This is a genomic window from Vitiosangium sp. GDMCC 1.1324 (genome assembly GCF_003044305.1).
Taxonomy (GTDB): Bacteria; Myxococcota; Myxococcia; order Myxococcales; family Myxococcaceae; genus Archangium.
The window spans coordinates 281,283-337,066 of the sequence record NZ_PZOX01000013.1; the positions used below are offsets into that span (position 1 = coordinate 281,283).

A 55,784-nucleotide genomic window follows, 5' to 3' on the forward strand; every position below is an offset into this window, starting at 1 on the left:
ACTCCATCCCCGCCCCGTTCCATCGGCGGCGCTACGAGTGCCACCCGATGCTGCGCGAATCGTTCGCTGGGACTCGCTCCCCCTGCCAGGAAGACCACCGTAGGGAATGTGACATCTCCGCCGGTTGGCCAGCCGGGGAAGTAGACGCAACCATCATCACTGTGTGCCAATACCGCAGGAGGTCCCGGGAGCGCGAGCACATGTGCACTCCTCGAAGTGGACGGAGAGGCCGCGAGCCATCACCCCGGGCAACTGCCCGCCGGAGCCGAGGTGGTGCTGTGAGAATATCAAGGCGACCCACGCGGATGTTTACACTCCCGCCCCTGCTTGTCGTCATGCTTCCAATTCTCGCAGGGTGCAGCATCAACCGCTATCAGCCAGGTCACTTCCGATTTGTTACGGTTGTCGAACAGACCGAGCCGGGAGCGGGAGGCTGGCGTGCCGCCTGTATCCATGCAGTCGTCATAAACAAGGCGACCTTCGAGCCATTTGTCTGCAAGTTCGGCGTCGGAATGCCGATTGAGACCGAAGAGGTTGGACCTATGTCCACGCTGCTTGCGCAGCGAATTGCGGCCGATTGCGCCAACGGGGCCCTCAGCAGGGTGCTTGCCTCTCCCATCTCCCCGAGCCCCGGCCTTGTCTGTGAGCAATTCAAGAACACGTTTGACGAGATTCTGGATCGTGCTGTGCTCGGCTCGAGAGTAACGACCCTGTGCGACAAGAAAACAACACCCACCCGAGTTGACGTCTAAGCGCATGCCACTTCTAGCGGAAGACTTGCTCTCTGTTGCCCGGAACTACTGGCGTCCGGACAAGGATTTTGATTTCAGGCCCGAAAACAGTCCGGAATCAGAGAGGTTCCTGGACCTATGGGAGCAAGAGTTCAAGAAGATGGATCAATGGCGGGCGTTCCTCCGAGAGCTGGGAGGAGCGTTGCCGGATTTCAACATCGGAAATGCCACGTCGACATGTGATGCCTGCTTTCGCTGTTCCGTGTATCCGAGAGCGGAGAACAAACAGCAGCCGCGTCGCTGGGTCGTCGTAGGCTGTGTCAGTATTCTTGCGCCTGTCTACACCCTTTATGGCGTGCAATACAGCTACAGAGGCAGAGAGCGAATCACCGAGAGAATCTTTTTTGATTCGTTTCCGCCTGAGATGCAGGCTCCTGCCGAGACGGTTGCCAGGAGGATTGAAGCGACGTTTGGGGTTACCGCCCTTCCGCGCGAGCTCGCCGAGACTCCAATCCCGCTGATTGTAGAGCCCCAGGAGCCACCTCATACCACTCTTTTCCATGCGCTCTTCATCAGCCGGCCCGAAAGAGTGCCTTGAGAGCGAACGCCACGAGGGGCAGCAGAGAATGACGTCGAAAGGGGTCGCATCGAACTCGACTCATGTCTCGACTCCATTCCGGGCAAGCTCCCCAGCCAGGAAGTCCACGAAGGCCCGCACCTTCGGCAGCGCCTGCCGGGACGGCAGCGAGAGCACGTGAATGGGGCTCTGCTCGCACGCGGCGTCCTCGAGCACCTCCACGAGCTTCCCGGCCGCATGCGCTCGGGCCATCATGAAGTCGCAGACCCAGGCGAGCCCCGCACCGCTCACGGCCAGGTCGATCAGCGCCTCGCCGCTGTTCACCACGATGCGCCCTCCAGGCACGACCTCCCGCACTCGCGTCCGGTCGCGGAGCCGCCACGAAATCACCCGGCCGTGCAGTGAGAGCCCCAGGCAGTCATGGCGCTCGAGCGCTTCCACGGTGCGCGGCGTCCCCTTGCGCTTCAGGTAGCCGGGTGCGCCGCACACCCGCATCCGGGTCCGCCCCAGCTTGCGCGCGATGAGGCCCGAGTCCTCCAGCGCTCCGAGCCGCAGCGCGACGTCGATTCCCTCGGTGGTGGGATCCGCGGGGTGGTCTCTCAAGTCGAGTTCCACTCGCACCTCGGAGTAGCGCGAGACGAATCGCGAGAGCGCGGGCACGATGACGTGGCGGCCGAGCACCGTGGGCGCCTCCACCCGCAGCAGTCCGGCGGGGTGCTCGCGCAGGCGCGACACCGCGTGCTGCGCCTCCCCGAGCTCCCGCAGCGAGTCCCGGCACCGCTCGAAGAAGGCGCGTCCATCCTCGGAGAGCCGCACCGCGCGCGTGGTCCGGTGGAGCAGTCGCACGCCAAGTTCCTCCTCGAGCCAGGCCACCCGCCGGCTGAGGGCCGAGGGGCTGAGCCTCAACTGTCTGGCGGCGAGGGTGAAGCTGCCGAGCTCCGCGGCCTTCACGAACGCCTCGATGCTTCCGAGCCGATCCATGACGCCATTCTCGCACGTCATTGATGCGTGCGACGCACAGGTCTTGTGCGCCGTCGTGGCTACCCTGCACGGCGCTCCGGGGTTACCCACTCCCATGTCCATCGCGGCGCGCATCCCGTGCGCCACGGGAGAACGAGGTCACCCGGTCATGTCCGACGCTCCTGTTTCAAACCCTCACACGCGGGCACTCCTGCGTGGAGGGCTCGCGACACTCGGCCTGTTCGTGGCGCACCATGTGTATGGCGCCGTGCGGTACAACACGCCCTGGAGGCACCACGCCGCCTTCGTGGCCTTCTGGGTGGGACTCGCCCTGGTGGCCGCGTTCCTCGTGTACCGGCGGCATCCGCACATGCCGAGGGGCCGATTCGCGGGCTGGACGCTGGCCGCGCTCTCCCTGCTGTTCCTCGTGCTGCAGATTGGTCTCTACGAGGGCCTGTACAACCACGTGCTCAAGGACGCGCTGTTCCTGGCCGGCGCCCCCCGCGAGCTGCTCCTGCGCATGTTCCCGCCCCCCACCTATGAGCTGCCGAACGACGTCTGGTTCGAGCTCTCGGGTGTGCTCCAGGTGCTCCCCGCCCTGTACACCGGACGCGTGTGGCTCCGGTTCCTCCGTGTGCTGCGCGGCGAAGCTTCGCGCCCCTCCGAAACCCGCTTCCTCGAGGGGCTCACCGAGGTGTCCAAGCAGCCCAGAACCCCGAGCGCACCCGCTCACGCGGAACGGTAGGCCAGGGCCCTTCTCGTGCTTAGCGTAGTCGGTGCCCGATACGAGGAGGTTCATATGGCTCGAAGCTGGAGTCAGGGCGTGCAGGAAGGCTATGGGCCGCCCGTCGCCCGAGGGAGCCGGCGCGCAGGCCCTTGGGCCGCCGCCGTGCTGATGCTGGCGGGGCTCTTGGGAGTCCTCGTCATCTGGGGAGGCTTCACCTACAACCGGCTGGTGGGGCTGGACCAGTCGGTGCGAGCCCAATGGGGCCAGGTGGAGAATGTCTACCAGCGGCGGCTGGACCTCATCCCCAACCTGGTGGAAACAGTGAAGGGCGCGGCCGCGTTCGAGCGGGACACCTTCTCGCAGGTGGCCCAGGCCCGCGCCCAGGCGGGGCAGCTCACCGGACAGGCCACTCCGGACATCGTCAATGATGCCCAGGCGCTCGAACGCTTCCAGCAGGCGCAACAGCAGCTCGGCTCGGCGCTCTCCCGGCTGATGGTGGTGGTGGAGCGCTATCCCGAGCTACGGGCCACGGAGTCCTTCCGCACGCTGCAAGCGCAGCTCGAGGGCTCGGAGAACCGTATCGCCGTGGAGCGCATGCGTTACAACGAGGCGGCGCAAGCCTTCAACACCGCGCGCTCCCGCTTCCCGGCGGTGCTCGTGGCGAGTCTCTTCGGCAACCGCTTCGCGGAGAAGGCCTACTTCCAGGCCCAGCCCGGTGCCCAAGAGGCGCCAAAGGTGAGGTTCTGATCATGAGAGCGCATGCCGTGAGGAGCGTGGTGCTGGTGTGCATGCTGGCCGCCCTCACGGCCCTGGCGAGCGAGCCCGCGTTGCCGCCGCCGCCCACGCACTGGGTGACGGATGTGTCCGGAGTACTCTCGGACCCGGTCGAGCACGAGCTGGATGCGCGGCTGCAAGCCTATGAGCGCGAGACGGGCCACCAGGTCGTGGTGTGGGTGGGCCGCACCACGGGAGGCATGCCGCTGGAGGAGTGGGCGGCGCGCACGTTCTCCTCCTGGGGCGTGGGGCGGAAGGGGCTGGACGATGGGCTCGCGGTGTTCATCCTGACGGACGATCGCCGCATCCGCATCGAGGTGGGTTATGGCCTGGAGCCGGTGGTGACGGACGCACAAGCCTCGCGGCTGATCCGCGACGTGGCGGTGCCAGCGCTGAAGGCGAACAAGCCGGACCAGGCGGTGCAAGGTCTGGTGGATGAGTTGCTCGGAATCATTGGAGGTGAGAAGGGAGCACCGCCCCACCCTCAGCCCAAACCCCAGGTGAGCACCTCCTCGGATTCGAGCGGGAATAGCCTGTTCACGGTGCTCTTCTTCGCCCTGATTGGCGGGGGGCTGCTCTGGCTGGTATCGCGCGGAGGCAGGCGCGGTGGCGGCTGGTGGGGCGGCGGAGGCTCGTGGGGAAGTGGCTCCTCGGGTGGCGGTGGAGGCGGCTTCTCCGGGGGAGGCGGCTCCTCGGGTGGCGGTGGCTCGAGCGGCTCATACTGAGCCGCCGCGACCCGAGGGCGCCGAAGGTCAGGGGCGTGCGCCCGGCTCAGGAGTCGTAGCCGTAATGCCCCTAGAGCACCACGGCCTTGCGGCTGGCCGGATGGGAATCGTCACCGGCTCGCGAACATGCAGTGCAAGACCTGACGGTAGGAACCACAGGCCGCGAAGTCCGTCGTGCCCGCGGGCTGGGCCTGGATGCACGCGGAGGTCGCGCTCTGGCACCCGGGGGTGGGCCAGACCTCGTAGGCATCTCCCGACGTGAGCGCGAGCTCGGTCACGCGCGCCACGAGCCTCGACGTCTTCTGCACCGTCCCTCCGCCGGTGAGCGCCGCGGAGAAGGTGAGCGGCACCGTGTGCGGATCAATGGCCTGGTGCAGCGCCGTGTACGACCAGTCGAGCCGGAAGCTGTCCGCGTCCACGCGCGAGACCGCCGGAGCACCATCCGGCGCCGTCACCGTGAGCGAGTCCGCGAGCGCGTTGGCGCTGCCGCGGTAGACGAGGTTGTCGGTGCCGTTGACCACGTAGTACGGCGCGACGGCCTCCTCGATCCAGATGGAGTCGGAGCCTTGGAAGTCATAGAAGCGCGGCGAGACGACGATGCGCGCGGTGTACCGGTTGGGCGTGCCCGTGAAGGTGTTGACGGAGACGAAGAGCGGCAGTCCTGACAGCACCGTGTTGAGCTCATAGCCCTCGTGGAGCACGACCTCGAACCGGCGCTCGCTGATGATGTTCGCCTGTCCGAAGCCGTCGTCGGGCACGAAGCTGAACACGTGCTCCAGATACCGGTTGGCCGTGCCGTGGAGGACGAGTGCGCGAACGCCATCCCGCTCCTCGAAGGTGCCGAGTGTCTCGAAGCTGAGGTCCAGCGCGCCTTCCGAGGCGTAGATGCGGGTGGCCGTCGCGGCGGCCGAGGTGACTCCTGTCTCCTCCTCGAGCTCGGGGGAGGAGCCAATACAGGCCGGGGCGGCGAGGGCGGCGATGCAAGCAAGTGCGAAGGTGTGTGACTTCATCTGGTTTCTCCCGGTGGGAGTGCGCGGGATAGCACGGCCGTCTGACTTCCCCGCAAACTCAGGTGTCACTGGTTTGACCCGAAATCGTCGGTTCGTCCCTCTATTCAGGCTCCCCTCGAACCACCGAGGACCGTCACAGGAGCGTCACGTGGCATTGAGCGTCATGAAGGCAATCGGAAACCGTTGGGTGTTGCTGGCCGGGGTCGGAAGCATGCTGCTGGGAGCGGCCTCCTGCGCCCCCGAGACCGCGCCCGCCTCGGAGGCAGTGGGAGAGGTGACGCAGTCCCTGGCGGCCCCCATCGGGCAGACCATCTGGCTGAAGGCCTGCCTGAACTCGAAGTTCATCTCGGCGGATGGAAACCTCGGGGCGACGGCGCCCCTGGTGGCGGACCGCGCGGCGGCGGCGGGTTGGGAGCTGTTCCAGGTCGTCGACGCCGGCAGCGGCACCATCGCGCTGCGCGTCAGCGAGACCGGCATGTACGTGTCGGCCGACACGAACCTCGGCGCGCAGCTCGTCGCCAACCGGACCGCCATCGGGGACTGGGAGCGCTTTACCTGGGTCGACTTCAACAACGGCACCATCGGCCTCATCGCCAAGAGCACCGGTAAGTACGTGTCCACCGATGCGAACCGCGGCGCCAATGCGCCCCTCTACGCGGACCGCGCCACCGCCGGGTGCTGGGAGGCGTTCTCCTTCGGGACTTCCGGGAGTGGTGGTGGCGGCGGGGGCGGCGGCACCGGGCTGGGGGCCATCCTCAGCGAGTCCACGTTCAACGCCATGTTCCCGGGCCGCAACGGCTTCTACACCTACGCGGCCCTGGTGGAGGCGGCGAATACCTTCCCCACGTTCGCGACCACGGGTGACACCGACACCCGCAAGCGCGAGGTGGCGGCCTTCCTCGCCAACATCAATCATGAGACCGGCGGCCTCGTGTACACCGAGGAGATCAACAAGGCGGCCTACTGTGACACCTCGTGGGGTCCTCCGGGTTGCGGCTGCGCGCCGGGCAAGTGGTACTACGGCCGTGGTCCCATCCAGCTGTCCTGGAACGGCAACTACTGCGCCGCCGGCAACTATCTCGGCGTGGACCTCAAGAACAACCCCGAGCTGGTCGCGACCAACGCCACCATCTCCTGGCGCACGGGCTTCTGGTTCTGGATGACGCAGACGGGCGCGGGCACCATGACGGCGCACAACGCCATGGCCAACGGCGCCGGCTTCGGCGAGACCATCCGCACCATCAACGGCTCGCTCGAGTGCGGCGGCCGCAACCCCGCCCAGGTGCAGAGCCGCATCGACGCCTACAAGCGCTTCTGCGACATGCTCGGTGTGAGCTACGGCAGCAATATCAGCTGCTGAGCGCGTCCCTGGCGGGTGGGCCCTCCCGAGCCGCTCAGCCGAGCTGCTCGAGCAGGCCCATGAGCTCGCCCAGGTGGGTCAGTTGCTTGAAGCGAGGCTCCCCGACCGGAGCCTCGCTGTGCTCGAGCGCCCAGGTAATGGAGTGCGGCACGTAGACACCCCAGCTCCCCGCCTTGATGGCCGGCACGACGTCGGACTTGAGCGAGTTGCCCACCATCATGCTGCGCGCCGGACCATCGCCGTGCCGCGCGAAGAGGCGCTCGTAGGTGGTCACGGTCTTGTCACTGACGATCTCCACCGCGTCGAACAGCTCTCCGAGCCCGGACTGGGCGAGCTTGCGCTCCTGATCGAAGAGGTCCCCCTTGGTGATCAGGATGAGCCGGTAGGAGCCTCGCAGCTGCTGAATCGTCTCCCGGACATGGGGCAGGGTCTCGACCGGATGGCTGAGCATCTCCCGGCCCGCGTCGAGGATCTGCTGGATGACGGAGGCGGGGACCCGGCCCTCGGTGATCTCGATGGCCGTCTCGATCATGGAGAGCGTGAAGCCCTTGATGCCGAACCCGTAGTGCTGAAGGTTGCGCTTCTCGGCCTCCAGCAGCCGGGCCGAGACATGGCTGGCCTCGGCGTGCTCGGACAGGAGGGCCGCGAAGCGCTCCTCGGTCAGCCTGTAGAAGTGCTCGTTCTGCCAGAGCGTGTCGTCAGCGTCGAAACCGATGGCGGTGAGGGAGGACGTACGGGAAGGCATATCAGCCCGGCTTTATAGGCAGCGCCACGAACCACCGCCAGGAGATCGGCCGGAGCGCCCTCCTCCGCCGCGCCCTGCACGGCCGCTCGCGGGCTCCCAGTGAAGGAGAACCCTCACGGGCCGTTCAAGAGGCCTTCACGACCGAGAAGGCACGCTTGATGCCCAGGTGCAGGAGGGGTCCGGCGCTCTTGAGGCGAGCGTTGAGCAGGTCCACCACCTGATGGCGCAACGGGGGCTTGGCCGCGAGCAGCGCGTGGTGCCGCGCCCGGAGCGCCTCCAACTCCGTGGCGAGCGCACGGGCCTGCTCCTGGGAGGCCTGACGCTGCGCCTCGGAGGCACGGAGTTGCGCCTGGGTGGCCTGGCGCTGCGCCTCGGAGGCACGGAGTTGCTCCTGGGTGGCCTGGAGTTGCTCGCGCAGGGAGGCCACCTCCGACTGGTATCGCGTGCGGACCTCCACGCCCTCCGCCTCGAGCACACCGACGCGCGCCTGCGCGGCGGCCCTCGCCCCCGCCTCCTCGTTGAGCAGCCGCGAGCGCAGCTCCACCTGGACCTGCTGGGCCACCAGCGTCCGCTGTTGGTCCTCCAGCATCGCGGCCTCCGTGGAGGGAGGCCGGACGATCCGGCGAGTGATGAGCTCCTCGAAGTACCGGGCCGCCCGCGGCATGTCGAAGGAGAGCGGGCTGATGGAGTCCTCGAGGAAGGAGCGCAGCTCGTCCTGACGCTGGGGCCATTGATGGAGCACGCTCCAGATCTGCTCGCCGGTGTAGTCGAGCGCCATGCAGGGCGAGCCCGTGAAGATGGAGGAGCTGTAGCTGGGCAACGAGACGACGGGCTTGCCCAGCACCAGCGCCTCCATGCCCGCGGTGGAGCCCGTGGTCACCACCGCATGACAGCTGGCCAGGTGGGGGATGACGTCATCGACGGCGTACTGGAGCTCCAGCCCCTCGCCCGCCAGCGCCTCGTAGATCGACGCGAACTGCGGGTGCGCCCGGACGCGGACCCGCCGCCCCGTCAGCTTCGCGTACCGCTTGAGGGCTGGCGCCACCACCTCCCAGCGCGGCGTGTCCTGCGCGAGGTAGAGCAGGGTCCCATCGTCGCTGACGGGAACGTTCTTGAGCCGGCTCAGCTTGGGCAACCCGAAGGTGATGACGCGCTCCTGCTGGTGGGGCAGGAACTCCCGCTGGCTCCGCGAGCCATAGGCGAGGAAGAAGTCGCAGGCGAAGAAGCGCCGGTAGTGGCTCCAGAACTGGAAGAAGCCATGCTGGAAGGCGACGACCGGCAGCTGCGGTGCCACCTCCTTCACCATCGTGGAGATGGCGTTGGAGGGGTAGTTGAAGATGTCATCCAGCAGGACGACGTCGGGGGAGAACTCGCGCAGCGCCCGGTGCACCATGTCCCGCACCTCGGGCAGCGAGGGCTGGGTGAGCGTGGCGTTGAAGGGCGCGAAGGCCAGTCGCTGGAAGGGGGCCTCCCCCAGTTCGAGATCCTTCGCCGGATTCGGGTAGGGAAAGGCGCAGTAGCCGATGGTGTGTCCGCTCGCCGCGAGCTCATCCAGCAAGGGCCGGAAGTTGTCGACGTTCCGGTAGTTGTAGCCGCAATAGAGAACGTTCATTGCACCCCAAAGCATACCGCTAAACGAGAGCCGGTGGGGTGCAGATGGGGGCCCTGCCCCCCAGGCCGCCTGGACTGAACAACTCCGAGCGAAGGTCACTTCACGCCCTGGCGGTCTCCGGGGTGCGTTCGAAAGCGGACGCCCTGGGCGGGGGCAGGTGGGCAACAGGGGGAGGAGCCGCTGGCCTCGGCCGCTCCCCCGGCCCGCGCACCGAGTCGAGGATGAAGCGCGCCATCAGGTCCTGAAGCGTTCCGGCGAGCTCGGTCATGTTCCGGGCGGTGGCGGCGAGCTCCTCGGCCGCGGAGGCATTGCGCTGGGTGACGGTGGTCACCTGGGTCATGGCCTTGCTGACCTGGGCCACGCCGGTGGACTGCTCGTTGGCGGCCGCGGCCACCTCCTGCACCAGGTCCGCCGTCTTGCGGTTGGCGGGCACCAGCCCCGAGAGCCGCTGCCCCGCCCGCTGCGCCGTGGCCACGCTGGAGTCCGCCAGGACGGAGATTTCCTTGGCCGCCGTCTGGCTGCGCTCGGCGAGCCGCCGGACCTCGGAGGCCACCACCGCGAAGCCCTTGCCGTTGGCCCCGGCGCGCGCCGCCTCGATGGCGGCGTTGAGGGCCAGCAGGTTGGTCTGGTAGGCGATCTCCTGGATGACCGAAATGCGCTCGGCGATGTTCGTCATCGCCGTCACCATCTCCGCCACGGCACGCCCGCTCTCCTCGGCCTCCTTGGCGCCCTGCACCGCCATCTGCTCGCTCTGACGCGCGTTGGCGGCGGTCTGGGCGATGGTGGCGTTCATCTGTTCGAGGCTCGCGGTGGACTCCTCCACCGCCGCGGCTTCCTGGCTGGTGCCATCCGACAGACTCTGAGAGGTGGCCGACACCTGCTGGGAGGCGGCGGAGAGGGCGTCGGCCTCGGAGCGCACCTGCCCCATCACCGCCCCGAGCTGGCGCGCCAGGGCGTTCATCGCCCGCATGAGCCGGGCCAGCTCGTTGCCGCCGGGCGGGTCACCGAACTCCCGCAGGTCTCCGTGGGCGATGCGCTCGGCCGCGGTCATGGCCTGCTGGATGGCGCGCGACACGGAGTGGCCGAGCAGGAGCGCGAGGACGGTGGCCCCCAGGGCCCCGAAGGCCAGCAGCCAGAGCGCCGTGCGCAGGGTGTCCGAGAAGGCCGCCTGGAGCGAGTCCTCGGAGGCTCGCATCCGAGACAGGTAACGGTTCGACTTTCCCTCGGCGCTCTCCTCGAGGCCGCGGATGGCCTCCTTGTATTGAGCCAGGGCGCGGTTGCCCTCCTGGGGAGTGTGCAGGGCCCCGCCCTGGAGCCGGGCCGCCACCTCGAGGAAGCCCGCCGAGTAGGTGTCGAGCGACCGGCGCATCCGAGTGGAATCCTCACGCTCCTCGGGAAGCTGCTCGTCCTCGGAGAGGGCGGTCAGTACCTGGAGCAGCCGGTCGTGCACCTGCCTCCAGTTCTCCGTGTAGCGCCGTCCCTCCTCGGGGTTGTCCGCGTTGATGAGGACGTCCTTCTCGAAGCGGCGCAGCTCCAGGCTGAGGGAGCGGATCTCCCCAGCCTGACTGGCCAGGCGGCCATCCACGGTGATGAGCCGTTCACTCAAGCCGGTGAGCAGGCTGTGGTTGCGCAGGGAGACGGTACTGAGCAGGGCGACCACCGCGAGGAAACCCAGGAGCAGCCGGGTCCGGATGGAGAGGTCCTTGAACATGCGGCGTAGAACCACCTCATCGGAATGAAAACGTCCAGCGTCACATGAGGGGTGGCTCGAGCGCAAAGCCCCTCCGCCTGGAAGAGAAGGGACCGTCTTGGAAGCAGCCAGCCTGGAGTCCCACGGTCACACGAGCGCTCTCCTTCCGAGTGCACCCGGTTACCTGTCCCCGAGCTTGCAGATGGGCTGCAAGGCGGCGTCATAGAAGCCTTCCTCGTCGACAAACACCACGCCATCGCGAGTCCGGGCCAGGAATGCCTCGGTTGCATCCAGCATCATCCAGCACTCTTCTGGTGCGCCGACCGGATCCACTTCGAAAAGGAAGAGCTGCCGACTCTCCTGGATGCGTTGGACGAGCGCCGCGTGGCTCGAAGCCAGACCGGCGCGCTGAAGCGCCTCGAGGGCTTCCGCCACCTCCTCGGCCACCCGTGCCTCCTCGAAGAGGTGCTCGACAAGCACGGGACGCCTGCCCTGCTGGTAATGGATTTCGACGCTCCTCCAATCCAGGTCGGTGCGCCGGGCCTCGTCGAGCGCTGATTCGAAGCGCACAGGCTCATCGAAGAACCATCCGTTCCGGATGAACGTAGTGAGTTCTCCCAGCGTCACGGGCTCACGGGAACGGCACAGGACCCTCAAGAACAAGGGCATGGGGCTACTTTCCTCCCACACGGCGGGTGTCGACAACACTCACGTCTTCTCCAAACCGATAGAGAATCCGTTTGGAACGGTCCAATTTATCCACGAAGAGCAAGGTGTCGTTACGCTCCAGTGCACGGATTTCGATCTTCAGCTTTTCGCGCATGGCCGCACGAGGCAGGCCATTCTGGAGTATCGAATCGACTTCGACGTAATCGATGCCTCCCTGAACATTGGGCCTATACATGTCAACAACCTTGTTTCCAAGTCGGGTGCTCTCGCTGTTGATGTAGCCCTCCTCCATCGCGAGTTGCTGCCGCGTAGAGACCTGGGCTGGACCACCGGAGCGGCCCGGACGCCCCCCCTTCACCACGGGGTCAAAATAGGTGGACTTCCACCTCTCGAAATCGAGCACCTCATCGCTCGGCCTGCCTGCGGCATGCTGGTCGTAGAGGTAACGATCATACCGCCACCGTGCCGCCTCAGGAGACTCCAGCGGTGGCTTGGGCCCCAGAGGTAACTTGGGCGCCCCATCAAGCCGTGGGGGCTCTCCGCCTCCTACCTCTGCAAGAGGAGCGCGACGCTCCTGAGTAGCGACCCGGGCCTCTACCGCAGTGCCCGCGAGCGCGCCCTTCATGATGACGCCAGCCATCAACGCCTTCAGCGCGTTCACGATGACTGCGTTCTTGACACCCAACTCGCGGGCCCGCGCTTCGTATGCGTCACCGAGCGCCCTCCGAAGGCGTATGCCTCCCTGCCTGTCCTTGCGAAGGAAGTCGATGAATGCCCAGTTCGGGACACACATCCCCGACAACTCCCGGTAGACTGGGACGGCACAAGAGAGGGAACCGGTCTGCTCCGCAACAGCACGGCCAATATCTGGAAAGAACCGCGTCTCCAGTTCCTGGAAGACGCGCGCCGCCCGTGCATCACCCCTGACTGCGTCCTCGTAGACCTGCTCCAAGACCTCCGAGTCCTGCACCATGGCCTGGGCAGCAGCCACATGCTCGTCCCGAATTTGGCCTGTAGAGTCGGAGAAACTGTCGTAGTCCGGGCGTGCGCCGTGGGTTGGCTCGAGGCTTTGCGGCCCGCTGACCCGCTGCACCCTGAAACGGGGTGAATCGTGCCAATCCGTCCCGGATTTGAGTTCGGGAAGGGGATCCTGCCTGACTACTGCTCCTCCATGACACGCTGGAGACAACGCCAGCATCACGACGCTCAGGACGGCGGACAGCGCTCGACGCATGACAACTTCCATGCATGAAGCTTCGCATGGACCAGCCGGATACCCACGGCTAAAAGGTCCTAACAAAACCGCCTCGACCCCTGCTACGCCCTCCTGAAATCGAAGGGCCATGTCTGTTTGTTAGGACCTTAAGCGCCGAATTCGCAAGGCGGCGAACCTGACGGTTTGCCCCTCAGGCGAGGAAGATGGCAAGGGCGCCCATTGAAACTGGCGCTGTTTTATATGAGATCTTTGTCATGTCCTCAATCCCGACAGCAACCGTCACTCAAGGCGCACGCGGCAGCGCCGCCAGCACGACTCTTGAGCGACTGCGGTCGGGTGGCGTGGCGATACCGCCCATCCTTGAGCGAATCGTAGGCCCAACACAGAGGCGGCGCGGAGTCAGGGCCGAGTCGCTCTCAGCCATGCTGCGAGCCCTCGCGACAGCCTCCACGTTCCCGACGCCAGAGGAGCGCGCCAGGAGGGTACGCACCACTCTCGACGGGTGCAATACGGAGGTGCTCGATGCCATCTTTGGATCGCTCGGCCTGGGCACGCGCCTCGTCTCGACGTCAGACGAGCGCCGAGACCGTATCGTGGCGCACTTGGCGGAGCACGGGCCGATGCGTCTGGTCGCCCCACGCGGCTCCCGGTTCAGCGATAATGACCTTCAAAGCCTTCTGGCTTTCTTGGCAGCCCTCGTCGCAAGGGGAGCCGAGGACGATGCCCTGCTCGTCCTGCGGGCGCTCCCGTCGAACAACTCCGGTGGAGGAGCTCCTCCCAACCGTCGCCTTCCAGAACTCCTGAATCTGCCTGGACGTCACATCCTCCGTGACGGAAGCCGGGAGGCCAGCTACGCAGCAGTCCTCTCTCACCTCCGCACGCACGGCGACACACCCGTGCCACCGCCGCCACGGGCCCCCGACGCGACGGCACGCTCGCGACAGGCCGGCAAGCACCAGACGAATACGCTCGACTGGTTGGCGGCACTCGACGAGGCGACACGCGCCGAACTACTTGAGCGCCGCATCCGCTCTCGTGTGATGGTGTTGCCCTCGGGGTGCTGGCAATGGCAGGGCCGACTGACCGCGTACGGTTACGGAGCGCTCGACCTGCTCGGGCACATGCAGTTGCAGGCTCATCGCGTAGCGCTCGTCTTGGCCATGGGTCAGCCGCTTGTAATGCCTGTTGTGCGGCACCTTTGCGAAGCGAAGGCGGGCAGCGCGGGAAAGCGCTGCGTGCGGCCGGATCACCTCGCCCAGGCGAATCATTTGGAGAACGGAGAAGACCGGCGTCAGTTATCCGACGAGGACGTGCTTCGCATCGCCGAGTACGCGCGGAAGCATCGGCCCGGGGAGAGTTGGGTCGACATCGGGCGCCGGTTTGGCATCTCGGCACAGGCCGCGGCCGACATCGCCTACGGACGCGCGAGGTTCTCCCGTGTCGAAGGGCTCGTTTCTCTTCCCCCACCGGCCAAACGCCCATGGCGCGAGGTGGACGCGGCGCCTGCCGAGACATGGTGGCTCGATTCCTCTAGCGGCCACATCGCTATGCTCCTCGAACGACGGAGCGCACCCGCCGGCGGTGGGTGCCGCCTCTGGAGAAGTGTGTCTAAGGCGAACGGTTACGGCAGAGTGCAACTCCGACTACGCGCGGCAGACGGCACCCCTATACACACGCACTTGCAGGCTCACATCGTGGCGTGGGCCATTCACCATCGCCGCGCTCCAAAGGAGGGGCATCACATCGATCATCTCTGCGGAAATAGGGCGTGCGTAGCGCCCGCGCACCTGGAGGAGGTGCCTGCAGTCGAGAACATCCGGCGCGCCCCACGCCGGGAGGGGGCGCGTAACCCCGCTGCAAAACTGACGTCACAGGCTGTGCTCGCCTTGCGAGAGCGATTCGCTGCCGACAACACGGTGACGCTCCGAGAATTAGCCGCAGAGTTCGGGGTGACTCGCCCTTTAGTGAAGGCAATTCTCGTGGGCGATATCTGGCGAGTCACCGGAGGGCCAACTCTCACCCGGGAGGAGCTTCGCCGGCGTACGCTTCACGCGCGATCGCTGCGCAAACAGCACGGACGAGAAGGCCTACCCGTCCCGTGAGTCAGTTCCCTCGCCACCTTCTTACCTGAGGGGCTGATTGGGGCACTCGGCCAGTTTTGTTAGGGACATCTGAGCGCCCGTCCTGAGTTCCGCGTCCCCCCCGGTCACACGAGCGCGTCCAGTTCCTCCAGCAGCCGGTCCACATCCGCCTCTGTGTTGTAGAGGTGTGGGGACACGCGGATGCTGTCCCCTCTCACGCTCACAAACACCTTGCGCGCCCCCAGCTTCGCCGCCACGTCCGCTCCGTAGCCTCCCCGCCGCTTGAGGCCCACCAGGTGTCCCGCCCTCAGTGACTCGGGTGGCACCTCCAGCGCGAGCGCCCTCGCCCCCTTCGTCACCCGCTCCGTCAGCGCTCGCAGCGTCTCCTGGATATCCTCCACGCCCCATGCAAGCAATTGCCGCAGCGCCTCCAGCGCCATCGGCACCAGCACGAAGTTGCTGCGCTCGCCCACGTCGAAGCGTCTCGCCCCCGGCTGGAAGTCGTCCCGGTAGTCCACCAGCCTCGCGAAGTCCTCGCTTCCCCCGCGCAACAGCCAGTTGTGCTCGATGGGCCGCCCCTGTCGGAAGCGCGGTGACACATACAGGTACCCCAGGCTGTAGGGCCCCATCAGCCACTTGTAGCCCGCCGCCACCAGGAAGTCCGGCCGCACCTCGGCCACGTTCAACGGCAGCGCGCCCAGCGACTGCGTCGCATCCACCGCCAGCGCCGCCCCCACCTCGCGCGCCCGCTCCCCCACCCGCACCAGGTCCACCAGGCCCCCGTCCGTCCAGTGGCAGTGCGGCACCGCCACCAGCGCCGTGCGCTCCGTCAGCTCGCCGAGCACCGCGCGCGTCCAGTCCCCGTCCTCGGGTCTGCGCACCGTGACCACCTGCCCCCCCGAGCGCTCCGCCAGCTCGCGCCACGGGTACACGTTGGAGGGGAACTCCTCGGCCAGCACCAGCAACCTCTGTCCCACTCGCACCGGCACGTTGGCCGCCGCCACCGCCAGCCCGTAGCTCACCGAGGGCACCAGCGCCACGCCCTCCGCGTCCGCGCCCACCAGCCGCCCGAAGAGGGCTCGCAGCGCCTCCGACTCGGTGAAGAAGTCCTCGGGCCTCAGCTGCCACGGCCTCGCCTTGCGCCTCACCGCCTCCGCCCCCGCCTCGCTCACCGCGTGAAGCTGCGGCGACATGTACGCGCAGTTGAGCCACGTGAGGTCATCCGGCAGGTCGAAGAGGTGGCGCTGGGTGGGTAGAATCATGGCGTCGCGAGCATATCCCGCACGCCCAGCGGCAGCTCCACGGTGAACGTCGAGCCCCGCCCCAGTTCGCTCTCCAGTCCGATGGAGCCTCCGAGCGCCTGCACAATCTGTTGCGTGATGTGGAGCCCCAGTCCCAGCCCGCCATAGTGGCGCTCGGACACCGCGCGCTCGAACTTGCCGAAGATGCGCGTGCGGTGCTCCGGCGCGATGCCGATGCCCTCGTCCCGCACCGACAGCCGTGCCACGCCCGCCTCCTGCCAGCCACGCACGAAGATGGGCCGGCCCGCTCCGTACTTGAGCGCGTTGGTCAGCAGGTTCGTCACCACCTGCTCCAACCGCAGCCGGTCCCACCGGCCCACCACGGGCGTCCCGGCCAGCAGCTCCACCTGGCAGCCCACGCGCACGGCCTCGTCGGCGAACTGCGCGAGCACCTCCCGCGTGATGGACAGCAGGTCCACCTCCTCCAGCTGCAACACCAGCCGCCCCTGCGCCAGCCGCGACACGTCCAACAGGTCATTCACCAGCCCCGTCAGCTTGCGCACCTGGGCGTCGCACACCTGCACGGCCCGTAGCACGCGCTCGGGGGCCACGACCGCATCCCCCCGCGACTCCACCATCCGCCTCAGGCTCTGAACCTGCAGCCGCAACGGAGTGAGCGGCGTCTTCAGCTCGTGCGAGGCCACCGCCAGGAAATCGTCGCGCAGGCGCACGGCGTGCTGCGAATCCAGGAAGAGCCGCGCGCTCTCCAGCGCGGCCGCCACCCGGCGCGCCAGTTCCTGCCCCAGGGACAGGTCCTCCAGGCCGAAGCGCTGCCACGGCCCACACGCCCCCAGGGTCACCAGGCCCAGGGTCCGCTCGTGCGAGCGCAAGGGCACCACCAGCACCGAGCACGCCATCTCCGCCATTCCCTCCGCCCGCGCGCACGTGGTCCCCGATGCCAGGGAGCGCCAGCCCTCCGCGTCGAAGTCCCGCAGGAGCAGCGGCTCGCCCGAATGCATCACCTCCAGCAGCGGACCTCCGGAGTCCGGCGGCGCGGGCAACGGCCACTCCCGGCGCAACCGCTCCTCGAGCTCCGGCTCGCGGTGGGCCACAGCCACGCGGCGCGGGCGGCCCTCGAGCGGGGTCAGGTCGATAACGCACCAGGAGGCCACCGAGCGGCTCGCCAGCCGCGCCACGTCCTGGAGGGTGGCGTCCGTCAGCTCCAGCGACTGGCCCAGGATGCGGCTGGCCGTGGCGAGGAAGCGCAGCGCTCCCTCCGCGCGCTTGAGATCCGACAAATCCAACACGTAGGTGAGGATGCGCTCCTGCTCCTCCACCCACGCCGAGCCCATCATCACCGGCACCCGGCCTCCATCCGTGCGCAGCAGCTCCATCTCGAACGTGGAGGACACCCCGCGCGACCACAGCTCGCGCAGCTCGCGCCTGCCAAGCTCCCGGTGCTCGGGGACCACCAGCTGCCGCCAGTGCAGGCGCCCCTGCCGCACCGCCTCCCGGCCTTGCCCGACGAGCGAGAGGAAGGCCTCATTGGCCTCGAGGATGAGGCCGTCCCGGTCGCAGAAGCACAGCCCCATCAGGCCCGACTCCATGATGCGGCGGAACACGGCCTCGCCCTCACGCACGGCGCGCTCCATCCGCAGCCGCTCGGTGATGTCCTCGAAGATGGCCACCGCGGCTGTCACCCGGTCCTCGGCGTCGCGCACCGGCCCGGCGCTCACCTCGACGGTGAAGCGCGAGCCGTCCTCGCGCAGGATGTCCAGGATTTCACCGCGCACCGCCTCTCCGGTGGCGAGGACGCGCACCACGGGCCACTCGTCCGGGGCATAGGGACGCCCATCCGGGTGGAGGCCCCGGACGGAGGTCAGGTACTCCTCCAGGCGCAAGCCCAGAGGCAGGGGCCCCCGGTTCATCCGCTCTGTCTGGACATTGACCATCGTCATCCGCCCAGTCGGAGCCTCGACGAGCATGATGCCGTGGGGCATCTGCCGGAGCACGGCCTGGAGACGGCGGTGCTCCTCTTCCAACCGGCGGCGGTGCTCCTCGGCCTCGGCGCGCACCCGCTCCGCCTCCTCGCGCAGCTCGCGCTCGCGTGCATAGAGGCTGGCGCGCTCCAGCGCCTGCGCGCACTGCTTCGCGACGAGGCAGGCGAATTCCCGGTCCTCCTGCGTGAAGCCCTGCTCCTGCTCGAAGCCGAGTGCCATCACCCCCAGCAACCGGCGCTCCACCACGAGCGGCAGGAAGGCCAGGGCGCGCGGCTGGAGCAGCGGCACGTCCCCGAGGGCCGGGTAGCGCTCCCTGAAGGCGCCCAACGACTCCACCCACACGGGCTCGACCCGGCGGGCCGCCTCGGCGATGGGGACGGGTGTGTCCAGGGGCAGGAGACTCCAGCGCTCGAAGACGCCCCGGGGCAGTCCCGTCACCTGGACGAAGTGCAGCACCCCGGGCTCGCTCAGCAGGTAGATGGCGCACTCGGCGGAGCCCATCGCGGGCCCGGCCTGCTGGGCGATGACGCTGGCCACCTGCTCGGTCGTGAGGGCCTGCGACAGCTTGCTCGTCACCATCTGGAGGCGCAGCAGCCGCTCCATCGTTCGCCGCGCCCTCTGCTGCCGCATCTCACCCACCCTGGCACCGCCAGCAGGAATTCTCCCCCTGTTCAACAGCCCCTGCGCCGTGGCTTCCTCCTGCCATCTCGGGAGCGCCGCGCACGCGGATGCCAGGGACGACACGGGCGCTGGGGAGCACAGCGGCTCACCCGGAAGGGCACGAGCCCCTCACCCCGTCCCCCCTCTCCGCGGAAGAGGAGCGTCCGCTCACAGCCGGGAGGCCGAGGCGTAGCCGCTGAAGAGCTCGCTGGTGAGACGGGCACGCTCTCCGCCCTCGGCGCGGCGGATGAAGTCGTTGAGGACGCGTCCACCCTGGGCGCGCTGCGAGGGCAGGCGCAGGTTCATCCTCGAGCGCTTCACCCCACTGCCCCCGCGGTGCACGAAGACGACGGTGCCATCGCGCTCCACGGACTCGATGACGCCCACGTGCGTCAGCCCGTCGTTGCGCACGCCGTCGCGGTTGCGGTCATACGTCTCGCGGAAGAAGACGATGTCGCCGGGCCGGGGCGTGTGCCGGTGCAGGGCCCCCGAGCGCTGCGCGCGCCGGTAGATGGCGCTCACCGCGTTCTCCCCGGGCAGCGTGCCGTGCGAGAGCAGCTCGATGCCGGCGGACTGGTAGGCCAGACGCACCAGCCCGGAGCAGTCATCGGGCACGCGGTAGGGAGCCAGGGAGACACCCACCAGGGAAGCCGCGCGGCGGGCCACGCGCCGTCCACGGGTGAGCCGTGCGGGGGGCCGCTTCTTCTTCGAGGCGGTGGCCTTCACGAGGGCCTTCTTCGCCTTCGCCACGGGTCTCACGGCCTCACGCGGAGCGGCAACGGCCGGAGCCGAGCCGAGGACCGCGAGCACCAATGGGAGCAGGAGCTTGCGAAGCATCATGCGGGGGGACGAGCGTACCGCGCCGCGCATTCACTCGCGAACTCCGGGCCCCCGCCCGTCCGTGCACCAGGCTGCTTCTCGCGAGTCCACTCGAGGACAGGCGCGAGAGCACCCCCTTCCCGGTCAGAACCGAACACGGGGAAGTGTCCGTCGCGAGGCGGCGAGGCGCCAGGCGTGGGCTAGCTCCCGATGCGCGACACGAGTCCCGCGAGCGCCATCACTCCGAGCAGCACGGGGCCGTGAATCACCACCGCGGCGGCGAGCAGAGACCATCCGCTCGCCACCCACTGCTCGCGGATGGCGCGGCGCAGCAGGTACACGGAGAAGGGCAGGTTGATGGCAAGCGCCGTGACGAGCCCGGGTGAATAGCCGCCGAGCATCACCGCCGACCCCACATGCGACAGGACATTGAGCGCCATCGTCGCCTGGAGGGCCACCAACAGGAACACCCACCTCCTGCGCTCCCACTCCCGGCCACACGCCAGCGCCACTACATAGGGCAGTACCGTCGCCACGCCGAGCGCGATGAGGAACTGCGGCAGCGTCACCGCGGGCACCTGTCCTCGCAGCGGCGCGGGGAGGTGTTCGGCCGGCAGCGGCAGCACCCGGTGGATGAACAGCGCCTCCTCGGCGTTGTGCACCGTGAGCAGCAGCGGCACCAGCCAGAGAGCGCGGCGTTTCGTCATGGTGGGGGCGCGCTGTAACGCACCCCCACCCGGTCCACCAGCAACTACGCGCGCAGGCGGCGGCCCAACCACAAGCCTCCGCCCACCAGGCCCAACAGCGCGCCCAGGGACGTCACCGGCTGGCGGCGCACCCTCGACTCCACCACGTCCACCCGGTCCGCCAGCAGGAGCAACAGGATGTGCCGCACCAGGTGCTCGGGAATGTCGTAGGCCACCCGCCGCAGCACCCCGCTCAGGCCTCTCGGCGGCACCCCCGTTCCGAACGTCGGCGTCAGCTCCTTCAATTCCACCCGTTTCAACACCGGGTAGGGCGGCGGTGGCTGGCGCTCCGGTACCTCCCAGTGCGCGCCCTCACGCACCTGCGGCTTCAGAATCATGGGGACTCCGGGCCGGTTCCTCGGGTCCGCATCCACTCCCCAGCCGGGAATCTCCTTCCGCATCTGCTCGGACGACACTTGCTCGGCCATGTCCCGTCTCCTCACGCATGCCCGTGCGGCAACAGCACGCACTTGATGCACCCATCCAGCTTCTTCTCGAAGAGCTCGTACGCTCGCGGTATCTCCGCCAGCGGGAAGCGGTGCGTGATGATGCCCTTGGCGTTGATGCGCCCCGCCCGGATGTGCTCCAGCAGGTGCGGCATGTAGCGCTTCACGTTGCACTGGTTCATCCGGAACGTGAGGCCCTTGTTCATCGCCGTGCCAATCGGCACCAGGTTCCACGGCGGCCCGTACACGCCGATGACGGAGATGGTGCCACCCTTGCGCGCCGCTTGAATCGCCCAGTTGAGTGCCGTGGGCGACCCCGCCTCCAGCTTCATCTTCACGCCCAGGATGCTGTGCAGCTTGGAGCCCTCGGCCTCCATGCCCACCGCGTCCACGCATACGTCCGGCCCGCGCCCTTGCGTCATCTCTTTCAAGGTGAGGATGATGTCCTCCTCCTCCTTGAAGTTGAGCGTCTCCACCTGGGCGTACAGGCGCGCGAACTCCAGCCGGTAGTCGAGGTGGTCCACGGCGATGACGCGGCCCGCCCCCAGCAGCCACGCCGACTTCATGGAGAAGAGGCCCACCGGCCCCGCGCCGAACACCACCACCGTGTCCCCGGACTGGATGTTGCCCATCTCCGCCCCCTGGTAGCCCGTGGGCAGGATGTCGCTCAGGAAGAGGACCTCCTCCTCCTCCATGTCGTCGGGAATCTTCATCGGCCCCACGTCCGCGAAGGGCACGCGCACGTACTGGGCCTGCCCTCCCTCGTAGCCGCCCGTGGTGTGCGAATACCCATACACGCCCGAGGCCAGGTCACTGTTGGGGTTGGTGTTCTCGCAGTTGGCGAACAGCCCACGCTTGCAATAGAAGCAGCTGCCGCACGAGATGTTGAAGGGCACCACCACCCGGTCCCCCGGCTTCAGGCTGCGCACCGAGGGGCCCACCTCCTCCACCACGCCGGCGAACTCATGGCCGAATGTGCATCCCACCCGCGTGTCGGTCACCAACCCGTGCAGCAGGTGTAGGTCCGAGCCACAGATGGCCGAGCGCGTCACCCGCACGATGGCGTCGTCCGGGTGCTCGATGACCGGGTCTGGCTTGTTTCCCACCGACACGCGGTAGGGTCCTTCGTACACCATTGCTTGCATGGCCCACGCCCCTGTCCAGTCGCGCCGCCCTCACGGCACGGGTGTTGACACCTCGACTCCCCTCACGAAACACCTCGGGAGACGGCCCCTCGCCGAGGCCTTCTCCCGAGGCAATCCCCCACGCCCCGCTAGCTCTTGTGGGGCTTGAGCTGCTCCACCAGTCCCTTGATGGACTGCGCGATGATGCCGGCCGCCCGCTCGTCCCCCTTGAAGAGGGCCTCCGTGAAGTGTTTGGCCTGCTCCAGCGTGATGTGGGGCGGCAGCGGCGGCACGTCCGGGTCCACGTACGCCTCAAGCACCACCGGCCGATCCGCCCTCAGCGCCTCATCCCACGCGCGGGCAAGCTGGTCCGGCTTGTCCACGCGGATGCCACGCAGGCCAATGGACTCGGCGTAGCGCGCATAGGGGAAGTCCGGCAGGTCCTGCGACGCCGGGTACTTCGGGTCCCCCGCCAGCACGCGCTGCTCCCACGTCACCTGGTTGAGGTCCCGGTTGTTGAGCACCAGGATGATGAGCCGCGGGTCCTTCCACTCCTTCCAGTACTTCGCGATGGTGATGAGCTCGGCGTTGCCATTCATCTGCATGGCGCCGTCGCCCACCATGGCGATGACGGGCCGGTCCGGGTAGGCGAACTTGGCGCCAATGGCATACGGCACGCCGCAGCCCATGGTGGCCAGGTTGCCCGACAGCGACGCCATCATCCCCTTGCGAATCTTGAGGTCCCGCGCGAACCAGTTGGCCGACGAGCCCGAGTCCGAGGAGAGAATGGCCCCCTCTGGCAGCTTCGGCGACAGCTCGTGGAAGACGCGCTGCGGGTTGATGGGGTTGGCCTCGGTCATCGCCCGGGAATCCACCACCTTCCACCACTGGCGGATGCCCTTCTCGATGCTGTCGCGCCAGCTCCGGTCCTCCTTGCGCTTGAGCAGCGGAATGAGCGCGCGCAGCGTCTCCTTGGAATCACCGGTGAGCGGCACCTCCATGGGGTAGCGGATGGCGAGCATGCGCCCGTCGATGTCGATCTGCACACCGCGCGCCTGGCCCTCGGGCGGGAGGAACTCCGAGTAGGGGAAGCTGGTGCCCACCATGAGGAGGGTGTCGCAGCCCATCATCAGGTCCCAGCTGGGCTTGGTGCCCAACAGCCCGATGGCGCCGGTGACGAAGGGCAGCGCGTCCGGCAGCACCGCCTTGCCCAGCAGGGCCTTGGCCACACCGGCGCCCAGCAGGTCCGCCACCTCGATGACCTCGTCCGCCGCGCGCAGGGCTCCGGCTCCCACGAGCATGGCCACCTTCTTGCCCGCGTTGAGGACGTCCGCGGCGCGCTTGAGGTCCTGCTCCCGAGGCACGATGCGCGGCTCGCAGTAGCCCACGCTGGAGTGGACGGAACCATGCACGTGGGGAGGCGGCTTGTACTCCTGCTCCTGGACGTCGTTGGGGATGATGATGCACGTCACCGTGCGCTCGGTCCGGGCGATGCGCAGGGCCCGGTCCACCGCGTGGCGGACGGCCGAGGGGTGGGACACCATGACGCAGTACTCGGACGCCACGTCCTTGAAGAGCACCGGCAGGTCCACCTCCTGCTGGTAGTTGCCCCCCAACCCCATGCTCTTCTGCTGGCCCACGATGGCCACCACGGGCTGGTGGTCCAGCTTCGCGTCATAGAGGCCGTTGAGCAGGTGGATGGCACCGGGGCCCGAGGTGGCCAGACACACGCCCGGCTCGCCGGTGAACTTGGCATGGGCGCAGGCCATGAAGGCCGCCATCTCCTCGTGGCGCGTCTGGATGAACTGGAGCTCGGCGTTGCGGCCGAGCGCTCCGAGGATGCCGTTGATGCCATCCCCCGGGTAGCCATAGACACGCCGGACGCCCCATTGGCCGAGCCGGTAGAGCATGTAGTCGCTGACGTTTCCACTCATGGCACGAGTCCTCGCGAAGAGCTGCGCGGAGGGACGGGGAACACCATGAGCAGGGGCACACCCGAGCGCGCGCCCGCCCCCGGAGGTACGTCCGGGCGCTCCGGGCCCCGCGCTGCTGGCATGCCTCCGCTCAAGCCGAACCTCCGCACCGTCAACGTAGGCACCCGGATGGAGCGGGAGAGCCGGACCCCGAGCGGGCCTGGCAGCCCGTTCCGCCCAGAGAACAGCCGCCGGGGGGCTCCCCTGTCCGGCCGCCCGAGCTGGACTAGACTTACGTCAGGAGGAGCCGACGCCGTGTTGCCCTACTTTCCCTTCGAGCAGGACAGCTACGTGATGACGCTGGGCGTGCGCGCCTTGCGGCCCGACGAGTTCCTCATCGAGGTGGACGAGCCGCACTACCGCGATGAAGTCGCGCTCAAGGCGTCCATGCTCGCCACCAATCCCCGCGCCCGCTTCCAGGCTTGGCCCGGCACGGAGCCCCACCAGTGGGAGACCGTGACGGAGCTGCTGCCCCTCATGGCGCGCCAGCACCCCCGGCACTTCGCCCTGGACGTGGAGGGCGAGCGCTGGCGCTGGCGCAACCACCTGCTCGGCACGGAGACGCACTTCACCCCTGGAGAGGCGGACAGCCTTCCCCTGGCCCCGCTCGACTGGCTGGGCCGGCAGGTGCAGGAGGACCTGTTGGTGATGGACGGCACGCGCGAGGGATTGCCCATGGTGGCCGGGCACCTGTGCTTCCCGTCCATGTGGAGCCTGGATGAGAAGATGGGACGCTCGATGCTCGACATCCACGCGCCGGTGCCGGGCTTCGGCCCGAAGCTGGGCACCTCCACGGTGCGCCTGATGGAGGGGCTCAAGCCGGGCCGCACCGTCACCCGCGTGAACTGGGCCATCACCGTCACCAACCGGTTGGACCTCGAGCCCTGGACCCTGCCCGAGTGGAGACACCTGTTCGACGGCATCACCGCGCGTGACGCGGGAGAGCGCTGCTTCCTGAGACTGGAGCGGCAGACGCTCTCGCTGATGCCACGCACGGGCGCCATCCTCTTCACCATCCACACGTACCGCGCCCCGGTGGCCACCGAGGTGGAGGACCCCGCGCGCCGCCGCCGCCTCGCCGCCGTGCTGCGCTCCGTGCCCCCGGAGACGAGCGCCTACAAGCGGCTCACCCCATTCCTCGAGCCGCTCCTGGCCTACCTCGAGACCGAGGCCCCGCCTCGAGCCGTCAACTCCTGAGCGGGTTCACGAGACCTTCCGGTTGCTGTCTTCGCGGACTGGTCCGATGGTCGGACCAGTCCGAGCAGAACCCGGCCGGAAGGCGCGCGGAATCCGGGGGGGCATGCGGGCGCGCTCGCCCGTCAGATGGTGCTCAGCCTGCTCAGCGGCAGACGCCGATCTGGATGTAGTGGCACATGCCATCGGTCCCACAGGTATCAGTGGTGCAGGCCTTCCCATCATTGCACCTGCCGCTGTCGACAACGTCGTTGGGGCAGAAGGGACTCGAACCCGTGCACTGCTCCGCGACGTCGCACTCCCCACGCACCGCGCGGCACACGTACCCCGAGGGATGGTAGCTGTTGGCCGGGCACGCCGGGTTGACGCCGTCGCAGGTCTCGGCCGGATCGCACGCGCCCGCCGAGGCATGGCACACCGTCCCCGCCGTCACCTTGCGATCCGCGGGGCACGCGGTGCTCGAGCCATCACACCGCTCCTCGACGTCGCACACGCCCCGTGAGGGCCGGCAGATGACGTCATTGCCGATGCGCTTGTCCGCGGGACAGACACCTCCCGTGCACACCTCCTCCGAGTCGCACACGCCGGCCGCCCCTCGGCAGGTCTTCGCATTGCAATCCGGGTCGGCGCAGTCCACCAGCCCATCACAGTCGTTGTCCTTGCCGTCGCCACACGCCAGCTCGGTGGAGCCTCCCGGGCAGGTGCAGGCCGTGCCGCCACAGACCTTGCCCGTCGTGCCGCAGGAGCGCGTGTTGCAGTCCGGATCGGCGCAGTCCACCAGCCCATCACAGTCGTTGTCCTTACCATCACCGCACGCCAGCTCGGTGGAGCCTCCCGGACAGACACAGCCGGAGTTGCCACAGACCCGGCCATTGGCGCCGCAGGTCTTCGCGTTGCAGTCCGGGTCGGCGCAATCGGCGAGCCCATCGCAATCATTGTCCTGCCCATCGGTGCACCGGCTCTCGGCCTGCTCCGACTTCGAGCAGACGCAGGTGCCGGTCCCCGTATCGCACCGGGGCGTCGGGCCGCCGCATTGGCTGTCATTGATGCAGCCCACGCACGTCTTCCGGGACGCATCACACAGGCCCGAGCAGCTCTCGCATGCCGCGCCGCCCTTTCCACAGGCCGACGGGGCCGTACCCGGCACGCAGGTATTCCCCTGACAGCAGCCATCCTTGCACGACTCCGGATTGCAGACGCACTGGCCGCTCACACACCGCTGGCCCTGTCCGCACGTCTCGCATGAACCCCACGACCCATCAGCGCCGCACGTCTGGACTCCCGAGCAGCCTTCCTCGCAGGAGCGCTTCGCTCCCGCGACGCACTTCTCCTCGGGCTCCGGCGCATCGACACACAACCCCTCCACACAGACCTGGCCTTCAACACAGTCATGGCCCAATTCGGGCGCGCACGTGCTCCTGGCCGGCTCCACGGCCCCACAGCCGATAGCCACACACGCCATCCACAGACACCCCAGCAGCCACGGCGAACCTGGCTTCCCACCGACTTCCCCGACACCTCGACGCATGGACGATGACTCCCTCGAAGCTGGCACCTGGCCAGCGGACGTTGCGGGGAGCCGCATCAGCAACCGTCCTGCCAACTCCTTCCGCCACCGTCCTCCGAGTGGAGACGCACTCGCCCCGGCCACCAGGGCCATCCTGAATGAGAGACCACCGTCTCAGCGGCTCACCCCTGGAGGACTCCGGAAGGTCACCGGTTCGTGCGAGCCAGCCAGAGCGCGCCCAGCCCGAGCGGCACCGCGTCGAAAGGCTCGGCACGCACCTGCTCGTCTCCCGCGTGCGTCGCGGTGAGCAGCCAGCCGGAGGACTCGCGCCGGAAGACCTCCAGGGTGTGCGCGAGTGGATCGATGAGCCATGCGTGCGTCACGCCCTCGCGGTGGTAGATGGGCAGCTTGCGGGTCCGGTCAACGGCGACCGTGGACGGCGAGAGCACCTCGCACACCCAGTCCGGAGCGAACGTCACGAAGGGCTCCTCGGGAGACGGTGGCCTGGGCATGCGCTCGCGGCGCCATCCGGCCAGGTCCGGCACGAGGATGTCCCGGCCGAGGTGCAGCTCCGGCTCGTAGAGAATCCACCATCCGCCGGGCCCTCCGCTCCCCAGCGAGAAGGGGTTGACCAGCCTGGCGCCCAGCACGGAACACGCATGAGCGTGACCCATGGCCGGCCTGGGCGAGGCCCACAGCTCGTCCTCCAGAATCTCCCCCACCCACCCGACCGGCAGGGCCTCGATGTCCTCGTAGGTTGCCGGCTTCTTCCCGTTTCCCATCGCCACGCCTCCTGGTTCCCCCGGCCAGGGCGAGTCGGTGCCCCGCCGTCACCTCTCCAATCTATCCACTCATCTGACATTAGAGGTAGGGCCCGGAGGGCATCCGTCCGGGCAGGGCCATTGTCTGGCCCGCACTCCGCCGGGACGTCCGCGAGCGGACACCCTTAAAGTGGTGCCATGAACCGTCTCGAGCATCTTCGCGAGACCCACGCCGCGGCCTTGCTGCGGACCTTCCTGGCGCGAGAGCACGGACCGGAGCGCACCTGGGCCGCCGGAGGCGCGGCGGCGCTCTTCGCACGCTTCGCCGAGGCCGATCCCACCGCGGGCAAGCCGCACCTCGAGTGGGTATTGCGGCTCTATCTGTCGGAACGCCTCCTGGCCGAGGACCTCTACAAGGTGCCGGAAACGCTCCACCTGTTCCGTCGCGTGCGCAACCGCCTGCCCGAGCGCCAGCGCGCCCTGACCGCCTACGAGGACCTGCCATCCCTGTGGCGGGCCATCGCCCCTCTGGCCGAGTCCCCCTCCAGACGCGCCCGAGCCGCCGCGGAGCGGGAGGAGGCCCGCGCGGAAAGCCGTGTCCTTCACGAGGACGAGGAACTGCTCGTCGCCATCCCGCGGACCCGGGCCGCGGCCATGTGGTGGGGCCGGGGCACGCGCTGGTGCACGGCGGCGGAGGAGGACAACGCCTTCGCCGAGTACACCCGGAGTGGGCCGCTCGTCGTCTTCATCGTCAAGGGAGCGAAGTTCCAGTTCCACGCGCCCTCCGACAGCTTCCACGATGCCGCCGACGGGCCGGTGGAGGTACTCGAGGTGCTCGGGCCCCATCTCTCCCGGCTCGAGGCGGCGGGCCTCCAGGGCCTCGTCCTCGCGCTGGAGCCGCTGGCCCGGGAGCAGGGAGCCCTCTCTGACGAGGCGGTCCGCTCGGCGCTCTCCGACTGGGGCCTGCCCCTGTACCACCTCCCCGAGGAGCGCCGCGACGCGGAGTCGTGCCGACTGGCCGTCGCACATGACGGAGACAACCTCGCCTACGTCCCCGAGGCGCTGCGGACCCGGGAGCTCTGCCTCACGGCCGTGCGGAGCGAAGGCCGGGCCCTGTGCTACGTGCCCTTCTCCCTGAGGGACCGGGCGCTCTGCCTCGCCGCGCTCGGGAACGGGGCCTCGCTCGAAGACGTCCCCGACGAGCACAGGGACCGGGAGCTGTGCCTGGAGGCGGTGAGACGTGGACACATGCTGAGGTTCGTTCCCTTCGCCCTGCGTGATGCCGAGCTGTGCCGCCTGGCCTTCGAGACGGGAGGGGAGCGGCTCGAGTACACGCCCTGGGCGCTGCGTGACAGGAAGACGTGCCTCCTCGCATTGGACAATGATGGCTATCAAATCGCCTTCACACCCGAGTGCCATCGGGATCGCGAGCTCTACCTGGCGGCGCTCGAGCGGCGGGGCTGCACCCTGGAGTTCGTTCCGCTGGAGATGAGGGACTTCGAGCTCTGCGCCGTGGCGGTGCGCTCGGAGGACCACGCGTTGTACTTCACACCACCGGAGCTGCGCACAACGCTCGCCACCGCCGCAGGAGTGGACATGAACGCCGCGCATGTCCAGGGCCTGCTCGAGGACGAGCTCGCCCAGCTTCCGTTCGCGGAGCGGACGCGCGAGCGCTGTCTGGAAGCGTCTCGGAAACGGCGCTTCGACCCCGGGCTGGCGCCCCACATCCTGAGAGATCTCGAGACATGTCTGGAGATCGCGACGCGAGGAGTCCTGCTGGACAAGGTGCCAGAGGAATTCCTGAGCCGCGAGGTCTGTCTGCTGAACGTGGCTCGAGACGCATTGAGCCTCGCCAGCGTTCCCGAGGGTCTGCGAGACCGCGAGATGTGTCTGACCGCCGTGCGCGGGCGTGGAGATCAACTGGGCTTCGTTCCCGACCCGCTCCGGGACGCGGAGATGTGCCAAGCCGCCGTCGCCGCCGAAGGCGCGGGATGGGATGAGGCATTGCGGTATGTTCCCTTCGCGCTCCGGGACCGTGCTCTCTGTCTGGAGGCCCTTCGCGCCAGGAAGACAGACAACGCTCGCGGCCGGTTGTCCGACGTTCCAGACGCATGGCGCGACGAGGAGTTGTGCCGCACCGCGGTGTCCGGGATCGACAAATGGAATGCCAGGGGCCTGCTGGCCCATATCCCCCTCGCCCTGCGCGACGCGAAGATGTGCCGCGAGGTGGTCGCCGCCCATCCCGAAGCGATTGTCGACGTGCCCCATGCCCTGCGCGATGCCGAGCTCTGCGCGGCCGTCGTCGCCAGGGATGAGAGCCTGCGCCGCCACGTTCCGGCCGCGCTCCGCGAGTCGCTGCCCACCCGCACGCTCCGGGCGTCCACTCCAACAGAAGGGACGGCTCAGCTCACTGCACCTGAAGAGGCAAAACCCAAGGTATCCCCCTGAGCCCAGATTTCGCAGCCCGATTCAACAACCCGCCAGCTCAGCGCAACTGCATTCCTGGCGTTCATCGCCATGCGTTGATGACAGGCACCGGTCGGGGGGACGTGGCAAAGGCCATCTTGACACGGGCGCAATCGGAAACTAACTTGGTTACAGTTCGAGTCCGCCGATGAACACCAGCAGCCGATTCACCGTCGCCATCCACATCCTCACGCTGCTCGCCCATGGAGGGGGGGAGCAGATGACGTCGGAGTACATCGCCGGGAGCGTGAACACCAACCCAGTGGTCATCCGGCGGTTGCTGGCGCTCCTGCGGGACGCCCGGCTGGTCACCTCGCAGGTCGGCGCTGGAGGTGGCTGGCAGCTCACGCGGCCTCCCAAGGGAATCACCCTGCGGGACATCTACCGGGCCGTGGAGGGTGGCACGCTCTTTCCCCTCCACAGCAACACTCCGAATCCCCTCTGTCCCGTGGGGAGCACCATCCAAGCAGCCCTCACCGGGCACTTCGAGGAGGCACAGCTCGCGCTGGAGAAGGACCTCGAGCGCACGACCGTGGCGGACCTCGTCAAGGAGATAGGAACAAGGAGCTAGGAACGCTCGCCCGCAGGTGAGGGGCGGAGCCTCTTTTTTTGCCCCGATTCGTAACATTCGTGGTTTCAGTTCAACCCCCGCAGTCCCCTGGAATGCACATGCACCCCTCTCGCAAGCAGTCGAGCAGCACCTCCTCCCTCACCCTGGCGGCGCTCGTCGCGACGGCCTCGCTCAGCGCCTGCGCCTCCTCCATCCCCACCCAACGCACCGAAAGCACGACCCCCCTGATGAACACCGCACAGCAGAATCAGAAGCAGCAGGTTGTGGACCTCCTCAAGGCCATCGAGACCGGAGAGAGCGCCCCCGTCGCCGTCATCAACCCGGAGAGGTACATCCAGCACAACCTGGCGGCCGCGGACGGCCTCGCCGGCTTCGGCGCGCTCCTGCAGGCCCTGCCCAAGGGCTCGGCCCGGGTGAGCACCGCACGGGTGTTCCAGGACGGCAGCCTCGTCTTCGCCCACACCGACTACAACTTCTTCGGGCCCAAGATTGGCTTCGACATCTTCCACTTCGAGAACGGGAAGATCGTCGAGCACTGGGACAACCTCCAGGAGAAGCCGGCCAGCCCCAACCCGAGCGGCCACACGATGCTCGACGGTCCCACCCAGGCCACCGACCTCGATAAGACCGAGGCCAACAAGAAGCTCGTGGCTTCCTTCGTGGACGACATCCTCGTCAACGGCCGGATGGAGAAGCTCGCGGGCTACTTCAACGGAGACAACTACATCCAGCACAACCCGCAGATCGCGGACGGTCTCTCCGGATTGGGACAGGCGCTCCAGGCCATGGCCAAGGCTGGCATCAGCATGAAGTACGACCGGGTCCACAAGGTGCTCGGTGAGGGCAACTTCGTGCTGGCGGTGAGCGAGGGCAGCTTCGGCGGCAAGCACACGTCGTTCTACGACCTGTTCCGCGTCGAGAACGGCAAGATTGCCGAGCACTGGGACACCATCGAGGCCATCCCGGCTCGCGACCAGTGGAAGAACGCGAACAGCAAGTTCTAGGAGTGACCATGGGGCCTCTCCCGCTCCCTCGCTGGCCCTTGAGGAGTACCGCGCGCTTGTGTCGCTCGACACCCGATTCGCGGATCAGGCCTTTGAGTCGCTGCGGGAGAGCTAGTACTCCCTGGGAGCCTCTCTCGGAGAGTTGCCGTGAGCCACGAGCAAACAACCACGTAGTGAGACCCGGGCGCCCGGCTCACACGATGGCGGCCAGGGGCTCGGGACCGGCATCGAGCACCTCGCGCAGCCGCCGTAGGCCTCGCTCCAGCTGCACGCGCGTGCGCGGCGCTCCGATGCACACCCGCACCGCCGCCGGCACCGGCCCGGGCCCCGTGGTGAACAGCTCCGCCGACGTCACCGACACCCCGTTGCGCCTCGCCTGCGCCACGAACTCCTCGCTCCGCCGCCCCTCCGGCAGCCCGAGCCACAGGTGGTACAGCGGCACCGTCGACCCACGCTGCACCCCGCGCCCCAGCATCGCGCGCACCAAATCCAACCGGTCCGCCACCTCCTGCCGCTGACGCACCACCAGCTCGTCCGCCGTGCCGTCCTCCACCCAGCGCGCCAGCACCTCCGCCATCAGCGGCGTCGTCATCAGCGAGGCCAGCCCCACCTCCTCCGCCAGGCGCTCGCCCCTCGCCTTCGCCGGCGCCACCAGGTAGCCGATGCGCAGCCCCGGCGTGAGCAGCTTCGACACCCCCGCGATGAAGTAGCTCGCCTCCGGCAGGTACGAGGCCAGCGGCGGCGGCCTCCGCTCCGGCAGCAGCCCGTACGAGTCGTCCTCCAGCACCAGCACCCCGTGGCGGCGCGCCACCTCGGCCACCCGCTGCCGCCGCTCCTCCGGCATCACCGCCCCCGTGGGGTTGTGGCACGTGGGCTGGGTATAGAGGATGCGCACCGTGCCGCAGCGGCACGCCGCCTCGAGCGCCTCGGGCACCAGCCCCTGCGCGTCCATGGCGATGCTCTGCAACCGCAGCTGGAAGCGCCTCGCCAGCACCTTGATGCCCGGATAGGTGAGCGCCTCCGTGGCCAGCGTGTCCCCCGGTTTGGTGAGCGCCGCCAGCGCCACCTCCATGGCGTGCTGTCCTCCCGCGCACACCACCACCTGCTCCGGCTTCACCTCCAGCCCGAAGCGCGAGGCCCATGCCGCTCCCGCCACCCGGTGCGCCGTCGTCCCCGCCGCAGGCTGGTAGGCGAGCAGATCCGCCAGCCTCGGCGTCCGGCCCAGTTCCTCCAGCGAGCGGCGCAGCGCCTGTCCCGTCGGGTCCCCCTCGGGCGTCGCGGGGGCGTTGATGCCCAGCTCCACCGGGGCGTCGTCGTGGGCCAGCTCCATCGGCGTGGGCATGTGCGCGGGCACCGTCCGGTCCCTCACGTACGTCCCCCGGCCCACCTCTCCGCTCACCAGTCCCCTCTTCTCGGCCTCGGCGTACGCGCGCGTCACCGTCCCCACCGTGACCCCCACCCGCTCCGCCAGCTCCCGGTGCGTGGGCAGCCGGGTGCCCGGCGTGAGACGCCCTGCGTCAATGTCCTCGGAGAGCGCATCCGCGATGGCCCTGTACAGCGGCCCGTTGCGTCCCCGCAGCTCCGGCATCCAACTTGTCATGGTGACAATCGATACACTTGACGGAATACCGCTGCCAACGTAACTGATTGTCTCGATTCTTCCCGGGATTGTCACGAAAGTTCCGGAGGGAAGCGCGAGCCACTGGGGCAAGCCCGGGCCCCGGACGGAAGGCACCCCGTCCCCTCAGCACGAGGAGCCGAAGCATGTTGCCCATCGAGGTCCAGCGCGTCGCCACCCCCAAGCCCAAGCCCGCCGCGGAAGGGCTCGGCTTCGGCAAGTACTTCACCGACCACATGTTCCGGATGGACTACGCGCCGGAGCGCGGGTGGCACCAGGCGCGCATCCTCCCGCATGGGCCCATGGGGTTGGACCCGGGCGCGGCGGTGCTGCACTACGCGCAGGCGGTGTTCGACGGCTCGAAGGTGTTCCGCGGGCAGGACGGGCAGCTGCGCGCGTTCCGGATTGGGGACCACTGCAAGCGCCTGGCGGCGAGCGCCGAGCGGCTGGCCATGGTGCCGGTGCCCCCCGAGCAGGCACGCGAAGCCATTGAAGCGCTGGTGAAGGTGGAGGCGGACTGGGTGCCGAGCGCGCCGGGCACGTCGCTGTACGTGCGGCCGGTGGTGATTGCGTCGGAGCCGTTCCTGGGCGTGCGGCCGGCGGACAAGTACATCTTCTTCGTCATCCTCAGCCCGGTGGGCAGCTACTTCGCGGGCGGCGCCGAGCCGGTGCGCATCTGGGTGGAGCAGCAGCACACGCGCGCGGCGCCCGGAGGCCTGGGTGGCGCGAAGGCAGCGGCCAACTACGCGGCGGGCCTGAAGGCGTCGGTGGAGGCCAAGAAGCGCGGCTACGCGCAGGTGCTGTGGCTGGACGCGCTCGAGCACCAGTACATTGAAGAGGTGGGCACGATGAACCTCTTCGTGCGCATCGGGGACGAGATTGTCACCCCGCCGCTGGATGGCACCTTCCTGCCGGGGATTACGCGCGAGAGCGTGCTGACGCTGCTGCGCGACTGGGGCATGAAGGTGAGCGAGCGCAAGCTGTCCATCGCCGAGCTGCGCGAGGCGCACAAGAAGGGCGAGCTGCGCGAGGTGTTCGGCACGGGCACGGCGGCGGTGATTTCGCCGGTGGGCGGCCTGGGCTTCCAGGACGGCGAGCTGCGCATCGGCGACGGCAAGGTGGGAGAGGTCTCCCAGCGCCTCTACGAAACCGTCACGGGCATCCAGTACGGTACACAGCCGGACCGCCACGGCTGGATGTCGCTCATCAAGTAATGACGCTCATCGCATTGGACACGGAGGCTCGGGGCAGCGTACGCACCGGGCCTCGAGCCGGAGCGGCTCGCCCCGAATCAACCCGAGGAGGCTCGTCGTATGCGTGAAGGCATCAACAGTCCCAGGCTGCCCGCCCCCGCGCTCCCGTTCTCGCACGCGGTGAGGGATGGAGACCGCGTGTACCTGTCCGGCCAGGTGGGGCTGGACGAGAGCACCGGGAAGCTCATCGCCGGAGATGTGTCGGCGCAGACGGCGCAGGTGTTCAAGAACATCGCCACGGTGCTGGCCGACGTGGGCAGCTCCATGGACGAGGTGGTGAAGGTGAACGTGTACCTCGTGAACATGGCCGACTTCGCGGCGATGAACGCGGTGTACGCGAAGCAGTTCGCCCAACCCTACCCGGCCCGGACGACCGTGGCGGTGGCGGGGCTCCCGATGGGGGCGCGCGTCGAGATTGAAGTCGTGGCGCGCCTGCGCAAGTAGGAGCCCACGATGGAGCCGAGGAACCCGGACTACGCCCGCAGGGTGGAGGAGATCTTCCGCAAGGCGGCCTTCGTCATGGACGTGGGCTACGAGCTGGTGAGCATCCACCCCGGACGGGTGGAGACTCGGTTGACGGTGGCGCCCCGGCACCTGCAGCAGGACGACGTCATCCACATGGGCGTGCAGGCGACGATGGCGGACCATACGGCGGGCTCGGCGGCGGGCTCGCTGATCGCCGAGGACCAGATGGTGTTGACCACGGGCTTCACCATGAACCTGCTCCAGGCGGCGGTGGGCCAGGAGCTGCGGTGCCGGGCCCAGGTGCTGCGCGCCGGCAGGACGCTGTCCGTGGTGGAGTCCGAGGTGTACGCCGTGGCCCGAGGCGAGGAGAAGCTCGTGTCGAAGGCGACGGTGACGCTGGCGGTGCTGGCGCGCAAGCGCTGAGCGCCCGCGGCGTGCTATCCCCGGCGGCATGAACTCGGATGTGCTGCTGGAGAAGCGCGGGCCCGTGGGCCTGGTGACGCTCAATCGCCCCAAGGCGCTCAACGCGCTCGACCTGGGCATGATTCGCGCGCTGCACCCGGCGCTCGAGTCCTGGGCACGTGACTCCCAGGTGAAGGCCGTGGTGGTTCGTGGTGCCGGTGGCCGGGCCTTCTGCGCCGGTGGCGACGTGCGCGCCGTGGCTCAGTCCCTGGCCTCGCCCGCTCCCGAGGGACAGGAACCGCTCTCGAGCGCCTTCTTCCGCGAGGAGTACCGGCTCAACCACCTCATCCACCACTACCCCAAGCCGTACATCGCGCTCGTGGACGGCATCAGCATGGGCGGAGGGCTCGGGCTGTCGGTACACGGCTCGCACCGCGTCGTCACCGAGCGGCTGGTGCTCGCCATGCCCGAGACGGCGATTGGCCTGTTCCCCGACGTCGGTGGCGGCTGGTTCCTCCCGCGCTTCCCCGGCGAGGCGGGCACGTACCTGGGACTCACGGGCGTGCGGAGCAACGCCGCGGATGCGATGTGGCTCGGATATGGGACGCAGCACGTGACGCACGACAAGCTGGACGCGGTGGTGGAGGCGCTCGCGGCGGCGGACTGGAGCGCGGGGGACTCGCGCGAGGTGGCCACGCGGGTGCTGTCTGGCTTTGCCTCCGAGCCCGGGCCGTCACCGCTGAGCGCGAATCGCGAGGCCATCAACCGGTGCTTCTCGAAGGACCGCGTCGAGGACATCCTCGCGGCGCTCGCGGCCGAGAGCACTCCGTGGGCCGAGGAGACACGGGCCACGCTGGCGCGCATGTCGCCCTCGAGCCTGAAGGTGACGCTGCGCCAGCTGCGGCTGTGCAGGGGACGGCCCTATGACGAGACCGTCACCGTGGAGTACCGGCTGAGCCAGCACGTCACCGCGCTGCCGGACTTCCGCGAGGGCATCCGCGCCGTGCTGGTGGACAAGGACAACAAGCCGAAGTGGAACCCTCCCACGCTGGCCGAGGTGCGCGAGTCGGCCGTCGAGGAATGCTTCGCGCCGCTTGGGGAGCGGGATCTGGTGGTGAGCACGCCTCGGTGAGGAGCCCACGGAGGGAGTCCGCGTCGTGGCACGGGGCGGAACCTCCACCGGGAAGTCAATGCAAGTGCTTCAGGGTGGAGGCGCGCTTCGGGTGCATCACGTGGAGCGCTCGCGCAGCTTCGCGTCCAGCTCGTCCACCAGCGAGCTCCAGGGCCCCAGGAGCGTGGGCTCGCCCCGGTAGCGCGCCTCGCGGTAGTGCGCGAGGAACTCGGCCGCCACGTCCGCCACCGCGTCTCCCTTCACCGTGCGCAGCCGTGAGAGCAACTCGTCGTCCGTCTCCGAGGGCCCCGGCACCAGGCCCGCCCTGCGCCTCAGTGTCTTCAGGTAGCGCGCGTAGAGCGCCGCGAGCCTCACGTCCTGCGTCCCCAGTGCCGCCGCGCGGCGCGTCTTCGTCCGGCCGCCCCGCCACCCCGCGCGCAGCCTCCACAGCACGAAACCGGCCGCCAGCACCGCGAACACCGGCGAGCCCACCAACGCCCGCGCCAGCGCCAACGGCTGGTAGCGCAACCCCGCTCCCATCTGCCGCAGCCACGTCCCCACCGCCCCCGTGAGGTTTCCCAGGAAGCCGCTCCGCTCCTTCGACAGCCCGAGCGTCTCGTCCCGGCTCCTCCACGGCGTCGGGTCGAAGGCCACGAAACGCCCCTCGTCCTCCAGGTACACCTCCACCCAGGCGTGTGCATCGCGCTCGCGCACCAGGGTCGCCCCCGTGAGTGGGTTGCGCTCCTCCGGCGCGAAGCCCCCCACCACCCGCGCCGGCACATGCAGCGTACGCAGCAGCGCCGCCATCGCGCTCGCGAAGTACGTGCAGTACGCCGCCCGTTTCTCCTTCACCAGCACCGTCAGCGGGTTGCCCTCGCCCCGCAGGTCCACGTTCAGCGAGTACTCGAAGTGGTCGTGGAAGTACGTCTCCAGCGCTCGCGCCTTCTCGCGCGCCGTCCCCGCATCCCGCGTCAGCTCCTCCGCCAGCGGGCGTAGCTCCGCCTCCAGTTCCTGTGGCAACGCCGTGAGCGATTCCCCCGGCGCCGCCTCCGGCAACAGGAAGTCCCGCGTGTCCGTGCGCAGCGCCAGCGTGCTGCCCGCCAGGTCCTCCGCCTTCAGCACCCAGCCCCCCCTCACTTCCGGCCGGATTCCCTCCACCTCGCGCGTCCCCGCCGGCGCCGGCAGCCACGTGCCCAGCGGTGCCAGCACCGTCAGCGCCAGCACCTCCTCCGTCTCCGCCCTTCCCGAGGGCAGCTCCAGCCGCGTATCCGCCAGTTCCTTCGACGTCGTCCACCGCGCTCCGTCGAACTCGTCGAACACCCGCGCCCGGAGCCGCCCCGGCACGTCGCCGGAGATGACCAGCAATGGGCGCTCGGAGCCCTTCGGCGAGCGCACCACCGCGCGGATGTCCACCTCCGACTGGAACTCCGAGCCGCTCCCGGGACTCGTGCCGCTGGTCATCCGGTACACGGCGTCCATCAGCACGCCTTCGCTGGCCCAGATGGTCCGCGTCAGCACCAGGGCCAGGCCCATCAGCACCACCACGAAGACGCCGAAGCCCGCCGCCGCCCGGAGTCCGCCACGCGCGAGGCCCCCCTCGAGGAAGGCCACCAACAGCACGCTGAGCACCAGCGTCCCCAGCACCCACCCCACGCCCTGCATCTCCCGCACGCGCATGCTGAGCGCCACCAGCAGGCACGCGTACGTCCAGGCGAAGTACCGGTTGCGGCCCAGTCCGCAGAGCACCGACAGCCCCACCAGAGCTCCGCACAGCGGGCCGAAGATGGCGGGCGGAAAGGGCGCCGTCGGCGGCTCACTCACCCAGAGCATCGCGCCCCCCGCCCCGAGCCCCAGCGCTCCCGCCATGAGGAGCCGCCCCGGCGTGTACTCCACCCGCACGCCAGCCAGCGCCGCCCACAGCAGGCCCACCATCACCGGCGCGCACAGCAGCCACCGGCCGTGCGCCACCGCGTGCAGCATGAGCGCCGCGAACACCGGTGTCAGCTCGACGAGCCGGCCGTATCGGGAGGCGTTGTCCGTGGGCTCGCTCATGACAGCTCCACCACCTCTCCGGGGGCGAGCCCCTCGGGCCTGCGGTCCGGACGAATCGAGAGCACCCGCACCGCCACCCCGTGCGCCTTGAGCTTCTCCACCAGCGCCGCTCGCGAGGGCTCCCAGTCCATCACCACGAAGATGACCGCGGAGAGCTGGCTCGCCTCGGGCAACAGCGCCGCCTCGAGCGCGTTCAGGTCCAGCCGCTCGCCCGACTCGATGGCCGCCAGGATTTCGAGGATGTGCTCGAAGTGCGCCAGCGCCCGGCCCGCCTGGAAGTGGAACACCTCGGGGCCCGCGGCGAACAGGTCGATGATGTACTCCTGGCGCGCCAGCACGTCCGCCATGCCCGCCGCCAGCGACAGCGCCTTCTCGAGCAGCGCGTCCTCCTTCGCCGAGCGCGACTGCACGTCCAGCACCATGGCCAGCCGGACGAAGAACTCCTCCTGGAACTCCTTCACCACCAGCCGGCCGGTGCGCGCGAACGAGGGCCAGTGGATGTCCCGCGTGCGGTCCCCGTCATGCCAGTCCCGGGTGCCGAAGAACTCGGTGGACTCGCCCACCTGCGAGGCCACCGCGATGCCTCCGGGCTGGTAGTTGCGCCCGTGCGGCACATCGAAGGACTCGAGCGGCGTGAAGCGCGGGTAGACCAGCAGCCGGTCCTTGCCAGGCGAGCGCCTCGCCCACTTCACCAGCGCCGAGGGGAAGAGACTCGCGGCCTGGAGCGCTCTCAGCTCATAGACACCGCGGGTGGAGCACTTGAGGCGCAGCGTCACCTCGGCGCGATCTCCGGGAGCGAGCGTGTCGATGAAGGGGGGCTCGCCCACGGAGCGGAGCTCGGGGGGCAGGTCGCGCTCCTCCACGGAGAGGTGGCGCACAGTGCTCCGGCCGGTGTTCTCCACGCGGACGCGGTAGGTGAGCGTGTCGCCCGCGGAGACGGGAGGCGGGAGCAGACGCGTGAGCGAGACGCGAGGCCGGAACGGGAGGCCCACCACGGCGGCGGCGGCGAGCGCGGAGACGGAGAAGGAGAAGAAGAGGATGAGCGGCGCGACGAGCCCGCCGAGCAGCAGGAAGCCCGCGGCGAGCGCCGCCCACAGCACCACGCGCCCCACCGGGGTGAGCAGCCCGTGGTAGCGGTCCTGGAGGAAGCGGATGAAGCCGTGCTCCTCGGGCGGCATCAGGAAGGACCAGCGGCGACGGCGGGCCATGCGCGGTATCTCCCTACCGCGGCACCGGCACGGCGCCGACCAGGTCCTTCGTGAGCGTCTGCTTGTCCGCTCCCGCGTAGCGCGCCCGCGTGTCCAGCACCAACCTGTGCGCCAGCACCGGCACCGCCAGCGCCTTCAGGTCCTCCGGCAGCACGTAGTCCCTTCCCTGCATCAGCGCCCTCGCCCTCGCCATCCTCCCGAACAGCAGCGCCCCTCGCGTCGATACCCCCAGCCGGATGCTCGGGTGTCCTCGCGTCGCCTGCACGACTCGCAAGAGGTAGTCCGCCACCGACTCCTCCAGCTTCACCTCCTGCACCCGCTGCTGCAATTGCGCCACCTCCTCCACTGTGCACACCGCCGTCATCCCCTCCAGCGGCGGCGGCCCCGAGCGCGTCATCAGCAGCGTGCGCTCCTCCCCCTCCGGCAGGTACCCCAGCGACAGCTGCACCGCGAACCGGTCCAGCGACGCCTCCGGCAACGGGTACGTCCCGTGGAAGTCCACCGGGTTCTGCGTCGCGATGCACAGGAACGGCGGCGCCAGCACGTGCGTCTGTCCGTCCACCGTCACCTGCCCCTCGCTCAGCGCCTCCAGCAGCGCCGACTGCGTGCGCGGCGACGCCCGGTTGATTTCATCCGCGATCAGCACGTTCGCGAACAGCGGCCCCGCTCGAAAGCGGAAGCTCCCATCCTGTGGGTTGAAGATGGACGCCCCCACGATGTCCGTGGGCAGCAGGTCCGGCGTGAACTGCACTCGCTTGAAGCTGCCTCCAATGCTCATCGCCAGCGCCTTCGCCAGCGTCGTCTTCCCCGTGCCCGGCACGTCCTCCAGCAGCACGTGCCCTCCCGCCGCCACCGAGCACAGCACCAGTTCCAGGGCCTCGCGCTTGCCGCGGATGACCCGCTCCAGGTTGTCGACCAGCCGGGACACCAGCGCGCGCACCGGAGCCGCACGCTCCGTGGCGGAAAACTTCACAGAAGAGGAGGACATTCTGGGGACGCAGCGTAGCAGCCTCGCCCCTCCTGGCGCGAAGCCACCCCCCCACGGCTAGGCTCCCCTCCACCGCATGGCCTCCTCCTCCTCCGTCCGGAACGTGCTGCTCCTGCTGAGGCGCAATCCGGACTACCGCCGCCTCTTCTCCGCCACCGTCGTCTCCCTGCTCGGCGACTGGTTCGCCTTCGTGGCCGTCAGTGGTTTCGTCACCGAGGCCACCGGCCGCCCCGGCTCCGCCGCCGCCGTCTACTCGGCCAGTGTCCTGCCCGCCTTCCTGCTCTCCCCCGTGGCCGGCCTCATTGCGGACCGCGTCGACCGCAAGCGCCTCATGGTCTCCGTGGATCTGCTGCGCGTACTCCCCGCGCTCGGCCTGCTCGCCGCCCTGCGCTGGCACTCGCCCGTACTGGCCATCTCGTGCGTCGCGCTGCTCGCCGCCCTCTCCTCCTTCTTCGACCCCGTCGCCGAGGCCGCCGTCCCCAATGTCGTCGCCCCCGAGGAGCTCTCGCTCGCCCAGGCCGCGCTCGGCAGCGTCTGGGGCACCATGCTCTTCATCGGCGCCGCCGTCGGAGGCCTCGCCACCATCGCCTTCGGCCGCGAGGCCAGCCTCGTCCTCAACGCCGCCACCTTCCTCGTCTCCGCCCTGCTCGTCGCGGGCATCCGCCGCCCCCTCCAGCACCATGGCGCCCCTTCCACCCTCGGCCTCTGGGCCCAGGTCGGCGAGGTGTGGACGCTCGCCCGTCAGAGCCGTCTCACCCGCTCGCTGCTCGTCACCAAGGCGGGCGTGGGACTCGGCAATGGAATCGTGGGGCTGCTGCCCGCCTTCGCCGCCGGACGCTTCGCCTCGGGAGACGCGGGCGTGGGCGCGCTCCTCGCCGCGCGCGGACTGGGCGCTCTGCTGGGCCCCTTCATCGGCCAGCGCTGGGCACGCGATGACGGGCGGCGCCTGCTCCTGGTGTGTGGCGCCTCCATGCTGACGTACGGGCTCGCCTACGCGCTGCTGCCCTTCGCTCCCTCACTGCCGTTCGCCGCCGCGTGCGTGCTGCTCGCCCACCTCGGTGGTGGTGCGCAGTGGGTGCTGTCCACCTACGGCATCCAGGTGTCCACTCCGGACAGCCTGCGCGGGCGCGTGCTCGGGCTCGACTTCGGCCTCGCCACGCTCGCCGTCGGGGTGTCCTCGCTCGCCGCGGGTGCCGCCGCCGAGGGCGTGGGTCTCGCCCCGGCCGCCTGGGGGCTCTCCGGAGCCTCGCTCCTCTATGGCACCTGGTGGCTGTGGTGGACGCGCGACCTGTGGCGAGGCCCCTCGAATGTCCTCACCGAGTCCCGCTCGCGTCAGTCGGGTTGAGACAGGAAGCCCCACCGGGCCCCGGCCGTGCGCCCCATCGCCTCGACGATGTGCATGTGGATGCGCCCGTTGCTCGCGATGAGCCCCAGGGTGCCTCGCAGCGCCGGGCCCGGGGTGAAGTCCACCGCATGGCCATCCAGCCGCGTCACCTGGCCTCCCGCCGCCAGCACCAGCGCCGCGCCCGCCACGTGGTCCCAGATTTTGTGCGGGTTCTTCCGGATGTCCCGAGGCCCTCGGATGAACAGGTCCGCCGCGCCCGCCGCCACCAGCGCGTACTTGAGCATCCCGTCGTAGCGTTTGGTGCGCCGTGCGTCGATCCCCGCCGCTGCGTACACCCGGTCCGCTATCTCCCGCGAGCGCCGGCCCATGAGGTAGCTCTCCACCACGCGGATGCTCGCCGGGTCCTCCCGGTCGGAGACGTGCAGCGAGCGCGGCGCTCCTTCCCCGAGCGGCTCCGCCCAGGCCCCGCCGCCGTCCGTGTAGAAGAGCGTGCCACCCTCGTCCAGCGGTGACACCGGCGCGCCGATGATGCCGTCCACGGGCTGGCCCTCCACCAGCGACCCCACGCAGACCGCGTAGGAGCGCTTGTGGATGAAGCCCTCTGTCCCGTCGATGGGATCGATGACCCACGTCCGGTCCGCCCGCACGTCCCGGCCATGGGCCAGCCAGCGCACGAAGTCCTCCTCGACCACCTGCTCGCCCAGCAATTGCCCCACCAGCCGCACCACGTGCGCCCGCTCCTCCTGCGGCAGGGTGAGGAAGTCCTCGGCACCCTCCTCGGCGATGACCGCGTCCTCGGGAAAGTGGCGCAGGAGGCTCCGGCACAGCAGGGCTTGCGCACCGTAGTCCGCGAGGGTCACCGGGCTCTCGTCACTCTTGCGGGTGACGCCCGCCCGGGAGGCCTGGACCCGGCGGCACAGCTCGCACGCGAGCCGCACCGCGTCGAGGATGGGTTGTAGCTCTCGCACGCTCGAATGCTCCATGGAGGGGCCCGCTCCTTCGCTCACACAGAGAAGCCCTCGCCAGGGACTCTAGCCACGGAACGTCATGCGAGCAGCGGCGCGGATTCGGTATCGGGCTCATGGGCCTTCAGCGCCTGGTCCCGGGTCCAGATGTGGACCCGGTCGTCGGGCTGGTTGTACTTGCCCTTGAGCCGGCGGGCCTCCTCGATGATGGCCGTGTCACTGAGACCGATGCTCTGGACCGCCATCTCCCGGGCATAGACATCACAGAGCCGCAGCAGCTCACTCAGATCGTAGAGGATGTCCTCGGAGGCCGGCGTGATGATCCACGGGTTGGCGGACTCGACGCAGCTGCGGACCGTGTTCGCCAGCAACTCCGCGAGCTTCTTGCGCGAGCCCCCATCGCGCACGCCCGCGATGTGGTTGGCCACCTCGAAAACGACCGGGAACGGTACGTACAGGCGGTGACCTGCCTTGACCGCGACTCCGAATCGCTTCTTCACGCGCTCGGCGAAGTCCGGGTCGAACCGGTCTGGGACCTTGAACAGCTCGAGCAGGTAGCTCGTGTCGACCAACAACGCCGTCGTGCTCATGGAAGAGAATCCAACCACTCCTGCGCCTTGGCCTTCTGCGACTCCTCGAAGCCGGGCATCAGGTGCTGCTCGAGGACACGGCGGGTCACGAGGTCACCCAGGTGGCCACGTTCGAGCAGCACGTCCGCACGCGGCAACTCCAGGAGGGGAACGAGCCGGGAGGCCTTCTTCGCCCGGTCCCAGAAACAGAGCACCACGCCCTCCAACTGCTCGCGGCTGAGCCCGTCGAGTGTCGCTGGATTGTGGGTCGTCACCAGCACATTCAGCTTGCGGCGTGCGCACACATCCGCGATGGCCTCGGACAGGAGCTTCACGCGGCTTGGGTGGAGGCCGTTGTCGAACTCCTCGACAATCACCCGAGCACCTTCCTGCACGGTTTCGAGCGCGGTGAGGATCGCCAGACACCGCAAAGTGCCATCCGAGAGAAGCCGCGCATCCACCAGGGGTTCTTCGCGCGTCTCGCGGATGCCGAAGATGACGTCATTCAGTCCGGTGACGACGAAGTCAAATGCCTCGAACGGTTCCTCGGGGAGCTGCCGGATGCGTTGGAGAATCCGCGCGAGGGTGAGCCGGTCCTCCTCCGAGCCCTTGTGAAGTGCGTAGAGCACCGCGGACAGGTTGGCGCCATCGCGCGAGAGCACCCGGCTGCCGATGCGCTCATAGGCCCGCATCAGCCTGGGTTGTGGATCGAAGACGAACGAGCCCCCCAGATAGCGCCGAGCACCGATGACAAGGTTCTGCGCCGAGGTGGGCTGGGGGAGTTTGTTCGCGAGCAACTCATACCGCGAGAGCACGGAGCGATCCGCGGGCAACGACTCGGTCTGCTCGAGAGAACCCTCAGGAGAACCATAGCGCACGGTGAGGTGGCTACCGTCCGCCGTCTCCGGCCTCGCATGGAAGAGGGTCCGCCCATTCCACTCGAACCACTCGCTCTGGATGCGTGGCTCAGGCAAGGGTTGGATATGAACCTGGTAGGTCACCGAGACCTGATGACCTTCGTCGTCCGCCGTCAGCACGAGCCCGAGTCCGAAAGTACGCCCATTGTTCCGAGGGCAAGCGGGAAGACCGCCGCGAACCTGGAACCCGACCGTCCCCCGCCCGACATCGGTGATTTCGTGGAGCAGGCGGCCCCGCGCAATCTGCGCCAGCAATTCGACGCCCTCAATGGCATTGCTCTTCCCGGAGCCGTTCTTCCCGATGAGGATCGTGAACGGCTTGGCCAGGTCCAGCGCGGCGAACTCGAAGCTCTTGAAGTCGAGAAACTGGTCGAAAACCTGGGTCACTGACTCCTCCAGCCGAGCGCCGGGGCCTGTGTTCTCATGCCCTCGGCGGGTCCGCAAGCAGGCGTACGGAGAACCCACGCCCCTGAGTCCATCTCAAAGGATGTGGCCCCGACTCCCGCTCCGCCAGTCACGGCGGGCGGTTCATCCCACCGCCTTCATGCGAGCCCGGGCCCGCTCCGCGTCCTCCACCAGGCGACGCACGGCCTCGCCGGCACGCACCGCGGCCTCACGCGCGGCAGGCAACAGCGCACCAAAGGCGGTCGGGAGGTGCGGCAGGCCCTCGCACACGTCCAGCGTGACGGAGACCCCCTCGGCCCGTGCACGCCCGGCGAGCTCGCACACCGGGTCCAGGAAGAGCTCCGCTCCGCCCACCTGGAGGTAGAGCGGCGGCAACCCTCGCGCGGACGCGTACAGCGGCGAGAGGCGTGGATCCTTCAGCTCCAGCGTCCCGGCGTAGCAGCGGCCCCAGAAGCGCAGCTCCTCCGGGTGGAGGTAGTCGTAGGGAGCGTGCCCCACGTGGCTCGGCGCCTCGCACGACAGGTCCACCCAGGGCGAGAGCAACACCGCGCCCGCGGGCAGCCACTCGCCTGAGTCCACCAGCGCGCGCAGCAGCGAGAGCACCAGCCCTCCGCCCGACGAGTCCCCGGCCACCACCACCCGCGAGGGCTCCACGCCCGTGCCCCTCAGCCACCTCCAGGCGGCGAGCGCGTCCTCCAGCGCCGCCGGGTAGGGGTGCTCGGGCGCCAGGCGGTAGTCCACCACGAGCACCCGGGCCCCGCTGTCCACCGCGAGCTGCGCGGTGGTGCCCCGGTAGCTCTGGACCGACCCCACCACGTAACCGCCCCCGTGGACGTAGAAGACCACCGGCCCCGCCGCTCCGGCGCGTGGCGTCACCCACTCGGCCGGCACGCCTCCCGCGTCCACGGGCGAGAAGTCCACCTCCCGCATGGCCGGGCTGGACGGGTTGGCCTTGCGCGAGAAGGCCCGCCGCTCCAGCAGGGACGCCTCGTCCCGGCAGGGCGGCAGGCCGCGAAACCACGCCATCAACATCTCGAAGGAGAAGGTCCACCCGGGACGCAGCGGCCCGTGGCGCATGCAGCTCAGCGCGGTGAGGACCATCGCTCGGAGAAGCGGCACGAGGGTGCGGAGCACGTTCATGGGGAGATCATGCCCGTCGCATCACGACCCCGAAACACAGACGCCGGGGGGACTCCGCGGCGTCCGGAGTTCCGTCAGTGGAACTCCCTACTGAGCCGGGGGCGGCGGGGGAGCAGCGGGCGCCTCGGCGGGAGGAGGCGGCGGATTGCCCTGGGGCGGCGGCTGATAGCTGGAAGGAGGCGGGGGCGGATGACCGGGAGGAGACTGCTGCGGCTGGTAGCCCGGCGGAGGCGGATAGCCCGGCTGCGGCTGGTAACCGGGGGGAGGCTGCGGCTGGTAGCCCTGCGGAGGCGGATTGCCTGGAGGCGGAGGCGGATAGCCCGGCTGCGGCTGGTAACCGGGGGGAGGCTGCGGCTGGTAACCCGGCGGAGGCGGGTAGCCCGGCTGCGGCTGGTAGTAGCCCGGCGGAGGCGGATTGCCGGAGGGAGGAGGCATCCAACCGGGCCTGTCGGAGGCCGGGGCGGCGGCGCAGGCGTACTCCACCGTCCTCGAGGACAGGAGCAAGGGCATCAGGAACGCACCCGCCGTGACGCACGAGCCCTGCGTCTCGGAGCTACTGCCATTGCACGCCAGCGAGCCGGCGATGGCGCCCGTCACGAACATGCCGGCGCTGATGAGCCAGTCGGTGCCGCTCATCTTGCTCTGCGCCCAGGAGATGCCGTTCTTGCAGTTCATGCCCGCCGGCTGCGAGAGGCGCGCGAGCCCGCCGGCGGTGAACCACTGCTTCCCCGAATACTCCTCGCCCTCGGGCGGACGGCTGGTGACGATGCGCGTGGTGTAGCAAGCCGTCTGGCTCGCCATGACAGCCACGGCGGCCACCATGGTCCAGTGACGCTTCAGCATGATGTTGCCCTCTTCCCTGGATGGATGCTCGATGAACACCGGCCCGTCCCGGTCGAGCACGGACGAGGGAAGCCCAGGGATTCTCATCCGCTGCCCCCCTGGAATGATTACCGGAATCGGCGGCCGCCTACCATCCCCGCCCCCCAGAGGCCCGAGACCCCGACGGTGCTGCTCGTGGGCCGTCACTCCCGGGACGGAGGGTGAAGCGACTCGGCCAGAAGGTGGAGCAGCCGGAGCTGTGAGACCTTGAGCCGGCGGGCGGCGCTCACCAGCCGGCGCAGGTCCGTGGACTCCCGGGCCTCCAGCCCCAGCAGCTCGTCGGAGGCGATCTCCAACGCCACGCAGATGCGCCGCAGCGTGGGGACGCTCGGGAACATCTCCCCGCGCTCGATGCGGCCATACACCTCCAGCTGCACACCCACCCGGCGAGCCACCTCGGCCTGGGTGAGCTCCGCGCGCATGCGAGCGGCATGGGCCGCCGCCGCGAGGGTCATCGCCAAAGGGCGTTCAACACGAGCCGAGAGCCGGGGCATGACGGGGTCTCCAGAACAGCGCGAGCGCGGGCGGGGCGGATGGAACGTCCCTACCTTACGTACTTGGTACGTCCTGTCAATGCCCACTACCAATTCAAATGGTTGCGCCGTAGGGTCCCCTCTCCGGAGGTATGGTCGCGCGCATCGCGCCTCCGTTCCCTACCCGACTCCCGGAGTCAAACGGGGCAGGACAGACACGCGCCTCCAACGCAGTGCGTGAGCATCCACAGTGGCACCGGAAACTTCGTGCCCGGCTACGCTCGAGTCCCCAGCCCCCTCTCCGAGAGAGGTCCCGAGGGTGACTCTCGGGGCGAGGCGCGCGGGTGGGACACGCGTCCGGGGGTGTTCGCGCGAAACAACCATCGTTATGTTGCATCTCTCCCCCACGGAGGCCCCCACCATGCCCAAGGAACACGTCGACACGCAGAACCTCCAGGTTCGCGATATCCCCCCGCAGCACGACAGCCTCAAACCCACCGACGACCGCGTGACGCTGGTGGTGACGCAGGCCTTCGGGCCGGGAGGCCACAACCTCGTGGGCTACTCGGACGTGAAGTTCAACGGCTACCCCGCCGTGAGCCTGCTCGTCCGCACCCCGGATGGACGCGAGGGAGTGGTGCACCTGTCGCCCATCCACGGCGACAAGCGCAAGACGGGCTTCACCGACATCCCCCCCGGCACGCGCTGCACCCTGCTGTGCCCCGCGACGAAGCGCCCGCTCGACAAGCTCGGCTCCGTCGAGGATGGCAGCGGCGCCGAGTACTACGCCCTCTACCTCACCCCCAAGCTCTCCAAGGGCCACGCCGTCGCCGTCACCGACATCTGGGACCACTTCCACTCCCGCATCGTCGACGACGAGGCCGTCATCTCCTACTGGGCCCAGACGCACGCGTTGTAGGCCACGATGTAGGCCACGATGGCGGGCATGAGACCCGCCGGCCCTCGTGTCCCCGGCGGCGGCCCGGTAGCGGCACCGGGAGGGGCGCGCCTCAGCCCGCCCGGGACTCGGACGTGAGCGCTTCGTCCGGCAACTGCTTGCGCAGCTCCTCCGCCATCTTCCCGAGCTGCAGCGCCGTGGCCGCCGCGTCCGTCCCCATCTGCGCGTACGTGTCCACCAGCTCCAGCAGCGTCGCGCAGCCCTGGGAGATGTGCGTCGTCTGCTCCGCCTGACGCTCCGCCTCCCCCGAGCTCTTCTCCATCAGCTTCTGGTTCTGGAGGACGATTTCCCGGATGGAGCGCAGCGTCGTGCGCGCGGACTCCAGCACCGGGGTGAAGCGCTCCGTCGTCTCGCGGATGTGCCCCACCGCCTGCAGCGTGTCCGACATCTGCCGCGTCACCCCGCCCACCACCTCGCCAATCCGCGCCGAGCTGCGCCCCGACTCCTCGGCCAGCTTGCCCACTTCCTTCGCCACCACCGCGAAGCCCCGCCCGTGGTCCCCCGCTCGCGCCGCTTCAATCCCCGCGTTGAGCGCCAGCATGTTCGTCGCCGCCGCCATCTCCTGGATGGTCTCCACGAAGCCGTGGATGCGCTCGGAGCTCTCCTCCAGCTTCTGCACGCTCAGCGCGCTGCGCCCCACCGCCTGCCCAATGGCCGACAGGCTCGTCTCCATCCCGCTGATGAGCGTGTCCACCTCGCCCGTGTAGCGCTGCGCCTCTTCCGCCTGCGTGCCGCTCGCCCTCGAGTGCCGGAAGAGCGCTCCGGCCGCGCTCGCCATCTGCTCGCTCGCCGCGGCGATGCGCAGCGCCGCCGTACGCACGTGCGCCGCCTGCGCCGACATCTCTGAAATGGTGGTCGACATCACCTGCGCCGAGCCCGCCAGCGTCCTGCCCGTCTCCACCACCTTGCCCCGCGACGCCTCCACCTCGCGCAGCGCGTGCAACATGTCCCGCCGCAGGTGGAACTGCCGCTGGTGCCCGCTGTGCAACGCCTCCAGCAGGTAGCCCACCGCCAGCGCGCCCACCATCAGCGTCACGTCCAGCACCAGCGTGGCCCCCAGCGGCGTGGTCGACAGAAACAGGTCGAACGTCAGGTGCGCCAGGGCCAGCAGCCCGTAGAAGCCAAAGCGGGAGCTCCGGCTCACCGGCAGCACCGAGGGCCCCGTGAGCACGTTCAGGAACACCATCACCACGTGGTAGCCCGAGCCCGCCGTGCCAATCCGGTAGAAGGTCCACTCGCTGCCGATGGCGAACAGCGCCGTGGCCCAGAACGCCACCTTCGGCAACTGCTGCAGGCTGAGCAACCCCTGCACCGCCAACACCGCCAGCGGCACCAGGCCCCAGGGCAGCCGCGCCAGGGCGATGGCGCCCAGGTTCGCCGCACCACCCCTCGCGGCCAGCACGTACAACACGTCCAGCGCGAACAGCACCGGCGTCGCCACCAGGGCGATGGTGATCAACTGACGCAAGCGGATAGGACCGCGCGTCAGCAGGAACTCGCGGTAGGTCTCCTTGGTCTCGGGAGAGCGGGGGAAGGTGTCCATGAGCTCGACCACGCAGCCGGGGACCTGCCCCGGCTCCGTCCGGACACGGTATCAGACGCCGAGCGCCCCCCGGCGTCGGCTTTCTCCCGCCCGCCTGCTCGGCGCGGAAGGGAGTCACCTCTCCCTACACCACGGGCAACTCCCGCTGGAGCGGGCCCGGGGGGAAGGCGTCCTCCAGGCGGGCCAGGTCCTCGGCCGTCAGCCGCACGAGGGCCGCCGCCGCGTTCTCCCGCGTATGCGCCTGCCGGCTGGCCTTGGGGATGAGGAAGACCGAGCGCTTCCTCGCCAGGAAGGCGAGCACCACCTGGTGCGGCGTGGTGCCATGGGCCCGGGCCACCTCCCTCAGCACCCGGCCGTCCGCGCTGCCCGGCCCCGGGAAGTCCCCGCTGCCGAACGGGCTGTAGCCCACCACCGCCAGCCCGTGCCGCTCGCACCACGGGAGCACCCGGTGTTCGATGTGCCGCTCCCTCAGGTGGTAGAGCACCTGGTCGCACGCGATGCGGCCCGGCCCGGCGAGCGCCAGCACCTCCTCCAGGTCATCCACGTCGAAGTTGCTCACCCCCCAGGCGCGAATCTTTCCCTCCGCCCGCAGCCGCTCGAAGGCGCGCACGGTGTCCTCCAGCGGGTGCGGCCCCGGCCAGTGCAGCAGGTAGCAGTCCAGCCAGTCCGTCTTCAGCCGCTTCAGGCTGCGCTCGCAGGCTCGGAGGGTCCCCTCGTAGGTGGCGTTGTTGGGCATCACCTTGGACACGAGGAAGACCTCGCCGCGCCGCCCGGCGAGCGCCTCGGCCACCAACTCCTCCACCTCGCCGTAGCCGTACAGCTCCGCCGTATCCACGTGCGTCATGCCCAGGTCCAACCCCACCTGGAGCGCGCGGATGGCCTCCGTCCGGTCATCCTCCTCCATCTGCCAGGTGCCCTGCCCGAGCACCGGCACCGCTACTCCCGTGGGACCGAAGACGCGCTTGTCCATGTGCCTCCCCCGTTCACCCGGATGCGGGCCCTTCAGCAGAGCCAACGCACGGCGCGCCAACGGTCGTCCCCTCTACCGGCCCGGTGCAACCCGGTAGGCGCCCGTCTTCGCGTCCACCGACACCCGAGGCGGGCGCCGCGTCTCCTCGAAGAGGCGCCACCCCGGCTCCAGGCTCCGCCAGAAGGCCAGCAGCTCCGGCGTGGCCCTCGGGTGCTTCCGCAGCGCGGCCAGGCCCTCGGCATCCAGCCGGCGCGGGAAGATGTGGATGGGCACGTCCCGCTTCATCCGCGCCCGTGCGTCCAGCACCATCAGGTACAGCTCCTCGATGGGGCCGTCCTGGATGGCGATGCAGCCGATGCTCGCGCAGTTGCCATGGACGTAGATGGCGCCCCCGAGCGGCCGCTGGCCCAGGCGCCGGTCCGCCTCGTTGGGATAGCTCACGCGCATGGACAGGTGGAACTGGCTGCTCGGGTTGAACTGGTCCAGCGTGTAGAAACCCTCCGGCACCTGCTCGTCCCCCTCGCGCCGCTTGGGCCCCACGTCCCCCGAGGCCGCGCAGAAGGGGAACGTCTTCACCTTGCGCAGGGGCTGCCCCTTCGCGCCCGCCCAGACCTCCAGCTCCCGCTCCTGCTTGAAGGCCCGGACGTACAGCTCCTCGGGCGGCCAGGAGACTCCCACCGCCGTGAAGGTCTCCGCCAGCACGCGCTCCTTCGCCCGGCGCGCCTCCGCCACCTTGTCCTTCGCCTGCGCCGTGAGCGCCACCAACAGCCCCAGCAGGAAGAGCAGTCTCGTCATGCCCCCGTGGACACCCCGGTGCCCTTCGCCGTTCCCTGGCGGTTTCACGAAGGGGTGATTTCCGGCACGGCTCCGTGGCGAGGTGCACGGGGCCGCGTTAGCACTGCGCACCCCTTCACCGGGAGTTCCCCCACACCCTATGCCTCTCAACCATTACGTCACCCTCGGCCGCTCCGGCCTGCGCGTCAGCCCCTTCTGCCTCGGCGCCATGACCTTCGGCGAGGACCTCGGCTGGGGCACCAGCGTCGAGACGTCCAACGCCATCATCGACCGCTACCTGGCGCTGGGCGGCAACTTCATCGACACCGCCAACGTCTATACCCACGGCCACTCGGAGAAGATCATCGGCGACCACATCGGCCGGACGCCCTCCAAGCGCGACCGCGTCGTCATCGCCACCAAGTTCTTCGGCAACCTCTTCCCGGGAGACCCCAACGGTGGTGGCACGGGAGCCAAGTCGCTCATCGCCGCCACCCACGAGTCCCTGCGCCGCCTGCAGACGGACTACATCGACCTGCTGTGGATGCACCTCTGGGACCGCCACACGCCCATCGAGGAGACGATGCGCACGCTGGATGACCTCGTGCGGGCGGGCAAGGTGCGCTACATCGGCTTCTCCGACACCCCCGCGTGGAAGGTCGCCCAGGCGCAGCTCACCGCGCAGTTCCGCGGGTGGACGCCGCTGGTGGCGCTGCAGATTGAATACTCGCTGCTGGAGCGCACCGTGGAGGGCGAGCTCATCCCCATGGCCCAGGAGCTGGGCCTGGGAGTCACCCCCTGGTCCCCGCTCAAGAGCGGCGTGCTCAGCGGCAAGTACACCCGCGAGAACGCCGGCACGGTGAAGCCGGACCGCGGCGTGTGGGTGGAGGGCAACCTCGGCGAGCGCGCCTACTCCGTCATCGACGTGCTGGTGAAGGTGGCCAAGGAGGTGGACTCCACGCCGGCCCGCGTGGCGCTCGCCTGGGTGCAGAGCCGCCCCGGCGTCAGCTCCACCATCATCGGCGCGCGCACGCTGGAGCAGTTGGAGAACAACGTGGGTGCGCTGGACGTGAAGCTCACCCCCGCCCAGGTGGCCGCGCTCGATGAGGTCTCCAAGCCGGCGCTGAACTTCCCCGCCGGCATCCTCCAGGGCGCCCCCGCCTTCATGCATGGCGGGCTCACCATCAACGGTGTCACCGCGCCGGTCTCGCCCATAACGCCCAAGGCGGACTCGAAGCGCTACTAGCCGTCCACCGGGAGCCCGGGGTGCCGCCTACCGGCGCCCCGAGCCCTGCGTGGCCGTGAACCACGCCGGTCCATCGCCCAGGTCCTGGCTCTCTCCACTGGACGAGCGGAAGGGGGACTCGTCGAACAGGGACTCTCCCTGCGCGCCACTCTCGTCCGTCGACTCCATGACGATCGACAGCAACCCCGCCAGCAGACCCAGCAGGGCGGTGGCGGCCAGCGTCAGCTTGACCTTCCTGCGCCACGTCTGGATGGGCTCGCGGTGATAGCGCGGCATGCCCCGGCGGAGCCTCTCCTGCTGGAGGTCGATGAGCCGTCCTGACTCGCTGGGGGTCATGCTTCCATCCTGGACCAGGCACCCGGGACTGTTCGGGGCTCGTTCGTGGGCCCGCCCCGTATATTAACCCAGGCTTGGCCCGGAAGGGGACAAGCGCACCCGCCCTCGAGGCCCCTTCCCGTCTCCGACCCAACGGTCTCCCAGAACGCGGTGCGTCGTCGTACATCCGGCCCCCGGCCGCGACGAACCTGTTCCCTCCTGTTCCGCCCCGCCCGGCTCGCACATGCCTACGCGTTCTGACTCCGGGTCTCGGTGTCCTCTTGAGCTTCTCGGGGTTGGCCGTGGTCGGCGCGTCTTCAACATCCACAATGGCAAGCCGTCCAACCACCGGCAATTGCCTGAGCTGCGGCCGAAGCATCTGCATCGCATCAATCAACTCTTTGTGCTGATGGATGTTCTTCCTGGCGGTCGTGATGGGCCTGATGCTCTTCAAGCAGAACGCCACGCTCTGTTCGGCCACATGATTGGCCTGAACCAAGCCGCCTGTCGGCGCGCCAGCCAGCCCCGAGGAAGCACCAGACCCTCGCAGTGCGACTCCCATATGTGGCGCGTCTGGGCATGTCTCGTGCCCATCCTGGGTAGGTCACATGGTAGGTTCCCCATCCCGGGAGGCGGGGGGAGCACACACGCGGTTTCCTCGGGGAACAGCATGGCTTCGAATCCGAGCACAGTGGACCTGGGTTCACCGGCGGAGCTGGAGCGGCGGTTGGCGCTCATCCCTCCCGGGGACACCGCGCGAGGCTATTTCTTCAATTGCGCCCTGGAGCCGATCCGCATGCTGGGAGACGCAGAGGCGCTGGAGCGCTGCCTCGAGACGAGCGGGCGCGAGGAGTTCACGGCCTTCTTCAACTATCCCATCAGCACCCTGCTGCCGCTGCTCTACACTGCGGCGTGGGCCCTGCGAGAATCCTCCGGGAGCTTCGAGGAGGCCCTGCGGCAACTCGGGAAGCACGTGGCGAAACACTTCCTGGCGAACCCGGTGGGCAGAGCGTTGTTGATGTTGGCCGCGAAGAGCCCGACGCAGCTGGTGAACGGTCTACCCGCCGCCTACCGCACGGGATGGGGGCACGGGAGGGGCGCGGTGAAGTGGACCGGCCTCAATCAGTGCGCCGCGTTCATCCACGGCAACGTCATCCCCTATCCCTACTTCGAAGGGGTGTTCCTGGAAGTGTTCCAGGCCGCGGGAGCCACCGGCCTGAAGGTGACGGGACGGCAGGTGGGGCCGGCCGACACGGACTATGACATCTCCTGGAGCTGAGCCCCGTGCGTCTCGGGCACCGGCTCACGTCTGGAGCGAGCCCACCACGCGAGGAAGCAGCACCTCCGCGCGCTCCGCCACGACGTCGATACGCGGCGCGGGCCGAGTCCCCGCGGGGTCGATGCTGAAAACCTTTGCGCCGCGCTTCAGGGCAAGGGCAGTCACCCTCTCGGTCACCCCCACGGAGAAGGAGGTCCCAATGAAGACGACCAGGCTGCTTCGCCGTGCCCCCTCGAGAACCCGCTCGATCTGATACCCCTCGTGCTCGGAGTAGTACTCGTCGAACCACAGGACGTGCGGGCGAAGCTTGCTGCGGCAGAGGGGACAGCGCGGCACCGTCTCGGGGCTCGGGTCGGCGTGGAGTGGCCCGAAGTCCACCTCCGCCATGGGCAGCGTGCCCCGCGGAGGCCCGTTGGCACAGCCGCGCCGGGTGCACCTCGCCCGATCCAGACTCCCGTGCACCTTCACCAGGGCGCGGCTTCCCGCCTGCTCGTGGAGCGTATCGACGTTCTGGGTGACGAGCAGGAACCCTCGGCCCTGGCGCTCCTGCCACCGCTCCCAGTCCGCAAGGGCGAGGTGCGCCTCGTTTGGCCTCGCGTCGTGCGCCAACTCGAATCGCTTGAGGTACCACAACCAGGACTCGTGAGGCTCCCTCTGGAAGAAGGCTCGCGTGCCCTTCTCCACCACGTCGTTCGCCCACACCGCTCCGGGATCCGTCCCCCGGAACGTGGGAAGGCCGCTGGCCAGACTGACCCCAGCGCCCGTGACGACGAGGGTGGCCTCACCAACGGGCCCGCGCACCGCGGCAACGAACTCCTCGAACCCCGTGGACTCCGACATGATTGAGCTCCGCGTGATGGGTAACACCCGTCCCCGCGTGCGCCACGCGGAAGGACTGCGAACGTTACCAATTCACACTTCTTCACGCCCAGCCAGCACTGGGCTCAACACACGCCCCCTAGCGTTCACCTCCGTTCCAAACGCGAAGCCCGCGATGGACTCGACAAAGACTGCTCATGAACCAGAACACGACCACCCTGAGACTCCTCGGCCTGCTGCTTCTGGACCCACACACCAGCCAGGCCAACCCGGCCCCCCAGACACGTCCCCTACCCCGGAGCCCCTCCATGACCCAGACCTCCACCACCCCACTGTCCCCCCAGGATGAGAAGGCCATCCAGACCCTGAGCTGAACCCCTGGGAGCAAACCGCTCGCCCGCGGTTCGCGACCACTCACCCTCCCCGCCCGTCACCGTGGCATGCGTCACTCGATACTCGAGGGAATGCGACGCAAACTCCTCCTGCTGCTCCTCGCCACGGCGGTGTGGCTCCCCCTGGTTCATCTCGGGTTCCGGCCAGGGGAACCCCGCGAGCTCGCGCCCGCCCTCGCCTCGCGGCTGCGCGTGCTCGCCATGCGAGACGAGAGCCCCGAGCGCACCCTGCTCCGCCGCAACAACCCCGAATGGGACCTGATGGCGCGCACCTTCTCCGTGCTCTCCTTCGCCAACCTCGCGCTG

Annotated in this window: 52 protein-coding genes (1 of these 52 only partly in view); 20 read left to right on the forward strand and 32 right to left on the reverse strand. The window is 68.9% G+C overall.

The features are described from left to right. Positions 1-287: 287 nt before the first annotated feature. Positions 288-758: a hypothetical protein gene (locus DAT35_RS58375; protein WP_146209998.1), complete on the reverse strand. Its 471-nt coding sequence runs from the start codon at positions 756-758 to the stop codon at positions 288-290. Positions 759-777: 19 nt separating this feature from the next. Between DAT35_RS58375 and DAT35_RS33375 the strand changes: the two genes are divergently transcribed. Continuing rightward, the gene (locus DAT35_RS33375) at positions 778-1,329 is read left to right on the forward strand and encodes a hypothetical protein (protein WP_158502008.1); all 552 of its coding nucleotides are present in this window, start codon (positions 778-780) and stop codon (positions 1,327-1,329) included. A gap of 60 nt (positions 1,330-1,389) precedes the next feature. Here DAT35_RS33375 and DAT35_RS33380 read toward each other — a convergent pair whose 3' ends face one another. Next, a complete protein-coding gene (locus DAT35_RS33380; protein WP_108072969.1) occupies positions 1,390-2,289 on the reverse strand; it encodes a LysR family transcriptional regulator in 900 nt (299 codons plus the stop codon). A gap of 148 nt (positions 2,290-2,437) precedes the next feature. Between DAT35_RS33380 and DAT35_RS33385 the strand changes: the two genes are divergently transcribed. The 3 genes from DAT35_RS33385 to DAT35_RS33395 are packed head-to-tail and all read left to right on the forward strand — an operon-like array spanning position 2,438 to position 4,494. After that, positions 2,438-3,013: a hypothetical protein gene (locus tag DAT35_RS33385; RefSeq protein WP_108072730.1), complete on the forward strand. Its 576-nt coding sequence runs from the start codon at positions 2,438-2,440 to the stop codon at positions 3,011-3,013. A gap of 54 nt (positions 3,014-3,067) precedes the next feature. Continuing rightward, positions 3,068-3,742, forward strand: a complete 675-nt coding sequence (locus DAT35_RS33390) for a LemA family protein (RefSeq protein ID WP_233261875.1) — start codon at positions 3,068-3,070, stop codon at positions 3,740-3,742. A 2-nt stretch (positions 3,743-3,744) separates the two neighbouring features. Beyond that, positions 3,745-4,494: a YgcG family protein gene (locus DAT35_RS33395; protein ID WP_108072734.1), complete on the forward strand. Its 750-nt coding sequence runs from the start codon at positions 3,745-3,747 to the stop codon at positions 4,492-4,494. A gap of 110 nt (positions 4,495-4,604) precedes the next feature. On the opposite strand, the gene DAT35_RS33400 is transcribed toward DAT35_RS33395, so the two are convergent. Continuing rightward, positions 4,605-5,504, reverse strand: coding sequence for a hypothetical protein (locus DAT35_RS33400; RefSeq protein WP_233261876.1), 900 nt, complete (start codon positions 5,502-5,504; stop codon positions 4,605-4,607). Positions 5,505-5,667: 163 nt separating this feature from the next. Here DAT35_RS33400 and DAT35_RS33405 point away from each other — a divergent pair, with 163 nt between their 5' ends. Then, positions 5,668-6,864, forward strand: a complete 1,197-nt coding sequence (locus DAT35_RS33405) for a glycoside hydrolase family 19 protein (RefSeq protein ID WP_108072736.1) — start codon at positions 5,668-5,670, stop codon at positions 6,862-6,864. A gap of 34 nt (positions 6,865-6,898) precedes the next feature. On the opposite strand, the gene DAT35_RS33410 is transcribed toward DAT35_RS33405, so the two are convergent. The 5 genes from DAT35_RS33410 to DAT35_RS33430 all read right to left on the reverse strand — a co-directional run bounded on the left by DAT35_RS33410 (position 6,899) and on the right by DAT35_RS33430 (position 12,814). Next, positions 6,899-7,609 carry an HAD family hydrolase gene (locus DAT35_RS33410; protein WP_108072738.1) on the reverse strand — a complete coding sequence of 237 codons (711 nt, stop codon included), beginning with the start codon at positions 7,607-7,609 and terminating at the stop codon, positions 6,899-6,901. A gap of 124 nt (positions 7,610-7,733) precedes the next feature. After that, a complete protein-coding gene (locus tag DAT35_RS33415) occupies positions 7,734-9,221 on the reverse strand; it encodes a hypothetical protein (protein ID WP_108072740.1) in 1,488 nt (495 codons plus the stop codon). 100 nt (positions 9,222-9,321) lie between these two features. Next, entirely contained in the window at positions 9,322-10,932 is a 1,611-nt protein-coding gene (locus DAT35_RS33420; protein ID WP_108072742.1) for a methyl-accepting chemotaxis protein, read from the reverse strand. A 159-nt stretch (positions 10,933-11,091) separates the two neighbouring features. Then, positions 11,092-11,580, reverse strand: a complete 489-nt coding sequence (locus DAT35_RS33425; RefSeq protein WP_108072744.1) for a hypothetical protein — start codon at positions 11,578-11,580, stop codon at positions 11,092-11,094. Positions 11,581-11,584: 4 nt separating this feature from the next. Continuing rightward, complete coding sequence (locus tag DAT35_RS33430) at positions 11,585-12,814, reverse strand: hypothetical protein (RefSeq protein WP_108072746.1); 1,230 nt, start codon at positions 12,812-12,814, stop codon at positions 11,585-11,587. 1,529 nt (positions 12,815-14,343) lie between these two features. On the opposite strand from DAT35_RS33430, the gene DAT35_RS62480 reads away from it, so the two are divergent. Further along, entirely contained in the window at positions 14,344-14,898 is a 555-nt protein-coding gene (locus DAT35_RS62480) for an HNH endonuclease signature motif containing protein (RefSeq protein WP_369946242.1), read from the forward strand. A gap of 104 nt (positions 14,899-15,002) precedes the next feature. On the opposite strand, the gene DAT35_RS33440 is transcribed toward DAT35_RS62480, so the two are convergent. The 7 genes from DAT35_RS33440 to DAT35_RS33470 form a co-directional block, all read right to left on the reverse strand. After that, positions 15,003-16,139 (reverse strand): aminotransferase class V-fold PLP-dependent enzyme, encoded by a 1,137-nt coding sequence (locus tag DAT35_RS33440; RefSeq protein WP_108072752.1) that lies wholly within the window; start codon positions 16,137-16,139, stop codon positions 15,003-15,005. Next, positions 16,136-18,748: an ATP-binding protein gene (locus DAT35_RS33445; protein ID WP_108072756.1), complete on the reverse strand. Its 2,613-nt coding sequence runs from the start codon at positions 18,746-18,748 to the stop codon at positions 16,136-16,138. Before DAT35_RS33445 ends, DAT35_RS33440 begins: the two co-directional genes overlap by 4 nt. A gap of 198 nt (positions 18,749-18,946) precedes the next feature. Continuing rightward, on the reverse strand, positions 18,947-19,618 hold the full coding sequence (locus tag DAT35_RS33450; protein ID WP_108072971.1) for a CHAP domain-containing protein: 672 nt from the start codon (positions 19,616-19,618) through the stop codon (positions 18,947-18,949). A gap of 179 nt (positions 19,619-19,797) precedes the next feature. Then, the gene (locus tag DAT35_RS33455; RefSeq protein WP_108072761.1) at positions 19,798-20,304 is read right to left on the reverse strand and encodes an HXXEE domain-containing protein; all 507 of its coding nucleotides are present in this window, start codon (positions 20,302-20,304) and stop codon (positions 19,798-19,800) included. 44 nt (positions 20,305-20,348) lie between these two features. Further along, entirely contained in the window at positions 20,349-20,771 is a 423-nt protein-coding gene (locus DAT35_RS33460; protein ID WP_108072764.1) for a hypothetical protein, read from the reverse strand. Positions 20,772-20,782: 11 nt separating this feature from the next. Further along, positions 20,783-21,934, reverse strand: coding sequence for a zinc-dependent alcohol dehydrogenase (locus DAT35_RS33465; protein WP_108072767.1), 1,152 nt, complete (start codon positions 21,932-21,934; stop codon positions 20,783-20,785). 128 nt (positions 21,935-22,062) lie between these two features. Beyond that, a complete protein-coding gene (locus DAT35_RS33470) occupies positions 22,063-23,847 on the reverse strand; it encodes a thiamine pyrophosphate-requiring protein (RefSeq protein WP_108072769.1) in 1,785 nt (594 codons plus the stop codon). A 294-nt stretch (positions 23,848-24,141) separates the two neighbouring features. Here DAT35_RS33470 and DAT35_RS33475 point away from each other — a divergent pair, with 294 nt between their 5' ends. Next, on the forward strand, positions 24,142-25,083 hold the full coding sequence (locus DAT35_RS33475; RefSeq protein WP_108072772.1) for a DUF3445 domain-containing protein: 942 nt from the start codon (positions 24,142-24,144) through the stop codon (positions 25,081-25,083). Between the two features lie 142 nt (positions 25,084-25,225). On the opposite strand, the gene DAT35_RS33480 is transcribed toward DAT35_RS33475, so the two are convergent. Together DAT35_RS33480 and DAT35_RS33485 are read right to left on the reverse strand one after the other, a co-directional pair. Next, positions 25,226-26,227: a hypothetical protein gene (locus DAT35_RS33480; RefSeq protein WP_146209999.1), complete on the reverse strand. Its 1,002-nt coding sequence runs from the start codon at positions 26,225-26,227 to the stop codon at positions 25,226-25,228. A 566-nt stretch (positions 26,228-26,793) separates the two neighbouring features. Then, positions 26,794-27,369: a Uma2 family endonuclease gene (locus tag DAT35_RS33485; protein WP_108072778.1), complete on the reverse strand. Its 576-nt coding sequence runs from the start codon at positions 27,367-27,369 to the stop codon at positions 26,794-26,796. A gap of 177 nt (positions 27,370-27,546) precedes the next feature. Here DAT35_RS33485 and DAT35_RS33490 point away from each other — a divergent pair, with 177 nt between their 5' ends. The 3 genes from DAT35_RS33490 to DAT35_RS33500 all read left to right on the forward strand — a co-directional run bounded on the left by DAT35_RS33490 (position 27,547) and on the right by DAT35_RS33500 (position 31,389). Continuing rightward, on the forward strand, positions 27,547-29,796 hold the full coding sequence (locus DAT35_RS33490; RefSeq protein WP_108072780.1) for a DUF4116 domain-containing protein: 2,250 nt from the start codon (positions 27,547-27,549) through the stop codon (positions 29,794-29,796). 166 nt (positions 29,797-29,962) lie between these two features. Beyond that, positions 29,963-30,385: an Rrf2 family transcriptional regulator gene (locus DAT35_RS33495; protein ID WP_108072782.1), complete on the forward strand. Its 423-nt coding sequence runs from the start codon at positions 29,963-29,965 to the stop codon at positions 30,383-30,385. A gap of 98 nt (positions 30,386-30,483) precedes the next feature. Further along, positions 30,484-31,389 carry a nuclear transport factor 2 family protein gene (locus DAT35_RS33500; RefSeq protein ID WP_108072784.1) on the forward strand — a complete coding sequence of 302 codons (906 nt, stop codon included), beginning with the start codon at positions 30,484-30,486 and terminating at the stop codon, positions 31,387-31,389. 193 nt (positions 31,390-31,582) lie between these two features. Here DAT35_RS33500 and DAT35_RS33505 read toward each other — a convergent pair whose 3' ends face one another. Beyond that, the gene (locus DAT35_RS33505) at positions 31,583-32,989 is read right to left on the reverse strand and encodes a PLP-dependent aminotransferase family protein (protein ID WP_108072786.1); all 1,407 of its coding nucleotides are present in this window, start codon (positions 32,987-32,989) and stop codon (positions 31,583-31,585) included. A gap of 164 nt (positions 32,990-33,153) precedes the next feature. Here DAT35_RS33505 and DAT35_RS33510 point away from each other — a divergent pair, with 164 nt between their 5' ends. From DAT35_RS33510 to DAT35_RS33525, 4 genes are all read left to right on the forward strand, one after another. Continuing rightward, entirely contained in the window at positions 33,154-34,221 is a 1,068-nt protein-coding gene (locus DAT35_RS33510) for a branched-chain amino acid aminotransferase (RefSeq protein WP_108072789.1), read from the forward strand. A gap of 99 nt (positions 34,222-34,320) precedes the next feature. Then, entirely contained in the window at positions 34,321-34,704 is a 384-nt protein-coding gene (locus DAT35_RS33515) for a RidA family protein (protein WP_108072791.1), read from the forward strand. 9 nt (positions 34,705-34,713) lie between these two features. Continuing rightward, positions 34,714-35,148 (forward strand): PaaI family thioesterase, encoded by a 435-nt coding sequence (locus DAT35_RS33520; protein ID WP_108072794.1) that lies wholly within the window; start codon positions 34,714-34,716, stop codon positions 35,146-35,148. Positions 35,149-35,176: 28 nt separating this feature from the next. Further along, complete coding sequence (locus tag DAT35_RS33525) at positions 35,177-36,259, forward strand: enoyl-CoA hydratase/isomerase family protein (protein ID WP_108072796.1); 1,083 nt, start codon at positions 35,177-35,179, stop codon at positions 36,257-36,259. A gap of 96 nt (positions 36,260-36,355) precedes the next feature. Here the strand turns inward: DAT35_RS33525 and DAT35_RS33530 are convergent, their stop codons facing one another. The 3 genes from DAT35_RS33530 to DAT35_RS33540 are packed head-to-tail and all read right to left on the reverse strand — an operon-like array spanning position 36,356 to position 40,471. Continuing rightward, on the reverse strand, positions 36,356-38,290 hold the full coding sequence (locus DAT35_RS33530; RefSeq protein ID WP_108072798.1) for a transglutaminaseTgpA domain-containing protein: 1,935 nt from the start codon (positions 38,288-38,290) through the stop codon (positions 36,356-36,358). Next, on the reverse strand, positions 38,287-39,498 hold the full coding sequence (locus DAT35_RS33535) for a DUF58 domain-containing protein (protein ID WP_108072800.1): 1,212 nt from the start codon (positions 39,496-39,498) through the stop codon (positions 38,287-38,289). Before DAT35_RS33535 ends, DAT35_RS33530 begins: the two co-directional genes overlap by 4 nt. Before the next feature lie 13 nt (positions 39,499-39,511). Further along, positions 39,512-40,471 carry a MoxR family ATPase gene (locus tag DAT35_RS33540; RefSeq protein ID WP_199243073.1) on the reverse strand — a complete coding sequence of 320 codons (960 nt, stop codon included), beginning with the start codon at positions 40,469-40,471 and terminating at the stop codon, positions 39,512-39,514. A gap of 91 nt (positions 40,472-40,562) precedes the next feature. Here DAT35_RS33540 and DAT35_RS33545 point away from each other — a divergent pair, with 91 nt between their 5' ends. Continuing rightward, positions 40,563-41,831, forward strand: coding sequence for an MFS transporter (locus DAT35_RS33545; RefSeq protein ID WP_108072804.1), 1,269 nt, complete (start codon positions 40,563-40,565; stop codon positions 41,829-41,831). Here DAT35_RS33545 and DAT35_RS33550 read toward each other — a convergent pair. The 6 genes from DAT35_RS33550 to DAT35_RS33575 form a co-directional block, all read right to left on the reverse strand. Continuing rightward, complete coding sequence (locus tag DAT35_RS33550) at positions 41,819-42,814, reverse strand: inositol monophosphatase family protein (protein ID WP_108072806.1); 996 nt, start codon at positions 42,812-42,814, stop codon at positions 41,819-41,821. The two genes, DAT35_RS33545 and DAT35_RS33550, sit on opposite strands and share 13 nt — an antisense overlap. Before the next feature lie 62 nt (positions 42,815-42,876). Then, positions 42,877-43,386, reverse strand: a complete 510-nt coding sequence (locus DAT35_RS33555) for a hypothetical protein (RefSeq protein WP_108072808.1) — start codon at positions 43,384-43,386, stop codon at positions 42,877-42,879. Next, positions 43,383-44,669 carry an AAA family ATPase gene (locus DAT35_RS33560; RefSeq protein WP_158502010.1) on the reverse strand — a complete coding sequence of 429 codons (1,287 nt, stop codon included), beginning with the start codon at positions 44,667-44,669 and terminating at the stop codon, positions 43,383-43,385. Before DAT35_RS33560 ends, DAT35_RS33555 begins: the two co-directional genes overlap by 4 nt. Before the next feature lie 141 nt (positions 44,670-44,810). Continuing rightward, on the reverse strand, positions 44,811-45,827 hold the full coding sequence (locus DAT35_RS33565) for an alpha/beta hydrolase (protein ID WP_108072812.1): 1,017 nt from the start codon (positions 45,825-45,827) through the stop codon (positions 44,811-44,813). Between the two features lie 87 nt (positions 45,828-45,914). Next, positions 45,915-46,757, reverse strand: a complete 843-nt coding sequence (locus tag DAT35_RS33570) for a hypothetical protein (protein ID WP_158502011.1) — start codon at positions 46,755-46,757, stop codon at positions 45,915-45,917. Between the two features lie 95 nt (positions 46,758-46,852). After that, positions 46,853-47,164 (reverse strand): helix-turn-helix transcriptional regulator, encoded by a 312-nt coding sequence (locus tag DAT35_RS33575; protein WP_233261882.1) that lies wholly within the window; start codon positions 47,162-47,164, stop codon positions 46,853-46,855. Positions 47,165-47,603: 439 nt separating this feature from the next. Between DAT35_RS33575 and DAT35_RS33580 the strand changes: the two genes are divergently transcribed. Continuing rightward, a complete protein-coding gene (locus tag DAT35_RS33580) occupies positions 47,604-48,101 on the forward strand; it encodes a hypothetical protein (protein WP_146210001.1) in 498 nt (165 codons plus the stop codon). Positions 48,102-48,192: 91 nt separating this feature from the next. On the opposite strand, the gene DAT35_RS33585 is transcribed toward DAT35_RS33580, so the two are convergent. The 3 genes from DAT35_RS33585 to DAT35_RS33595 form a co-directional block, all read right to left on the reverse strand. Further along, positions 48,193-49,683, reverse strand: a complete 1,491-nt coding sequence (locus tag DAT35_RS33585) for a methyl-accepting chemotaxis protein (RefSeq protein WP_146210002.1) — start codon at positions 49,681-49,683, stop codon at positions 48,193-48,195. Positions 49,684-49,807: 124 nt separating this feature from the next. Further along, positions 49,808-50,653 (reverse strand): aldo/keto reductase, encoded by an 846-nt coding sequence (locus DAT35_RS33590; protein ID WP_108072821.1) that lies wholly within the window; start codon positions 50,651-50,653, stop codon positions 49,808-49,810. Between the two features lie 72 nt (positions 50,654-50,725). Continuing rightward, on the reverse strand, positions 50,726-51,448 hold the full coding sequence (locus tag DAT35_RS33595; RefSeq protein WP_108072823.1) for a murein L,D-transpeptidase family protein: 723 nt from the start codon (positions 51,446-51,448) through the stop codon (positions 50,726-50,728). A 139-nt stretch (positions 51,449-51,587) separates the two neighbouring features. Between DAT35_RS33595 and DAT35_RS33600 the strand changes: the two genes are divergently transcribed. After that, the gene (locus tag DAT35_RS33600; protein WP_108072825.1) at positions 51,588-52,673 is read left to right on the forward strand and encodes an aldo/keto reductase; all 1,086 of its coding nucleotides are present in this window, start codon (positions 51,588-51,590) and stop codon (positions 52,671-52,673) included. Between the two features lie 27 nt (positions 52,674-52,700). Here the strand turns inward: DAT35_RS33600 and DAT35_RS33605 are convergent, their stop codons facing one another. After that, the gene (locus DAT35_RS33605) at positions 52,701-53,009 is read right to left on the reverse strand and encodes a hypothetical protein (RefSeq protein ID WP_108072827.1); all 309 of its coding nucleotides are present in this window, start codon (positions 53,007-53,009) and stop codon (positions 52,701-52,703) included. Between the two features lie 649 nt (positions 53,010-53,658). Between DAT35_RS33605 and DAT35_RS59310 the strand changes: the two genes are divergently transcribed. Then, positions 53,659-54,267, forward strand: a complete 609-nt coding sequence (locus DAT35_RS59310; protein ID WP_158502012.1) for a TIGR02265 family protein — start codon at positions 53,659-53,661, stop codon at positions 54,265-54,267. A 24-nt stretch (positions 54,268-54,291) separates the two neighbouring features. On the opposite strand, the gene DAT35_RS33615 is transcribed toward DAT35_RS59310, so the two are convergent. Further along, positions 54,292-55,107, reverse strand: a complete 816-nt coding sequence (locus DAT35_RS33615; protein ID WP_108072831.1) for a Sir2 family NAD-dependent protein deacetylase — start codon at positions 55,105-55,107, stop codon at positions 54,292-54,294. Between the two features lie 176 nt (positions 55,108-55,283). Between DAT35_RS33615 and DAT35_RS59315 the strand changes: the two genes are divergently transcribed. Together DAT35_RS59315 and DAT35_RS33620 are read left to right on the forward strand one after the other, a co-directional pair. Further along, the gene (locus DAT35_RS59315; RefSeq protein ID WP_158502013.1) at positions 55,284-55,460 is read left to right on the forward strand and encodes a hypothetical protein; all 177 of its coding nucleotides are present in this window, start codon (positions 55,284-55,286) and stop codon (positions 55,458-55,460) included. 90 nt (positions 55,461-55,550) lie between these two features. Beyond that, positions 55,551-55,784, forward strand: the beginning of a protein-coding gene (locus tag DAT35_RS33620; protein WP_108072833.1) for a hypothetical protein. Its footprint extends 912 nt past the window's final position; only the first 234 of its 1,146 coding nucleotides appear in the window; its start codon is at positions 55,551-55,553; the stop codon falls past the right edge of the window.

Coding starts and splice junctions, on each gene's coding strand:
- DAT35_RS58375 (WP_146209998.1), bottom strand. CDS start 758: ATGCGCTTAGACGTCAACTCGGGTGGGTGTTGTTTTCTTGTCGCACAG.
- DAT35_RS33380 (WP_108072969.1), bottom strand. CDS start 2,289: ATGGATCGGCTCGGAAGCATCGAGGCGTTCGTGAAGGCCGCGGAGCTC.
- DAT35_RS33385 (WP_108072730.1), top strand. CDS start 2,438: ATGTCCGACGCTCCTGTTTCAAACCCTCACACGCGGGCACTCCTGCGT.
- DAT35_RS33390 (WP_233261875.1), top strand. CDS start 3,068: ATGGCTCGAAGCTGGAGTCAGGGCGTGCAGGAAGGCTATGGGCCGCCC.
- DAT35_RS33395 (WP_108072734.1), top strand. CDS start 3,745: ATGAGAGCGCATGCCGTGAGGAGCGTGGTGCTGGTGTGCATGCTGGCC.
- DAT35_RS33400 (WP_233261876.1), bottom strand. CDS start 5,504: ATGAAGTCACACACCTTCGCACTTGCTTGCATCGCCGCCCTCGCCGCC.
- DAT35_RS33405 (WP_108072736.1), top strand. CDS start 5,668: ATGAAGGCAATCGGAAACCGTTGGGTGTTGCTGGCCGGGGTCGGAAGC.
- DAT35_RS33410 (WP_108072738.1), bottom strand. CDS start 7,609: ATGCCTTCCCGTACGTCCTCCCTCACCGCCATCGGTTTCGACGCTGAC.
- DAT35_RS33415 (WP_108072740.1), bottom strand. CDS start 9,221: ATGAACGTTCTCTATTGCGGCTACAACTACCGGAACGTCGACAACTTC.
- DAT35_RS33420 (WP_108072742.1), bottom strand. CDS start 10,932: ATGTTCAAGGACCTCTCCATCCGGACCCGGCTGCTCCTGGGTTTCCTC.
- DAT35_RS33425 (WP_108072744.1), bottom strand. CDS start 11,580: ATGCCCTTGTTCTTGAGGGTCCTGTGCCGTTCCCGTGAGCCCGTGACG.
- DAT35_RS33430 (WP_108072746.1), bottom strand. CDS start 12,814: ATGCGTCGAGCGCTGTCCGCCGTCCTGAGCGTCGTGATGCTGGCGTTG.
- DAT35_RS62480 (WP_369946242.1), top strand. CDS start 14,344: ATGCTCCTCGAACGACGGAGCGCACCCGCCGGCGGTGGGTGCCGCCTC.
- DAT35_RS33440 (WP_108072752.1), bottom strand. CDS start 16,139: ATGATTCTACCCACCCAGCGCCACCTCTTCGACCTGCCGGATGACCTC.
- DAT35_RS33445 (WP_108072756.1), bottom strand. CDS start 18,748: ATGCGGCAGCAGAGGGCGCGGCGAACGATGGAGCGGCTGCTGCGCCTC.
- DAT35_RS33450 (WP_108072971.1), bottom strand. CDS start 19,618: ATGATGCTTCGCAAGCTCCTGCTCCCATTGGTGCTCGCGGTCCTCGGC.
- DAT35_RS33455 (WP_108072761.1), bottom strand. CDS start 20,304: ATGACGAAACGCCGCGCTCTCTGGCTGGTGCCGCTGCTGCTCACGGTG.
- DAT35_RS33460 (WP_108072764.1), bottom strand. CDS start 20,771: ATGGCCGAGCAAGTGTCGTCCGAGCAGATGCGGAAGGAGATTCCCGGC.
- DAT35_RS33465 (WP_108072767.1), bottom strand. CDS start 21,934: ATGCAAGCAATGGTGTACGAAGGACCCTACCGCGTGTCGGTGGGAAAC.
- DAT35_RS33470 (WP_108072769.1), bottom strand. CDS start 23,847: ATGAGTGGAAACGTCAGCGACTACATGCTCTACCGGCTCGGCCAATGG.
- DAT35_RS33485 (WP_108072778.1), bottom strand. CDS start 27,369: ATGGGAAACGGGAAGAAGCCGGCAACCTACGAGGACATCGAGGCCCTG.
- DAT35_RS33490 (WP_108072780.1), top strand. CDS start 27,547: ATGAACCGTCTCGAGCATCTTCGCGAGACCCACGCCGCGGCCTTGCTG.
- DAT35_RS33495 (WP_108072782.1), top strand. CDS start 29,963: ATGAACACCAGCAGCCGATTCACCGTCGCCATCCACATCCTCACGCTG.
- DAT35_RS33500 (WP_108072784.1), top strand. CDS start 30,484: ATGCACCCCTCTCGCAAGCAGTCGAGCAGCACCTCCTCCCTCACCCTG.
- DAT35_RS33505 (WP_108072786.1), bottom strand. CDS start 32,989: ATGACAAGTTGGATGCCGGAGCTGCGGGGACGCAACGGGCCGCTGTAC.
- DAT35_RS33510 (WP_108072789.1), top strand. CDS start 33,154: ATGTTGCCCATCGAGGTCCAGCGCGTCGCCACCCCCAAGCCCAAGCCC.
- DAT35_RS33515 (WP_108072791.1), top strand. CDS start 34,321: ATGCGTGAAGGCATCAACAGTCCCAGGCTGCCCGCCCCCGCGCTCCCG.
- DAT35_RS33520 (WP_108072794.1), top strand. CDS start 34,714: ATGGAGCCGAGGAACCCGGACTACGCCCGCAGGGTGGAGGAGATCTTC.
- DAT35_RS33525 (WP_108072796.1), top strand. CDS start 35,177: ATGAACTCGGATGTGCTGCTGGAGAAGCGCGGGCCCGTGGGCCTGGTG.
- DAT35_RS33530 (WP_108072798.1), bottom strand. CDS start 38,290: ATGAGCGAGCCCACGGACAACGCCTCCCGATACGGCCGGCTCGTCGAG.
- DAT35_RS33535 (WP_108072800.1), bottom strand. CDS start 39,498: ATGGCCCGCCGTCGCCGCTGGTCCTTCCTGATGCCGCCCGAGGAGCAC.
- DAT35_RS33545 (WP_108072804.1), top strand. CDS start 40,563: ATGGCCTCCTCCTCCTCCGTCCGGAACGTGCTGCTCCTGCTGAGGCGC.
- DAT35_RS33550 (WP_108072806.1), bottom strand. CDS start 42,814: ATGGAGCATTCGAGCGTGCGAGAGCTACAACCCATCCTCGACGCGGTG.
- DAT35_RS33555 (WP_108072808.1), bottom strand. CDS start 43,386: ATGAGCACGACGGCGTTGTTGGTCGACACGAGCTACCTGCTCGAGCTG.
- DAT35_RS33565 (WP_108072812.1), bottom strand. CDS start 45,827: ATGAACGTGCTCCGCACCCTCGTGCCGCTTCTCCGAGCGATGGTCCTC.
- DAT35_RS33570 (WP_158502011.1), bottom strand. CDS start 46,757: ATGAGAATCCCTGGGCTTCCCTCGTCCGTGCTCGACCGGGACGGGCCG.
- DAT35_RS33575 (WP_233261882.1), bottom strand. CDS start 47,164: ATGACCCTCGCGGCGGCGGCCCATGCCGCTCGCATGCGCGCGGAGCTC.
- DAT35_RS33580 (WP_146210001.1), top strand. CDS start 47,604: ATGCCCAAGGAACACGTCGACACGCAGAACCTCCAGGTTCGCGATATC.
- DAT35_RS33585 (WP_146210002.1), bottom strand. CDS start 49,683: ATGGACACCTTCCCCCGCTCTCCCGAGACCAAGGAGACCTACCGCGAG.
- DAT35_RS33590 (WP_108072821.1), bottom strand. CDS start 50,653: ATGGACAAGCGCGTCTTCGGTCCCACGGGAGTAGCGGTGCCGGTGCTC.
- DAT35_RS33595 (WP_108072823.1), bottom strand. CDS start 51,448: ATGACGAGACTGCTCTTCCTGCTGGGGCTGTTGGTGGCGCTCACGGCG.
- DAT35_RS33600 (WP_108072825.1), top strand. CDS start 51,588: ATGCCTCTCAACCATTACGTCACCCTCGGCCGCTCCGGCCTGCGCGTC.
- DAT35_RS33605 (WP_108072827.1), bottom strand. CDS start 53,009: ATGACCCCCAGCGAGTCAGGACGGCTCATCGACCTCCAGCAGGAGAGG.
- DAT35_RS59310 (WP_158502012.1), top strand. CDS start 53,659: ATGGCTTCGAATCCGAGCACAGTGGACCTGGGTTCACCGGCGGAGCTG.
- DAT35_RS33615 (WP_108072831.1), bottom strand. CDS start 55,107: ATGTCGGAGTCCACGGGGTTCGAGGAGTTCGTTGCCGCGGTGCGCGGG.
- DAT35_RS59315 (WP_158502013.1), top strand. CDS start 55,284: ATGAACCAGAACACGACCACCCTGAGACTCCTCGGCCTGCTGCTTCTG.